Annotated in this window: 40 protein-coding genes (1 of these 40 only partly in view); 25 read left to right on the forward strand and 15 right to left on the reverse strand. The window is 55.4% G+C overall.

Annotated features, from left to right (window positions below; genetic code table 11):
• From VHE34_RS25320 to VHE34_RS25330, 3 genes are all read left to right on the forward strand, one after another.
• Positions 1–138, forward strand: partial view of an ABC transporter permease gene (locus VHE34_RS25320; RefSeq protein ID WP_325593179.1) — the final stretch only. The gene continues 2,340 nt to the left of window position 1, outside the view; 138 of the gene's 2,478 nt are visible here — the last part of the coding sequence; its start codon lies beyond the left edge, outside the window; the stop codon is at positions 136–138.
• Between the two features lie 64 nt (positions 139–202).
• Entirely contained in the window at positions 203–1,795 is a 1,593-nt protein-coding gene (locus VHE34_RS25325; protein WP_325593181.1) for a M1 family metallopeptidase, read from the forward strand.
• The gene (locus tag VHE34_RS25330) at positions 1,788–3,185 is read left to right on the forward strand and encodes a Xaa-Pro aminopeptidase (RefSeq protein WP_325593183.1); all 1,398 of its coding nucleotides are present in this window, start codon (positions 1,788–1,790) and stop codon (positions 3,183–3,185) included. The genes VHE34_RS25325 and VHE34_RS25330 overlap by 8 nt, the downstream gene beginning before the upstream one ends.
• 164 nt (positions 3,186–3,349) lie before the next feature.
• Here VHE34_RS25330 and VHE34_RS25335 read toward each other — a convergent pair whose 3' ends face one another.
• Together VHE34_RS25335 and VHE34_RS25340 are read right to left on the reverse strand one after the other, a co-directional pair.
• A complete protein-coding gene (locus VHE34_RS25335) occupies positions 3,350–6,076 on the reverse strand; it encodes an outer membrane beta-barrel protein (RefSeq protein ID WP_325593185.1) in 2,727 nt (908 codons plus the stop codon).
• Positions 6,077–6,086: 10 nt separating this feature from the next.
• Positions 6,087–6,677 carry a nucleotidyltransferase family protein gene (locus tag VHE34_RS25340; protein WP_325593187.1) on the reverse strand — a complete coding sequence of 197 codons (591 nt, stop codon included), beginning with the start codon at positions 6,675–6,677 and terminating at the stop codon, positions 6,087–6,089.
• Between the two features lie 76 nt (positions 6,678–6,753).
• Here VHE34_RS25340 and VHE34_RS25345 point away from each other — a divergent pair, with 76 nt between their 5' ends.
• The 11 genes from VHE34_RS25345 to VHE34_RS25395 all read left to right on the forward strand — a co-directional run bounded on the left by VHE34_RS25345 (position 6,754) and on the right by VHE34_RS25395 (position 16,088).
• Positions 6,754–7,431 carry a GDSL-type esterase/lipase family protein gene (locus VHE34_RS25345; protein ID WP_325593190.1) on the forward strand — a complete coding sequence of 226 codons (678 nt, stop codon included), beginning with the start codon at positions 6,754–6,756 and terminating at the stop codon, positions 7,429–7,431.
• A gap of 164 nt (positions 7,432–7,595) precedes the next feature.
• Positions 7,596–8,672 carry a hypothetical protein gene (locus VHE34_RS25350; protein WP_325593192.1) on the forward strand — a complete coding sequence of 359 codons (1,077 nt, stop codon included), beginning with the start codon at positions 7,596–7,598 and terminating at the stop codon, positions 8,670–8,672.
• Positions 8,606–9,406, forward strand: coding sequence for a glycosyltransferase family protein (locus VHE34_RS25355; RefSeq protein ID WP_325593194.1), 801 nt, complete (start codon positions 8,606–8,608; stop codon positions 9,404–9,406). The genes VHE34_RS25350 and VHE34_RS25355 overlap by 67 nt, the downstream gene beginning before the upstream one ends.
• 4 nt (positions 9,407–9,410) lie before the next feature.
• Complete coding sequence (locus VHE34_RS25360; RefSeq protein WP_325593196.1) at positions 9,411–10,268, forward strand: transketolase; 858 nt, start codon at positions 9,411–9,413, stop codon at positions 10,266–10,268.
• A 10-nt stretch (positions 10,269–10,278) separates the two neighbouring features.
• Entirely contained in the window at positions 10,279–11,193 is a 915-nt protein-coding gene (locus VHE34_RS25365; protein WP_325593198.1) for a transketolase family protein, read from the forward strand.
• The gene (locus VHE34_RS25370) at positions 11,183–12,523 is read left to right on the forward strand and encodes an aminotransferase class III-fold pyridoxal phosphate-dependent enzyme (protein WP_325593200.1); all 1,341 of its coding nucleotides are present in this window, start codon (positions 11,183–11,185) and stop codon (positions 12,521–12,523) included. Before VHE34_RS25365 ends, VHE34_RS25370 begins: the two co-directional genes overlap by 11 nt.
• A 1-nt stretch (position 12,524) precedes the next feature.
• Positions 12,525–13,355 (forward strand): SDR family oxidoreductase, encoded by an 831-nt coding sequence (locus VHE34_RS25375; RefSeq protein WP_325593202.1) that lies wholly within the window; start codon positions 12,525–12,527, stop codon positions 13,353–13,355.
• Positions 13,352–13,843, forward strand: a complete 492-nt coding sequence (locus tag VHE34_RS25380) for an HAD-IIIA family hydrolase (protein WP_325593204.1) — start codon at positions 13,352–13,354, stop codon at positions 13,841–13,843. The genes VHE34_RS25375 and VHE34_RS25380 overlap by 4 nt, the downstream gene beginning before the upstream one ends.
• 3 nt (positions 13,844–13,846) lie before the next feature.
• Positions 13,847–14,743: an N-acetylneuraminate synthase family protein gene (locus tag VHE34_RS25385; protein ID WP_325593206.1), complete on the forward strand. Its 897-nt coding sequence runs from the start codon at positions 13,847–13,849 to the stop codon at positions 14,741–14,743.
• Positions 14,744–14,746: 3 nt separating this feature from the next.
• On the forward strand, positions 14,747–15,703 hold the full coding sequence (locus tag VHE34_RS25390) for a sterol desaturase family protein (protein ID WP_325593208.1): 957 nt from the start codon (positions 14,747–14,749) through the stop codon (positions 15,701–15,703).
• Between the two features lie 19 nt (positions 15,704–15,722).
• On the forward strand, positions 15,723–16,088 hold the full coding sequence (locus VHE34_RS25395; protein WP_325593210.1) for a DMT family transporter: 366 nt from the start codon (positions 15,723–15,725) through the stop codon (positions 16,086–16,088).
• A gap of 21 nt (positions 16,089–16,109) precedes the next feature.
• On the opposite strand, the gene VHE34_RS25400 is transcribed toward VHE34_RS25395, so the two are convergent.
• Positions 16,110–17,219: a BamA/TamA family outer membrane protein gene (locus VHE34_RS25400; RefSeq protein WP_325593212.1), complete on the reverse strand. Its 1,110-nt coding sequence runs from the start codon at positions 17,217–17,219 to the stop codon at positions 16,110–16,112.
• A 298-nt stretch (positions 17,220–17,517) separates the two neighbouring features.
• Between VHE34_RS25400 and VHE34_RS25405 the strand changes: the two genes are divergently transcribed.
• A complete protein-coding gene (locus VHE34_RS25405) occupies positions 17,518–17,985 on the forward strand; it encodes a hypothetical protein (protein WP_325593214.1) in 468 nt (155 codons plus the stop codon).
• 609 nt (positions 17,986–18,594) lie between these two features.
• Here the strand turns inward: VHE34_RS25405 and VHE34_RS25410 are convergent.
• Genes VHE34_RS25410 through VHE34_RS25430 form a run of 5 tightly spaced genes read right to left on the reverse strand, consistent with a single transcriptional unit; the run spans position 18,595 to position 24,746 of the window.
• Positions 18,595–19,302, reverse strand: a complete 708-nt coding sequence (locus VHE34_RS25410) for a DUF92 domain-containing protein (RefSeq protein WP_325593216.1) — start codon at positions 19,300–19,302, stop codon at positions 18,595–18,597.
• Complete coding sequence (locus VHE34_RS25415) at positions 19,296–20,066, reverse strand: SOS response-associated peptidase (RefSeq protein WP_325593218.1); 771 nt, start codon at positions 20,064–20,066, stop codon at positions 19,296–19,298. The genes VHE34_RS25410 and VHE34_RS25415 overlap by 7 nt, the downstream gene beginning before the upstream one ends.
• Position 20,067: 1 nt before the next feature.
• A complete protein-coding gene (locus VHE34_RS25420; RefSeq protein WP_325593220.1) occupies positions 20,068–20,565 on the reverse strand; it encodes a hypothetical protein in 498 nt (165 codons plus the stop codon).
• Between the two features lie 19 nt (positions 20,566–20,584).
• The gene (dinB, locus tag VHE34_RS25425) at positions 20,585–21,778 is read right to left on the reverse strand and encodes a DNA polymerase IV (RefSeq protein WP_325593222.1); all 1,194 of its coding nucleotides are present in this window, start codon (positions 21,776–21,778) and stop codon (positions 20,585–20,587) included.
• A 1-nt stretch (position 21,779) separates the two neighbouring features.
• Entirely contained in the window at positions 21,780–24,746 is a 2,967-nt protein-coding gene (locus tag VHE34_RS25430) for a DNA polymerase III subunit alpha (RefSeq protein ID WP_325593224.1), read from the reverse strand.
• Positions 24,747–25,013: 267 nt separating this feature from the next.
• Here VHE34_RS25430 and VHE34_RS25435 point away from each other — a divergent pair, with 267 nt between their 5' ends.
• Together VHE34_RS25435 and VHE34_RS25440 are read left to right on the forward strand one after the other, a co-directional pair.
• Positions 25,014–25,250 (forward strand): hypothetical protein, encoded by a 237-nt coding sequence (locus VHE34_RS25435; RefSeq protein WP_325593226.1) that lies wholly within the window; start codon positions 25,014–25,016, stop codon positions 25,248–25,250.
• A gap of 194 nt (positions 25,251–25,444) precedes the next feature.
• Positions 25,445–26,836: an alpha/beta hydrolase family protein gene (locus tag VHE34_RS25440; RefSeq protein ID WP_325593228.1), complete on the forward strand. Its 1,392-nt coding sequence runs from the start codon at positions 25,445–25,447 to the stop codon at positions 26,834–26,836.
• A gap of 39 nt (positions 26,837–26,875) precedes the next feature.
• Here VHE34_RS25440 and VHE34_RS25445 read toward each other — a convergent pair whose 3' ends face one another.
• Entirely contained in the window at positions 26,876–27,766 is an 891-nt protein-coding gene (locus VHE34_RS25445) for an OmpA family protein (RefSeq protein ID WP_325593230.1), read from the reverse strand.
• A 167-nt stretch (positions 27,767–27,933) separates the two neighbouring features.
• On the opposite strand from VHE34_RS25445, the gene VHE34_RS25450 reads away from it, so the two are divergent.
• From VHE34_RS25450 to VHE34_RS25470, 5 genes are all read left to right on the forward strand, one after another.
• Positions 27,934–29,826, forward strand: coding sequence for a M1 family metallopeptidase (locus VHE34_RS25450; RefSeq protein WP_325593232.1), 1,893 nt, complete (start codon positions 27,934–27,936; stop codon positions 29,824–29,826).
• 84 nt (positions 29,827–29,910) lie between these two features.
• Positions 29,911–31,242, forward strand: a complete 1,332-nt coding sequence (locus tag VHE34_RS25455; RefSeq protein WP_325593234.1) for a TolC family protein — start codon at positions 29,911–29,913, stop codon at positions 31,240–31,242.
• A gap of 30 nt (positions 31,243–31,272) precedes the next feature.
• On the forward strand, positions 31,273–32,331 hold the full coding sequence (locus VHE34_RS25460; RefSeq protein ID WP_325593235.1) for an HlyD family secretion protein: 1,059 nt from the start codon (positions 31,273–31,275) through the stop codon (positions 32,329–32,331).
• Positions 32,328–33,914: an MFS transporter gene (locus VHE34_RS25465; protein WP_325593237.1), complete on the forward strand. Its 1,587-nt coding sequence runs from the start codon at positions 32,328–32,330 to the stop codon at positions 33,912–33,914. The genes VHE34_RS25460 and VHE34_RS25465 overlap by 4 nt, the downstream gene beginning before the upstream one ends.
• A gap of 97 nt (positions 33,915–34,011) precedes the next feature.
• Positions 34,012–34,449, forward strand: coding sequence for a hypothetical protein (locus tag VHE34_RS25470; protein ID WP_325593238.1), 438 nt, complete (start codon positions 34,012–34,014; stop codon positions 34,447–34,449).
• A gap of 43 nt (positions 34,450–34,492) precedes the next feature.
• Here VHE34_RS25470 and VHE34_RS25475 read toward each other — a convergent pair whose 3' ends face one another.
• Positions 34,493–35,200: a Crp/Fnr family transcriptional regulator gene (locus VHE34_RS25475; protein ID WP_325593240.1), complete on the reverse strand. Its 708-nt coding sequence runs from the start codon at positions 35,198–35,200 to the stop codon at positions 34,493–34,495.
• A gap of 109 nt (positions 35,201–35,309) precedes the next feature.
• On the opposite strand from VHE34_RS25475, the gene VHE34_RS25480 reads away from it, so the two are divergent.
• Positions 35,310–35,597: a hypothetical protein gene (locus tag VHE34_RS25480; RefSeq protein ID WP_325593242.1), complete on the forward strand. Its 288-nt coding sequence runs from the start codon at positions 35,310–35,312 to the stop codon at positions 35,595–35,597.
• A 19-nt stretch (positions 35,598–35,616) separates the two neighbouring features.
• Here the strand turns inward: VHE34_RS25480 and VHE34_RS25485 are convergent, their stop codons facing one another.
• A complete protein-coding gene (locus VHE34_RS25485) occupies positions 35,617–38,058 on the reverse strand; it encodes an ABC transporter permease (protein ID WP_325593243.1) in 2,442 nt (813 codons plus the stop codon).
• Between VHE34_RS25485 and VHE34_RS25490 the strand changes: the two genes are divergently transcribed.
• Positions 38,011–39,432, forward strand: a complete 1,422-nt coding sequence (locus VHE34_RS25490) for an MFS transporter (protein ID WP_325593245.1) — start codon at positions 38,011–38,013, stop codon at positions 39,430–39,432. The genes VHE34_RS25485 and VHE34_RS25490 overlap by 48 nt on opposite strands.
• 86 nt (positions 39,433–39,518) lie before the next feature.
• Here VHE34_RS25490 and fabG read toward each other — a convergent pair whose 3' ends face one another.
• Positions 39,519–40,256, reverse strand: coding sequence for a 3-oxoacyl-ACP reductase FabG (gene fabG, locus VHE34_RS25495; protein WP_325593247.1), 738 nt, complete (start codon positions 40,254–40,256; stop codon positions 39,519–39,521).
• A 151-nt stretch (positions 40,257–40,407) separates the two neighbouring features.
• Between fabG and VHE34_RS25500 the strand changes: the two genes are divergently transcribed.
• Positions 40,408–41,625 carry a serine hydrolase domain-containing protein gene (locus tag VHE34_RS25500; protein WP_325593249.1) on the forward strand — a complete coding sequence of 406 codons (1,218 nt, stop codon included), beginning with the start codon at positions 40,408–40,410 and terminating at the stop codon, positions 41,623–41,625.
• Here the strand turns inward: VHE34_RS25500 and VHE34_RS25505 are convergent.
• The 3 genes from VHE34_RS25505 to VHE34_RS25515 form a co-directional block, all read right to left on the reverse strand.
• Complete coding sequence (locus VHE34_RS25505) at positions 41,622–43,283, reverse strand: long-chain fatty acid--CoA ligase (protein WP_325593251.1); 1,662 nt, start codon at positions 43,281–43,283, stop codon at positions 41,622–41,624. The two genes, VHE34_RS25500 and VHE34_RS25505, sit on opposite strands and share 4 nt — an antisense overlap.
• Positions 43,284–43,503: 220 nt before the next feature.
• A complete protein-coding gene (locus tag VHE34_RS25510) occupies positions 43,504–44,445 on the reverse strand; it encodes a nitrilase family protein (protein ID WP_325593253.1) in 942 nt (313 codons plus the stop codon).
• 52 nt (positions 44,446–44,497) lie between these two features.
• On the reverse strand, positions 44,498–45,311 hold an 814-nt coding region (locus tag VHE34_RS25515), incomplete at its 5' end, for a helix-turn-helix domain-containing protein (RefSeq protein WP_325593255.1).

Raw genomic sequence — 45,311 nt, forward strand, 5'->3', positions numbered from 1 at the left:
GCGTATCGCGTTTCGGTGGGTATCCCGTTGTTCCTGGCTGCGGGCGCCTGTGGGATCAGCGTTGCCTTACTGACGATCGGGTGGCAGGCGGTGCGGGTTGCGCGGACCAACCCGGTGGATCATTTGAAGGCGGAATAGGGTTAATTAATAGGTAGGCTGATCGTCTCACAATCCTTACCTTGCGAGTCTTATCGACTCTATTATGGTCTTACGAAATTTTCTTTTTGGGCTGGGGTTGCTGATAGCCGGCGTCGGCTATGCACAAATGCCGCCTTATGGCGGGAAGCTCAAGCCGGAGCAGGCGAATATCGATGTCCGGCATTACACCATCGACCTGGCGCTGAATATTGCCGACCGCAGTCTTGCGGGGTATGCCATCGTTAACTGTGATCTGAAGGCGCCCGCCACCGGGTTGCTGTTCGATCTGATGGACTCGTTTCGCATCTCGAAGGTGACGGTGAATGGGAAGCCGGCCGAATATACGCATGAGCATCATGAGATCCACATTTCGGGGTCATGGCCGGCGGGGCCTGCCGTTGTCCGGGTCGACTATGCCGGTCACCCGATGATCGCCAAGCGGCCGCCCTGGGATGATGGATTTACCTTTACCCATGACTCGACGGGTCATCCCTGGGTCGCGGTGACGGCGGAGGGAACGGGGGGAAAGCTTTATTTCCCCGCGAAGGATCATCCTTCCGACGAGCCGGATGAGGGCGTCGATATGACCATCGCCGTGCAGAAGGGGCTCGTGGTGGCGGGGCCGGGGCTGCTGGCCGGGGTCAAAACCTCGGGCGGGTTGAGTCGCTATCATTGGAAGACCAACTATCCCATCAACAACTACAGTATTGTTTTCAACGCGGGGGATTATACGGTCGTGAACCGGAGCTATACGACTGTTGACGGGCATACCGTCCCGATGCAGTTCTATGTGCTGAAGGAACATGCGGCCAGCGCACCGCACCTGCTGGAGATGATGGAACATGCCGCCCATATCAAGGAGAAATATTTTGGCGAATATCCGTGGGCAAAGGAGAAGATCGGGCTTGTCGAGACCCCGCACCTGGGGATGGAACACCAGACGATGATTGCGTATGGGAATAAGTTTCACTATACGACTGTCGGCGGGCAGGATTTCGACTGGTTGATGAACCATGAGTTTGGTCACGAGTGGTGGGGCAATAAAGTTACCGCGGGGGATTGGGCGGACTATTGGATACATGAAGGCATCGGAACTTTTGGGGATGTCTTATATACACGGGAGATGGAAGGGGAGGCGGCGTATGAACGCTATTTCCAGCAGGTCGCACCGCGTATCCGCAACGACAAACCTATCGTGCTGGGAAAGGATATTGAAGAAGAGGAGGCCTATCAGCCCGATATCTATCCCAAGGGCGCGTTCTTTATGCACACCCTGCGGTATGTCATCGGCGACAGCGTTTTCTTCCCGGCCCTCAAGCATTTGGCAACCGATAGCGCCATCACCTATACGCATACGGCGAACACCGCCGATGTGGAGCAACTGTTCAGCAAGGCCTCGGGGGTCGATCTGTCCCCCTTGTTCCATTTGTTCCTGTATACGACGCAGAAGTTGGAGATCGAGGTCCGGCAGACCGCTCCGGGGGTGTATAACATCAAGCTGCTGAACATCGATATGCCGTTGCCGCTTGATATCACAACGGATGCCGGGACGAGCCGGCAAATGGTGGATAACAAAAAGGGAGTGACCGTCAAAAGTGCGGCGATGCCGTTGGTGGATACCCGTGTATTCTATTTGAAAAAAGTTATTTATGAATAGTCATCTTTTTGATAAGAGCGTTTACGAGGCGCGTCGCCGCCGGTTGAAAGAACAGTTGGGTAAAGGGGTGATCATTTTGTTGGGGAACGAGGAGAGCAGTATGAACTACAAGGACAACCTGTATCCTTTCCGGCAGGACAGCAGTTTCCTCTATTTCTTTGGTTTGGACAAGCCGGGGCTGGCGGGCATCATCGATATCGACAACGACCAGGACCTTATTTATGGCCGGGACCTGACGATGGATGAGATCGTGTGGACGGGGCCGCAGCCCTCATTGGCGGAGCAGGCCGCGGGCGCGGGGATCGTGCAAACCCGCGATATCGGTGAGTTGACCCGGGATATTGCGTCGGTAAGGGGAACGGGCCGGACACTGCATTTTTTGCCGCCCTACCGCCCGGAGAATGTCCTCAAGCTGAGCGGCTGGCTGGGAGTAGGGCCCGGAAGTATGAAGCAGCATGCATCAGTGCCGTTGATCAAGGCCGTTGTGGAACAACGGAGCATCAAGTCGGCTGAAGAGATCGAACAGATCGAGGAGGCCGTCAATACCACGGCTGCGATGCATCTTGCCGCGATCACCGGCGCCCGGGACGGGATGACGGAGGCGCAGCTGGCGGGGGGATTACAGGGTATCGCGATCAGCGGCGGCGGCAACCTGGCCTTTCCCACGATCCTGACCGTGAACGGGCAGGTGTTGCACAACCACTACGGACCGACCGTGATGAAGGAGGGGCGGATCGCGATTTGTGACGCCGGGGCCGAGAATGCGATGCGTTATGCGGGTGATATGACACGGACCTTCCCGGTAGGTAAGAAGTTTACCAGCCTGCAGCGGGAGATGTATGACGTCGTGCTGGGGGCGCAGGAGGCGGCAATTGCGGCATTGCGACCGGGGGTGCTTTTCCGGGACGTGCATGCGCTGGCTGCGGAGAAGCTGATGGAGGGCCTGAAGGAGGCCGGGGTGGCGAAGGGCGATCCTGCGGCTGCGGTTGCCGCGGGTGCGCATACGGTTGTCTTCCAGTGCGGACTTGGGCATATGATGGGCCTGGACGTGCATGATATGGAGGATCTTGGGGAGGAGTATGTCGGCTATACCGAGACGTTGAAGAAGAGTAAGGAGTTCGGCTGGAAGTCGTTGCGGCTTGCCCGGGAACTTGAGGCGGGGTTTGTCGTGACGATCGAGCCGGGGCTTTACTTTATTCCTGAATTGATGGATCAGTATCGGGCGGAGGGGAAGTTCAAAGATTTTATTAACTACGATAAGCTGGAGGCATTCCGGTCTTTTGGGGGGATACGGATCGAGGATGATCTGCTGGTGACGGAGAGTGGTAGTCGGATACTTGGTAAACCGTTGATTAAGAAGGCGGTGGAAATTGAGGGTTTGAGGGGATAATCAGCGGCTATCGGAGCGACTATATCGCAAAGAAAGCTACTATCGGATCAGCATAGGGGATTGGCGGATCGGCATAGAGTGTACTCATCCGATTGTTATTGTGCTTCGACTTCTTATCCGAGGGGCGGTGTACCGCCATTTCCCGCCCCGGTGACAAAGCCTGGCTAGGAAGGCCGTTTAACCGTTGGAAAATGGTGGAAGCGGTAGATAAAGCTCAGCAGCAGGATGCGGCCTGGGATGTTGGTTTGTTGGGTCTGGACATAGTTCAAGCCGACCGTCTGTGTAAAGTTGCTGGGCGTGTTGAGGATACCGAATGCCGAGAGGCGGATCTGGGCGCTGCGGTCGCGGAAAAGGTCCTTGTAGATACTGGCGTTCCATAGTGAGACCTGTTTGCCGGGGAGAGTGCCCTGGCTGCCGTTGATCTGGATGGTATAGTTGCTTGCGACGGTAAGGGCGCCGGGTAATTCATAGGCAGCGTCGATCGTGTAGTTCTGCACCCAGGTATTGGTGTTTTGGTTGGCGTATATCGAATAGAGGGAGGTGGCCTGGTCGATGCTGCCGGCGCCTTCGACGAAGACCTTGTCGGTGGGGTGAAAATTCAGCTTCACGGTGCTGCCCCAGCCCAATCCCGTTGTCCTGTTCCGGCTGCCGTTGACGATGCTCACGTCGCGGCCATAATGTCCCCGGAGGGCGATGCTGCTGTTGCCTTTCCGCTGATCGCCGAGAGGGAAGCCGTAGGTAAGATTCGAGGACAGATGCCAAACCCCGTCCACATTCACATATTGCTGTTGCTGGATCCCGCCGGGCAATGCGGTCGTTGCCGGGGTGATCTCGTGCTGGGCAAGATCGCCCTGCAGGGATAGCTGGAGATTGTGAAAGGTATGGCTGTTGAAGCTGGTGTAAGCTGCGTTCAGGGTATGCGTCAGCTGCTGGAGCAGATCGGGGTTGCCGATGCGGACCAGGAAGGGGTTGGTGAGGTCGGGGAGCGGCTGGAGTTGTTGGATGGTCGGGCTGGTCGTGCTGGCGGTATAGGTCAGTTTGACACCGCTGCCTTTTGAGGGCGCGTAGAACAAGGAGGCGCGGGGGTACCAGTTCACCTGGCGTTGGGTGATGGCGGTGGCCTTGCTCAGATTCCGGTCGTCGAGATCGCTGAGCTGGAGGGTGACACCCAGCTGGTAACGGTATTTGCCTTCCGTGGCGTTGTAGCCTGCGCTGAATCGCTGGATAGTGTTGTAGTTGATGAAATGATTGGTGGTGAGGGTATCCGGAAGATCGTATTGGCCGGTGGCGCTGTCGAAGTCATTGGACTGTTTGTCCGAGTGGCTGACGCTGTGATTGATCCCATAGGTGAGATCGACGATATGTCCCGGCTTCAGCGGTTCGGTATAAGAGACCGAGGCGTTGTAGTTATTGTCTTTTGAGAACTGGTCGGATCGCTGGTTGGTCAGCGTTCGTTGCAGCAGGGCCTGGGTGCTGTCGAAGTTATTTACGAGGTTATAGACGGAGGAAGGTTGGTCCTGGTGGCTATAGGATTGGGATGCGTTGATGAAGAGCGTTCGTCCCGGGAGCCGCCAGCGCCGGCGGAAATTGATCGTGTTGTTGAGGGAGTAGCCGTCCGAATGGTTGCCGTTGCCGGTGTGTCCCTGGGAGCTCAACCAACCGGCCGTTCCTTTTTCGGTGGAAATGGCCACGGTGTCGCCGTTGTTGGACGAGGAGGCCTGGGGCGCCCAGACGCTGCGGAGGTTGAGGGTGGAAAAACTGTCGATGTTGTATTCTGCGAAGGCATTGATGTGCCAGGACCGGTTGCGGGATACCTGGCTGCTGTAGCGGTTCTCGTTCAGTGCGGAGTCCGTGAGGATCGTCTTTTTCCGGGTCGACTGGTCGATGGTGGTGTGCGAGCCGTTGGTGCCTGCGTTGAGGGTAAGGTTCAGCCGGTTGCTTTTGTTGGTCCGGAAGTTCAGTTGTCCGTTGTCGAGCGTCTGGAGACCGCCGCTGCCCGGGCCGGTCCTATTGTCGGCGCCGGTGAACTGGTTGTTCATGTTGTTAAGGTTACCCGTTCCGAAGATCCAGTTGGCGCCGAGGTTGGTCACCGTTCCCCCGGTGGAGTAGCTGCCGGTGAGATCGGATGGGCTGGTTGCGCCGCCGGAGCCCGTGGCGGCGTAGACCTTGCCGAAATACCCGCGGCGGCGATTTTTCTTTAGCTTGATATTGATGGACTTTGTGCCCGTCGTCTCTTTTATCCCGGTGAGTCTCGACCGGTCGGTTTGCGAGTCGAAGGCCTCGATCTGGTCGACGATATCGGCGGGAAGGTTTTGGGTGGCGGTCCGCGGGTCGTTGAGGAAGAATTCCTTGCCGTCCAGGTATATCTTGTCCACTTTCTGACCCTGCATGGTGACATTGCCGCTCTTATCGATATCGATGCCCGGCAGTTTGCGCAGAAGGTCTTCTACGGTGGCATTCGGCCGGGTGGGATAGGCTGCGGCGTTAAAGGCGATGGTATCATTCTTTACGATGGCCGGGGGGATCACGGCATGGACCACCACTTCCATCATGGCCCTGGCGCTGTGATGGAGCAGGATGCGGACCTTTTTCCCGGTGCTGTCGTTGTTGCCGAGGGTTATCGAGGCGGAGTCTGTCGCATAGCCGAGATAGGTAGTAACGATCCAATACCGGTTGGCGGTGAGATGATCGAAGACGAATTCCTTTTTACTGCGCGCGCGGCGTAGCAAACTGCCATCTCCGGCGCGGACCAGCGAAACCGTAGCGTCTTCGAGCGGCTGTTTGGTGAGACTGTCCCGTACCGTACCGCGGATCGATAGGGTGGGCGACTGGGCATTGCCCGTAAGCGTCACGAGCCAGAATAGAAAGGCGAGCGCAGATATCCGAACCATAGGAGGATCGCTAAGATACGAGGAGATGTTGGTAATCGGCGGTTGAATCGACGTCCCGCAGGATATGATCAGTGGGCATTGCGATGGGGCGGAGATGTTGGGCGTTGTTACGAACGAGGGTCCTGCAGCCGTCCTCTTCGGGGTGTTGCAGGATCGAATCCCGCCATGCGGCGGAGAAGAGGACGGGATTGCCCTTCTGCCCCTGGTATTCGGGGACGAGAATGCAATGGATATTCCTGCTGTATTCCGGTTCGAAAGCCTTTATGAGGAGGACATATTCCTCCGGCGTGATAAGGGCCATGTCGGCGAGGCAGATGAGGTACCCCTGACCGGCGGCGATGCTGACGCCGGTTTGGATGGAGGACGTCATGCCTTGTTCGTGATAGGGATTGTGGATGATCCGGGCGGGAAGGTGGCTGAAGGCGGCGGTGGTTTCGGCGGCCTGGTGACCGGTGACGATAATAAGTTCCCCGACGCCGGCCGCCAGGATATTTCCGGCTGTGATGACGGCTAAGGGTTTCCCCTTCCAGGGGAGTAGAAGTTTGTTTGAGGCGCCCATTCGCCGGGAGGAGCCGGCGGCCAGCAGGATGGCGGTAACCATGGGACAAAGATAGTATTAACCATGGGGGAAACATTCCGGAATATCGTAGCTTTGATGAAACCATGGAAAAGCCGCGATGAAAAAAAAACTGCTGTTTGCCTTTCTCCTCTCCTTTTTATTGCTAACTGTTCAACGGCTGGCTGCGCAGCAGGCTCCGGCGCCTTTTTGGAATGAGATAGCCGAGTTCAAGCATAGAGACAGTCTTCATCGTCCGCCTGCGAATCCGATCGTTTTTGTCGGGAGCAGCAGCTTTCGCAAGTGGACGACGGTACAAGCAGATTTTCCCGGTTATCCGATCCTTAACCGCGGCTTTGGCGGATCGACGCTGGATGACGTCGTCCATTATGCGGGAGACATCATCTATCCTTATCACCCGAAGCAGGTGGTTGTCTATTGCGGCGACAACGACCTGGCCGCGGATAAGAAGGTGAACGGAAAGAAGGTGTTCAAAAAATTCCAGCATTTATACGAGCTGATCCGGAAGCATCTGGGCAATGATGTAGACATCCTGTATGTTTCGATCAAGCCGAGTCCTAGCCGGGAGCGCCTGATGCCGGAGATGGAGCGGGCCAACGATCTGATCCGGAATTTTATGGCCGAGCACAGCCATGCTTCTTTCGTGGATGTGTATCACCTGATGCTGAACGCACAGGGACATCCGATGGAAGATCTTTTTGCTGCCGATAGGCTGCACATGAATGATAAGGGCTATCGCATCTGGCAGCAGGCGATACTTCCGTATCTGGATAAATAGTTGATAAATGCGGCGCTGAACGCACAATATTAAGTAATTATGATTTTCGGTCCGGGCTGCAATTGGTACCTAAGATAAAAAGAAATTTGCGGATTAATTAGTCAAGCTTAGTAACTTTATCAGGAGAAGATTGTAATACGGTGGTAAACTAAGTCTGCTAACACATGTCGAAGGATACCATGGCGCCACGGAAAAAGATACTTTTCATCATAGGATCACCTAACCAGGCTAGCCAGATGCATCAGATAGCGTCTCATTTGCCTGACTATGATTGTTTCTTCAGCCAGTTATACAGCAAGCATCCCATCATAAAAGCAGCGGTCCGCGGCGGGTTCCTGGACACGACGATCCTTTCGGGCGAGTTCAAGCGACAGGGGGATGCTTATCTTAAAAAACATGGATTGCGCAACGACTATGCGCAGGGCGTTTATCAAAATCGTTATGATCTCAAGGTGCTTTGTTCGGATCTGCTGGTGACCCGGGAGTTGCGGAAAGGGAAGACCATTTGGGTACAGGAGGGGATGACCGATCCCATTACTTCCTGGGGGAGGATGACCTGGCGGCTGGGGCTGCCGGGGTATTGGGCGAGGAACACGGCCTTCAACGGAGCCGGCAACATCTGTGATATCTATTGTGCGGCCTCGTCGGGATATAAGGATCAGTTTGCCCGATATGGTACGGATGCGGAGAGGATCGTGGTCACCGGTATTCCCAATTACGATAATGCCGCGGCGCTGTTGAAAAATGATTTTCCGCGGCGTGGTTATGTGATGGTGGCAACTTCCGATATCAGGGAGTGTTTCAATAAGGACGACCGGCCGGCCTTTATCCGCCGATGTGTGCGAATAGCGGCGGGCAGGCCGCTGCTTTTCAAACTGCATCCGAACGAACTGAAGGAGCGGGCGATGGGGGAGATCAAACAATATGCGCCGGGGGCCAGCATTTACACCGAAGGGAATACGGAGCAAATGATCGCCAACTGCGATGAGTTGATCACTCAATATTCCACGGTCGTGTATATCGGTATCGCGCTGGGCAAGAAAGTACATTCATATTTTGACGTCGATGAATTGAGGAGGCTGGCGCCTGTTCAGAACGGCGGGACGTCGGCGGCGTCCATCGCGGACATTTGCCGCCGGTATATTGAATTCAACGGAACGAAAGACGAATTTTTGTGGAATCTATCATTACCATCATTCAAACGAGAAGGGGTTCGTCCCGTCTCCCTGACAAGGTGCTGATGCCTTTGCAGGGCAAGCCTCTTTTTGTGCGGCAGGCCGAAAGGGTCAAGGCTGCGCGGCTATGTGGCCGGGTGATCGTTGCCACGACTACCGATGCGGGCGACGATCCGATCGGGGAGGTATGCCGCAAGGAGGGGTTGGATTGTTTCCGCGGGGATGCGCAGGATCTGCTGGACAGGCATTACCAGGCGGCGCTACTTTATCCTGCCCGGGCTGTAATCAAAATACCCAGTGATTGTCCCCTGATCGATCCGGCTGTTATTGATACCGTCATATCCTTTTATTTGGACCATCCTGGCGAATACGACTTTGTCAGCAACCTGCATCCGGCGACCTGGCCGGATGGCAACGATGTCGAGATCATGACCTTTTCCGCGCTCGGGCGGGCCTGGCGGGAGGCCAACCGGCCATTGGAGCGGGAGCATACGACTCCTTACTTTTGGGAGCGGCCGGATGAATTCCGGATCGGGAATGTGGTTATGGAAGGCGGCGTTGACTATTCGATGAGTCACCGGTTCACCATCGACTATGCGGAAGATTATGCTTTTATCCGCGCGGTGTATGATGAGCTGTATCCTTCGAATCCTTTCTTTGGAGTTGCCGATATCCTGGCCTTGCTGGAGCGGCGGCCGGATATCTATGCGATAAACAGCGGGTATGCCGGGGTCAACTGGTACCGGCATCATCTCGATGAATTGAAAACCGTCAGTGCTGAACAGACAAAACAATTATAAGTAAATGATGACAAAAACCGAACTGGAGTCCCTGCGATCGACGGCTCTGCGTGTCCGGGAACATATCATCCGGATGTCGGAAGGCGGGGGATGTTTTATCGGCGCTTCGCTTTCCTGTGTGGAGCTGATGGTCTATTGCTATGCGCGGGTGATCCGGCGAGACAAGGACCGGCCGGCCGATCCTGACCGGGACTATCTTTTTCTTTCGAAAGGCCATGACGTGCCCGCGCTATACGGAACTTTTGCCGAGATGGGCTTGATGGATGCTTCCCGCCTGGGCAATCACCTGTCGACTGCGGACAGCATCTACTGGCATCCGAACCGCAATATCCCGGGTGTCGAGTTCCATTCGGGTTCGCTGGGGCATTTGCCGGCGGTGGCGGCGGGTGTAGCGCTCGATTGCCGGCTGCGGCAGGGAGACAACCGGGTTGTCGTGATCACGGGTGACGGAGAGTTGAACGAGGGCAGTGTTTGGGAGACGATCCTGGTGGCGAATGCCTATGGACTGGATAATCTGACCATTCTGGTTGACCGGAACCAGTTCCAGGCCAATATCCGGACCGAAGAGCTGGTGCCGCTGGAGCCGCTGGCCGACAAGTTTGAAGCATTTGGCTGTTTTGTTTCACGGGTGGATGGCCACGAATTCGGGCAATTGGAAAAGGCGTTTAGTGAGCGGTCGCCGCAAGGCAAGGTGCGGGTGATCATCGCCGATACAGTTCGCGGTAAGGGGTTACCGAGCATCGAGGCCCGGGCGGACCGCTGGTTCTGCAGTTTTACGGCCGCGGAAGTAGCGCAATTATTGGGGGAGCTGCATGGGAATACAGCCGCTTCTCTTGAATCCAAAACATTGGTTGTACGGTAATAAAGAACTTATGACTTACGAAGAACTCCTGATACAAACGGCATTGGAAGACGAGCGTATCGTCGTGATGACGGCGGAGAACCGGGCACTGGTGCGCAGTGCGCCGAAGGTCCTGGGCAATCGCTTTATCGATACGGGGATAACGGAGCAGACGATGGTGGGCATGGCTGCGGGGCTTGCGCTTCGCGGGCGGATCCCTGTCGTGCATGCTCTCGCGCCTTTTCTGACCATGCGGGCCTATGAATTCATCCGGACGGACGTGGGGATTGCGAACCTGCCGGTTAAGCTTTCCGGATATATTCCCGGCTTTCTTTCGGATGGGAATGGGCCGACGCACCAGTCCATCGAGGATGTTGCGATCATGCGTGGTATACCGGGCATGGAGGTGTATGCGCCGGCGGACGAGGACGACGGGGTGAAGATGCTGGGGCATATCTGGTCTTCTCCGTCGCCTGCTTATACGCGGATCAATCACAAGAAAGGCGTTTACGAGCATGCGCCGTATCGGCCGGGGCAGGCGGAGATCGTCGCCGAAGGGAAGGATGTGACCCTGTTGGTATATGGATTCCTGTTCGAGAATGCCTACCGGACCCGGGAACTGCTGGAGCGGGAAGGGCTTTCGGTGGGGCTTGTCAACATGCGGTCGCTGAAGCCGGTGGATGAAGAAGCCATTGTACGGGCGGTGGTTGGTTCGGCACACCTGGTGACTATTGAAGACCATTTGCAGACCGGGGGACTTTACAGCATTGTTGCGGAGGTATTGCTGCGGCGCCGGCTGGTGGCCGACGTGGTGCCGTTGTCCCTTGGAGAGCGCTGGTTCCGGCCGGGGCTTTTGAACCAGGTGCTGGAGACCGAAGGGTTTACACCGGAGAAGATGACAAAGACGATCGTTTCAAAAATAAATTCTGTCAGTTATGCCAAATAAAGTTGCTTTTAATGAAGACTACCCGGTGACCACGAATTCCGATGCCCTGTATGAGCGGGCAAAACCGATCATGACTCCCGTGACGCAGACGATGGCCAAGGGGCCGGGGCAGTATGTGGACGGCGTGGCGCCCAAATATCTGAAGAAGGGCAAGGGTTCGCGGGTCTGGGATGTGGATGGCAATGAATTCATCGATTATAACGCGGCGATCGGACCGTTATCCCTTGGATATGCGTATCCGCGTGTAGATGAGGCCATTATCGAACAGCTGAAGGACGGCATCACGTTCTCGATGATGCATGAACTGGAGGTCGTTCTGGCCGAGCTGGTCCACAAAGTGATTCCCAATGCCGAATCCATCCGGATCAGCAAGACCGGCGCGGATGTGACCAGCGCGGCGGTACGGGTGGCCAGGGCATATACGGGAAGAAATAAGGTGCTTTGTTGTGGTTATCATGGCTGGCATGACTGGTATATCGGCGTGACGAGCCGGAATGCGGGGATACCAGCGGCGGTCAAGGACCTGAGCGCTACGTTCGAGTACAATGATCTCGATTCGGTGCGCAATGCGCTGGACAGCGATACGGCCTGTGTCATTTTAGAGCCTTTTGTTTTCGAAGCGCCGAAAAATAATTTTTTGCAGGAGCTGAAGGCTTTATGTGAGGCCAACGGCACGTTGCTGATCTTCGACGAGATGTGGACGGGCTTCCGGATCGCGGTCGGCGGAGCGCAGGAATATTTTGGTGTTACGCCGGACCTGGCCTGCTATTCGAAGGCTTGCGCCAATGGCATGCCGATCTCGCTGCTGACCGGCAGGCGGGAGATCATGGAGCTGTTCAAAGGAGACGTATTCTTCTATACGACCTTTGGCGGGGAAGCGTTGTCGCTGGCTGCGGCGGTGGCTACTATCCAGGAGCTGATCGAGAAGAATGTTCCCGCTTATCTTGCCGTCCAGGGGAAGAAATTGAAAGAGGGGTACAATGTGTTGGCGAAGGAGCTCGGCATCGATGGATATACGCGGTGTATCGGTTATGAATGCAGGTCGATGGTGAGCTTCGATGCGACGGCGGGTAACCCGCTCGAGCTGAAGTCGTATGTTCAGCAGGAATTGATCAAGCGGGGCATCCTGTGGTCGGGTTTTCACAATATGATGTACAGCCATTCGGATGCCGATGTGGAGTATACGCTGAAGGCTTACCGGGAAGTGCTTGGGCTGCTGAAGGAAGCGGTGGAGGCAGGCGATGTGGCAAAACGACTGAAGGGAAAGCCTGTGGAGGCTGTGTTCCGCAAGGTGAGCAATTTTAACATGAAACCAGCGATCAAGGCATAGCATGGAATTATTTTCATTGGACGATAAGATAGCGATCGTCACCGGGGCCTGCGGGCTGTTGGGGACGCAACATTGCGAGGCATTGGCAGTGGCAGGGGCGAGGGTCGTGGCGGCTGACCTGGATGAGAAGGCGGCGTCGGCGGTTGCGGCGAAGCTGGGGGGGCGGGATGGAGCAGAACAGGGCAAGGGACCGCATTTGGGTATCGGGTTGGATGTGACCAGCGTGGCATCTTTGCAGTCGGCGCGGGCGCGGATCCTGGATGCCTTTGGGCGCATCGATGTGCTGGTGAACAATGCCGCCATCAACGATATGTTCGAAAATCCCCTTTTGGCGGGTCAGCAATCGATGTTCGAGAACTATCCGCTGGAGATGTGGGACAGATCGTGGAAAGTGAATGTCAGCGGGGTATTCCTTTGTTCGCAGGTGTTGGGCGGGGTGATGGCGGAGCAGGGGACGGGAAGCATTATCAACATCGCCTCGACCTATGGGGTTGTGGCCCCGGACCAGAGCATTTACCGGAATGAGGCGGGGGAGCAGACCTTTTATAAGTCGCCTGCTTACCCGGTGACCAAGTCGGCCGTGATCGGGTTTACGAAATTCCTGGCCGCGTATTGGGGAAACAAGGGAGTGCGGGTGAATGCGCTATCGCCGGGAGGGGTGGAGAACAGGCAGGATGAATTTTTTAAAAATAACTATTCCCGAAAGACATTGTTAGGCCGGATGGCTGCGCCATCCGATTATAAGGGGGCGATCGTATTCCTGGCCAGTGATGCGTCGGCTTACATGACGGGAGCGAATCTTATTGTCGACGGGGGGTGGACAGTCATATGAGTAAGGAAAAAGCACAAAAAATCAAGCTATTGATCACGGATGTGGATGGCGTACTCACCGATAACGGGGTGTATTATGGAGAGAATGGCGAGGTGATGAAACGTTTCTCGATCCGGGACGGGATGGGGGTGGAGCGGTTGAGGAAGCTTTGTCAGATAGATACGGGTATTATGACCGGTGAGCTGTCGCCTTCGGTTGTCCGGCGGGCGGAGAAGCTGCAGATCACACATCTGTATTTGGGGGTGAAGGATAAGCTGGGGCGGATGAACGAGATACTGGCGGCGCATGGACTGACCTGGGAGCAGATCGCCTTTATCGGGGACGATGTCAACGACCTGGAGGTATTGCAGCGGGTGGGGCTCAGCGCCTGTCCGGGAGATGCGATGCCGGCGGTTCGCGAATGTGTCCACTATCAATGCCAGGAACGGGGTGGATATGGGGCCTTCCGGGAGTTTGCAGAACAGATCATTCAACTACTTAAACAATAATTTATGAACACCAAATTTCGCGTTAGTCCCAACAGAAGCATTGGTGCCGGCCAACCTGTGTACATCATCGCCGAGATCGGCATCAATCACAATGGAAGCCTCGATATCGCCAAAAAATTGATCGATGAGGCGGTTGCCGCGGGTTGTGATGCGGTAAAGTTCCAGAAGCGTACGCCGGAGCTATGTACTCCTAAAGATCAATGGCATTTGGAACGGGATACGCCCTGGGGACGGATGACGTACATCAATTACCGGAAGATCATCGAGCTGGGTTATGACGAGTATTCCGCTATCGATGCGTATTGCAAGGAGAAGGGGATCGACTGGTTCGTTTCCTGCTGGGATGAGCAATCGGTGGACTTCATGGAGCAGTTCAACCCCGGCGTCTATAAGTTCGCTTCGGCTTCGCTGACGGATTTTGCGTTGATCGAGAAGGTGAAGCAGACGGGCAAGCCGTTCATCCTGTCGACGGGAATGTCGACGATGGACGAGATCAAGGCGGCGGTCGATAAGTTCGGTACGGAGAACATGATGATCGCGCATTCGACCTCGGCCTATCCCTGTCCGCCACAGGAGCTGAATCTCCGGATGATCGAGACGTTGGGCGAGCTGTATCCGGACACCCCGATCGGGTATTCCGGTCACGAAACGGGGCTGGCCACGACGGTTGCGGCCGTAGCGATGGGCGCCTGTTTTGTGGAGCGGCATTTTACCCTCGATCGCGCGATGTGGGGATCCGACCAGGCGGCTTCGGTGGAACCGCAGGGAATGCAGAAGCTGGTGCGCGATATCAGAGACGTGGAGCTGGCGCTTGGGGATGGTGTGAAGCGCGTATACGACAGCGAGCTTGGGGCGATGAAACGTTTGAGGAGGGCTCGTCCGACGGCTACAGCTTTGTAATTAATGGGTACTATTGTATACTATACTACGGCGGCGTTGGTGATCAGCGTTTTCGTCTTTGTCTGGCTGGAGCGGAGATTCCCTTATACCAAGGGAATTCCCGTGTTCCGGGATGGATTTTGGGTGGATCTTATCTGGTATACCTTTATCCAGAGTTATTTCCTGAAGATCCTCATTTTCGGCTATCTCATCGAGCCGATGCGGCGGAGCTGGCACCTGGAGTCGATGCATTGGCTGGATCATTGGCCGGTCGCGCTGCAGGTATTGCTTTTTCTGGTGATCCATGATTTTTACATCTACTGGTTCCACCGGGCGCAGCATCATTCCAAACTGCTTTGGCGGACGCATGAGGCGCATCATTCGAACAAGGAGGTGGATTGGCTGGCGGGGACGCGGTCGCATGTGGTGGAGATCATTATCAACCAGACGATCGAATTTGCACCGATCGTGTTGTTGCTGGGGCCGGATTCGCCGGTGGTCCCCATCAAGGCGCTGATCGACGCGGTCTGGGGGATGTATATCCATTCCAATATCGATGTCCGAAGCGGGAAATTGCAATATTTCATCAACGGTCCCGAGATGCATCAGTGGCATCACGCCAATGACAGGGCGGTGTTTTATGCCAATTATTCGACTAAATTCGCCATGTGGGACTGGATCTTTGGGACGGCTTACCTGCCCGGCCGGAAGAAGCCGGCGGAATATGGGTTGTATTATGATTATCCCAAGGATTATTTCCTGCAGCATTGGTTTTCGGTGAAGCGGATCGACGAGCGGAAGTGGGTGGAGCGGTATCCCTGGTTTAGGGCTTATTATCATTCCCGGCGGCGGGTTTGGCAGTGGATGTTGCGGAAGTTTGGCATTGGCGGGACTGTTGCCGGGCGGGGGATCGGGTCGGAGCGGACGGGGGCTGCGGCCGAGGGGAAGGAACGGATCGCGGCGGATGGCGAGGCGGCATGATTTTAGTTTTTTTACAGATATGGCCTGGATCTATCTTTTTATAGCGTCGGTCTTTGAGATCGCATGGACTTTCTCTTTGCGGTTTCTGAGCGTGAAAAAGCTCAAGGCCCTGCAATGGCAGGGTTTTTTTTCTCATTGGGACAATTGGTTGGTATTGGCGCCGTTTGCCGGTTATGTGGTGTTTGGATTGGGCAATATCTATTGCTTTTCGGTGGCGATGAAGGAAATTCCCGCTTCGACGGCGCTGGCTGTCTGGATGGGAACGGCGTTGATCGGGGTGAAGTTTGTGGAGATCGTATTTTATAAGACGCCGTATGACTGGCAGCAGTTCGTTTATATGGGGTTTATTTTGATTGGGATCGTCGGGTTGAAACGGATGCCTTAGCGGGCTGTGGTCCGCCGGGGCCTAGAAGGCTTCTCTTAGCTGGACCGTGAATGCGTTGGAATGTTTGGCGATGCCGTAGTCGACCCGCAGGTTCAGCTTTTCCTCCTTACTTAATGCGAAACGCACTCCACCGCCATAGGCGAAGTGGAATCCATCCAGCTCGAATTTGCGGGGGGTGGAGGCGACTTCCCCGGTTGAAGCGAAGGCTACCGCGCCGAGGCGCCAGAACAGGAAGCGGCGATATTCGGCCTGGTAGGCCATGAGGCATTTATCGGTAAACCTCCCGCCATAGTAGCCGCGCATCATATCCGCTCCGCCCAGTTCTTCCAATTTCCGGAAGGGCGTCTCGCCGAAAGTAAAGCCGCCGAGGCCCTGGAGGGCGAAGACCTCTTTATCGGAAAGGTGGATAAATTTCCGGAGGTCGACGCTCAGCAGGCGGAAATTGAAATCGCTGCCGAGGTGCTGATCGAAGTATTCGAACTGGATCTCCGCGAAGGCGCCGCGATCGGGGCTATAGGCATTGTTACGGGTGTCCCAGGACAGGATGGGGCCGATGCCCGAGGTATTGCCGCCATGCCGGCCTGGGATGCTTTGCTTGTCGAAGACCCCGCCCGGGGTATAGCTTACGGGGCCGGTGTGCTGGAACTCATAGGTAACGCCGAGGTACAGGTTCCCGTGAATACGTTTCAGGAACTGCGGATTGATGAAGAACTGCTTTTGGGAGAACCCTTCCTTATCCTGGAAGGATGTGTGGTTACCCAGGCCCCAGAAATCGTCGGGGTAATAGCTATAGGAGGCCTGGAAGCGGGCGATATGATCTTCTTTTGGAAAGAAGATGGTGGAGCTGAGGACGAGGATCAGCTGGGAACGAAGCGTGTATAAGCCCAGGAGATTGATATCCGAGGTTCGGATGGTGGTATCTTTTGCTTTGAAGAAGCGGGCGGCGATGCCGCCAAAGCCCCAGTCGGTCTCCAACGAGCGGACGGCAAAGGGAAAGGCGAGGAGATTTTTATTCTTAATGGCGGGATGGGCGGGAACGGTGTCCAAAGGGATCCTTTCGCGCTGCTGTCCGAAGGAGGATACGGAGGCAATAAATACAAAAAGGGTGATGAGCCGGGCCCTCATGATCATATATATAGTAATGGTGTTTTCGGTCTATAATATTTGCCCGAGATATGCTTTTCCAAAAGGTAGCGTATCTCCGGCAAAGCGCTAATGATTGTCCTTCGGACGAGGACCTTCCAGGTGCTTAACAGGAATAGCGGCGCAAAGATCACTCAAAATGGGTCTTCGGGCTGCTTTTTTGGAAACTTAATCCCAAACTGGGACGGCGGGAAGGGGGGTAAGTGTTTTCAAGTAGTTTAAAATCAGTGTTTTGAGAGTTGGTATGCCAATTGTCTTTAAGTCAATGTACCCAAAAATGAAAATTATGACTTTCGCTAAATCCCAGGAATTACAAGCAGGTATGTTGAAGAGTAAGATCGATGAATTGCAGAGTGCGTTGTTTTTCAACGAAAGCAACTCGATCGTCAAGCTCCCGACGCATGTAGTATCCGATGTGGAGCTGGATAGCGAAGGGCAGATCTGGTTCGTGATCCCGAAGCCGCCGATGCATATCGAAGCATATGAGAAGGAGATCCCTGCGAAGCTGGATTTCTTCAAGAAAGGGAAGGATTTCTTTGTAAAGGTAAGGGGTACCGCTTTTCTGCAGACGGAGTTGGATGAGGCTAACGCCAATGCAGAGTTGAGCGATGAGATGAAGGCGAAGATGAATGATGAGGCGGTGATAGCGGTGAAGATCAAGATCCAGGAATTCGAGCTGGTGGATAATACTCCCAAGCCTTCTCAGAATTGGCTGCAAGCCAGCCGGAGTCAGCTGTCGAGCTGGTTCTTCTAGGAATTTGCATACTGCGCGTGTTACATATAGGAAGCTGAGTCCGCGACATTGTTCGCGGATTTCAGTTTTTGGGGGGTGGCTGATCGTTTGTTGTTTGGGAAAGTAAGGATAAAAAAAAGGTCTGCTGTAGAAACAGCCGACCTCTAACGATTGCTTGCCATATGAAAACTCTTTATCTGGATGGCACCTTTTTACGGGCGCCTTTGATATCGTGTTTGATGGTACAAATATACTATGCTTTTCGGGTGCGGGGGAGACAACTTCGTGTTAATTCTATTATCTCAAACATCCTAAAATTTGTATAAAACCCTTGCTGGTAGTGGGTTTCCGATGATTTAGCAAATGAAGCCCAAATAAAAGATCCCGTACTTATACGCCATGCTGTCCTGCACTGTCCTGTCTTCTTTTTTACCGGTGATTGGGTAGTTCGCCAATGTCTTTCCGCAAGCGGGCTAACCGGACTCCGCCGGTTAAAGAGCTAACCAGTCGCCTTGCGGCGACCGGTCAGTCGGGATAGAATAAGGCAAAATGACTATGGTTTAATTGGCGCAGCCTCTATAAAGATAAGGTGTTTTGCTAAATAATTTGGCAAATTGCAAAGATTTTTTTCTACGATAGGACGAGGGCGAAGAGCGCAGCGATGGCGGTGTTCAGAAAATTGACCGTGTTGTTGCCGAGTTTGCCTTTTCGTTCGAAGAGTGCGCCGAGGGCGGAGTCGGCGAGGTTGCCGAATGTGCCAGCGAGGACGATGGTGATGAATTGATGAAGGCTCCATTGGGTGGCGAGGGCCCATGCGGCGGCGATAAGGATCGATCCCACGATACCGATGAAGGTTCCTTCCAGGCTGACGACTCCATCCAGCCCTCGTTGGTCGGGTTTTAGTGTAAGAATATTAATGAACCGGCGGCCATAGACCATGCCCAGTTCTGAAGAAAGAGTGTCGGCGGTGGCGGAAGAAAAGCTTGCGGCCATCAGGAGGAGAAAGAGCGAATAGTGGTGAGGGATGATGATGATCAGCAGTCCCAGGATAGCGGCGACGCCGGCATTGGCCAGGACCTGGCCCGGCGTGCGGCTTGATTCATGCGCGGCACTGCCCTTGATGTTGCGTTTTTTTTCCTTACCCCAGGACGTAGCGGCGGTGCCGAGAATGAAGAACAGCGCGAGCAGTAACAATCCCGGGTAGCCGCTGCCGGCATAGATAGCTGCTCCCGTTAGCACGCCGGTGATGCCGGCGGCGGGTGTCAGCTTCCGGCGGTAGACAGCGGCGGCGGCGGCTCCGATGAGGAGGACGATGACGAAGAGATGCGATGCTAGCATACTAAGGGTGGAAGATCGGCATAAAGGAACGGTTCGTTCTTTGGCTTGCCGTCGGGCCGGGGCGTTCTGCTGCGGATGCTGAAGACGGGCTCGGCGATGAGCTGTTCGGATGGCATCTCGTAGTTGAGGATGCGGGCGATGTCCGAATCGGTGAGATCGGGTCTCAGCCACTCGAGTTCCATTTCCTTCGTCAGGAAGACCGGCATCCGGAATGCGTTGTCGCCGCTGTTGTGGATCTGCCGCATGAGTGGATTGGCCGCGCGGGTAATGAGCGTGAACATGCCCCGCACTTCACCTGTTTCGGGATCGGAAGGCATCTTTGTGTTGTAGTGATACAGGCCGGGGATACAGTACAGGGGGCGGTTCTTTAACCGGATATGATAGGGGACCTTGTTCTTCCAGCCTTTTATCTCGCGGTGTTCGTAGATGCCCGTGACGGGAATGAGGCAACGCGTCCCGCGGATCCGGTGCCAGAACGAGCGTTTGTCTTCGATGATCTTTTCGCTGCGGGCGTTGACCATCGATTTGCGCATGGCCTTTATCTTTTCGGGGGTATCCATGTATTCGGCGATGATCCCCCATTCGAAGTTCTTGCGGTGGTACCCTCCGTTTTCGAAGATGATCACGGGGTAACGGTTATGCCCGAGGGCCATGAAATGCATGCCCATGTCGAGGTCGAAGCTGATCTCGCCGTCATGGGCGAGGTTGGGGAAATACTCGTCGATGAGCTGTAAGGCGGAATAAAAGGCGATGTCAAGGCACATGTCAATATTTTTCTATGAGGTCAAATGGAATGGTATCGTCCTCGTCGGAATAGCTGAATTTAAGAAAAAGTTGGCCAAGTTCTTCATAGAGTCCGATCTGTATCTTGTCCCCTTGTTTCTGCGGTCGCCATGCAGGGTGATGGCGGCGAAGATAGTGGCGCATCTTTTCCTGGTATTGGGCCGGTGGTTTCCATTCCACGCCTTTGCGGGCAGCGTAAAAGATCTTGTAGCCAAAGGGCTGGCCGGCGGCGATGCGCAGCTTTTCCAGCTGGGCGGGGATCTCGGCGTCATAGAGAAAGGCGTTGCCGTCCTTCTTTAAGGCTGTGAGGTGTTGATCGGCTGTGGCCTTTTCTTCTTCGTCATAGCCCCGGATCAGGAAGGCCGCGATCAGTCTTGCTTCCATGCCGCGGGGAAAGGTCTGCCTGACGAACCAGCGTTTGCCTTTGGCGAGCTGGTCGTCGAGGAGGCCCCGGGTGAATAGTGGAAGGGGGTTGTACATGGACGTAAATTACGATTTTTTATGGGTCCCTTTTGACTCCCACAGCGCGGAGGAGCGCTTTCTCGCCGTAGCGGCGTTTGATGGAGTCGATGGACTGGTAGAGGCGGATCATTTCCTGGGTATCTTCGTATAGCTTTATCTGGTAGTTTCCTGGAACGAGCCGGGTGAAGCGGATGCCGAGAAGGCGGATGAGCATGCGGCGGTCGTAGAGTTTGTCGAACAGCTCCTGCGCGGTGGCGAGAAGAATATCATCTGCGTTGGTATAGTCGATAGTCTTTTGTTTGGCGACGGTGTCGAAGTTGGAATAGCGGAGCTTGACGGTTACGCAACCGGTGAGCTTGTCCTGGCGGCGGAGATCGAAGCCGATGGATTCGGTCATGCGGACCAGTTGTGCGTGGAGGAAGCCGAGGTTGATCGTGTCGGTCTGGAAGGTGTGTTCGGTGGAGATGGACTTCTGCTCGCGGTAGGGGATGATGGGCGACTCGTCGAGGCCGTTGGCTTTTCGCCAGAGATCGATCCCATTCTTTCCGAGCATGGCGCCGAGCATCTCGACGGGGATATCGCTTAGCGTTCTTATCGTCTCGACGCCGCGGCGGATGAGCTTGTAGGCTGTTTCCTTTCCGATGCCGGGCAGTTTGGCAACGGAGAGCGGGGCGAGGAAACTCTTTTCCCCGCCAAAGGCGATCTCCAGCTGGCCGTTGGGTTTTATCTCGCCGGTGGCGACCTTGCTGATCAGTTTATTGCTGGCGAGCCCATAGGATACGGGCAGGCCGCTTTCGCGTGTCACGCGGGTCTTCAGTTCCTTTGCAAAAAGGCTGCACCCAAAAAATTTATCCATGCCCGACAGATCGATATAGAACTCGTCGATCGAGGCTTTCTCGAACAGCGGCACGTTGTCCTGCACGATCTCGGTCACCAGGCGCGAATACTTCGAATAGGATTCCATGTCCCCGCGGATGATGATGGCTTCGGGGCAAAGCCGGCGGGCCAGCCGGATCGGCATGGCGCTATGGATGCCGAATTTCCGGGCCTCATAGCTGCAGGCTGCGACGACGCCGCGATCGCCGGAGCCGCCTACCAGCAACGGCTTGCCTTTTAGCCGGGAATTTTTCAGACATTCCACCAATACGAAAAATGCGTCGAGATCGAAATGGGCGATATGGCGGCGGGATGCGGCCGGATCGACGGCGGGGGGGATGATGGGGGCAGACATGTCAGACGGTTTGCGGTGTTCGTGCTTTTATTCCGGCCTTTTCGACACGGGTAACCTCGATGCTGCAGACGCCGAACTCTTCGATCACCTTTCCGGTGATGCGGAAAAAGCCGGCCTGGGGGGGATGCGCTGCATGGATGGGTGGGAAGTGTACGGTGTCGATCCATTCTTTGTGGACGTCGAGGAAAGTGCCGAAGCTCATCGTGTCGCCTTTCGCTGTCCGGACGGGTTTGTGGGTGATATGGTAGCCCAATACGGTCACGGTCTGGCCGATATGGCCGGGAAGATCGCGGGCGGTGAGATACCGGGAAGGGTCGTCGTCCACCAGGAAGAAGGGGTCGCCGGCGGGGAAGCCGAGCAGCTGGATGTCATCATAATAATCCTCCATGGGGTAGACGGGGAGCTCGGGGAGGATATAGGCGACGGGCGCCTCTCTGAACAGCGGATGAGGCGCCGGGTGAGTAAGCTTTGTCTTCTTTTGTAAGAAATCGCCTTCCCATAACAGCTCTTTCTTGTTTTTCCCGGTGAACCGGAGGGCGCCGGTGCGGATGAGGATGTCCAGCTGCTCGGGAGTGGGGGCGGTGCGTTCGATGAGATCGGCGAGACCGGCATAGGGACCGGCGTCCTGGCGGGCGTCGATGATCCGCTGGGCAAAGGCCTGCTCCAGTCCCTTTATATGCACGAAGCCCACGTGGGCATCTTTTCCATGGATATTTGTCAGGTAATCGCTGTTATTTACGCACGGCCGGTGTACCTGGGCGCCGGCCCGCATCAGCTCATAGAAATACAGCTCCCGGCTGTAGAACCCGCCGAAGTTGTTGATCACGGCCACGGCAAACTCTATGGGATAGTGGGTCTTCAGGAAAAGGCTCTGGTAGCTTTCCACGGCATAGCTTGCCGAGTGCGCCTTGCAGAAGCTGTATTCGGCAAAGCTTTCGATCTGCCGCCAGACCTCTTCCACGGCATCCGTGGCATAGCCTGCCTCCCTGCAATTGGCGAAGAACTTCTCCTTTAACATCGGCAGGTGTCCCTTCCCGCGATATTTGGAGCTGGTGGCGCGGCGCAGGAGATCGGCGTCGGCCATTTCCATGTTGGCCCATTCGTTGGCCACCTGGATGACCTGTTCCTGGTAGATCATCACGCCATAAGTGGAGCCGAGGATGTCCTTTAATTTCGGATGGAGGTATTCGAACTTGCCCGGGTTGTTATGCCGGTAGATGTACTGATGCATCATCCCGCTGCGTCCTACGCCCGGCCGGATGATCGAGCTGGCGGCCACGAGGCCCTCGTAGCTGTCGCATTTCAATTTTTTTATCAGCTGCCGCATGGCGGGCGACTCGATATAAAAACAGCCGATGGTGTTGCCGGCGCGGAGCTGTTCCTTTATGTCCGGGTCTTTCTTGAATTTATCGATCTCGTGGATATCGATGTCGATGCGGTGGTTGGCCCTTATCAGCTGGATACATTCCCTGATATGTCCCAGGCCCCGCTGGCTCAGCACATCCAGCTTGTAGAGCCCGATGTTCTCCGCGACGAACATATCGATCATCGCGGTCGGGAAGCCCTTTGGCGGAAGATGGATCGCGCAGTAACTGGAGAGCGGTTTTTCGGAGATGAGAATGCCGCCGGGATGGATGCTCAGCCCGCTGGGGAAGTTTTGCAGCAGTTTGCCGTATTGGAGAATGGTTCGCTGGATCTTGTCCTCCGAATATCCTTTTGCCGCCAGGTGATCGATCTCGGCCTTGGGAAGGCCGAAGACCTTGCCCAGCTCGCGAACGATGGCATTATATTGAAAGGTCGGGTACATTCCCAGCAGCGTGGTGTGGTTCCGGCCATAGCGTTTCATCATATAGTCGATGATCTCGTCGCGGTCGAGCCAGGAAAAATCGATGTCGAAATCGGGCGGGCTCATCCGGTGAGGATTCAGGAACCGTTCGAAATAGAGATCCAGTTCGATGGGGTCCACGTCGGTGATCTGAAGACAGTACGCGACGAGGGAGTTGGCCCCGCTGCCGCGGCCGACGTGGTAGAAACCCCGGCTTTGGGCATAACGGATCATATCCCAGGTGATGAGGAAATAGGCCGTGAAACCCATCTGATCGATGATGCGCAGCTCTTTGTCGAACCGTTCCTTTATCTTTTTATTGGCGCCATAGCGGAACCGGAACCCGTCGCGGGCCAGCTTTTCGAGCAATACCCGGTCGTCCTCGCGGCTGGCGGTGAAGAGCTGTTTATTCTTATCCACCCCGAAATCCATCTCTATGGCGCAGGTGTCGATCAGCCGGTACGTGTTTGTAATAATGGCCGGATATTGCCGGAAGGCGGTGAGCATGTCCGCCTGGGGAAAGAAGTATTCCTGCGGGGAGGCGAGGTCTTCGGGTTTTAACCTGGACAGCAGGGTGTTGCGGTCGATCGCCCGGAGGAGCCGATGAAGGTTGTACCAGGTCTTGTTCTGAAACGTTACGGGCTGCCGGATGACCCATTTGTCGGGATAGGAGGCCAGCGGCAGCTTTAGCAGGCGATTGACCTCGCCGGGCAGCACCCCGATGCGTTCGTTGGCGGCCAGCGATTCCGGCGTCTTGCCGCCGAGCGGATAGATGATGAATCCATCCGTAGGGGTATCAAATACCGGGTCGAAGGCGCCGGGTTCGGGGAAGGGCTTTTTGTCACGTAAATGATCGGAGAGGAACTCGTTGATCCGGCGGTATCCTTTATTATTGGCTGCGATCAGGATGTAGAGAAGGTTGTTGCCGTTTCGGATCTCCGCGCCGAGGATGGGTTTGATGCCGTGCCGGCCGCAAAACCGGACGAAATCCCAGGCGTCGCAGGTGGAGTTGATGTTGGTAAGTGTCAATGCGGTAGCTCCTGCCTCTACTCCCGCTTCTACTAATTCTTCTGTAGCGAATGTTCCATAGTTAAAACTGAAATAGGACTTGCAAAAGTACATGGGAAGGTCTTGTGGAAACAAAACTAATATTTTTAGTTCTCTAAATACTAAAAATATTAGTAAATTTGTTTTGACAAAATGCTTTGTGATCCTTTGCTGAAGCGGGTTTTAGAGAAAATGGCAAAACGGGAGTTTGATAGGGCTGAATCTGGATTCAGATGCGGAAGAAGTGGGGTAGAAAAAGAGACACGATTAAAAAATAGCATTTTGGAAGCCTTCATCTAATTCAAAAAAACACTTTCTTTGATTATGGGAACCAGAGACCCGCGTTACGACCTTATCAAACCCATGCTGTCCCAAGGTCAAATTGAAACATTCGGCGATATCTTTAAATATATCAAGAAGACGGTAGTGGCCAACGATATGGGAAAGAAGGTAGACAGGTTTACTATCATGATGGAACAGCCGAAGAAGTTCTCTGTGGGAGATGTTTATGAGATGGCCGGGCTGTTCAGTATCGACGTGTTGCAGATGTTCACTCTTTTGTATAAAGAAGACCTGAAAAGAACTAACAGTAAAGTATAGTTGTGTCCAGTGTTCCATAACCATTAGCTGTCGAGCCCTTGTTCCTATTTTACCTTTAAGATCCAGTCCTGAGTTTCGACCCGAATTTACAACCTTTCGTTGGGCCGACCCGGCAAGCCGGGCCGGCCCATTTGTTGATTGGCCTTTGGCCCGGGGACCTGTTGTCCCCGATTGTTTTTTTGTATCTTCAAAGAATGAGAAAGGTTATCGCGACGGCGGGGCTTCTATGGGTTGCGCTCGCGGCGTCGGCGCAGGATATCACGGGTGACTGGACGGGTCTGCTGAAGGCCGGCGCCATACAGGTGCATATCGTCTTTCACATCACCAGGCAGGATACGGGTTATAATGCCTTGATGGACAGCCCGGACCAGGGTGTCAATGGGATCCCCGTCGCCTCTGCCCGGCTGGTGGACGGGCGGCTGACGCTGGAAGTTGCCCAGCCTAAGATCGAATACAGCGGCGAGTGGAGGGACAGCCTTATTACGGGGACCTTCCGGCAGGCGGGGCTATCCTTTCCGTTGGAGATGCGGCGGGGCATGCCGGCGGCGCCGGTCCGGCCGCAGACGCCGGTAAGGCCTTATCCGTATGTCGAGGAGGAGGTGCGGATCGAGAATAAGGGGGCGGGTGTCGTGCTTGCCGGTACGTTGACCCTGCCACCCGGAAAAGGGAGATTTCCTGCGGTGGTGCTGATCACGGGCAGCGGGCCGCAGGACCGCGACGAGAGCCTGATGGGGCATAAGCCTTTCCTGGTGATCGCAGATGCGCTCACCCGGCGGGGGATTGCGGTATTGCGGTATGATGACCGGGGAACGGCGCGGTCGACCGGCGATTTCCGCAAGGCGACGACGGCGGATTTCGCCACCGATGTCGAAGCGGCGGTGGCCTATCTTAAGACCCGGAAAGAGGTCAACGCCCGGCGGATCGGATTGATCGGTCATAGTGAGGGCGGGATCATCGCGCCGCTGGTAGCGTCGCGGAACGGGGATATCCGGTGTATCGTCCTGCTGGCGGGGCCGGGTTTGCGGGGCGAGGAGATCCTTCTTTCGCAGCAACAGCTGATCGGCCAGGCAAGCGGGGGATGGGGTAAGCCGGCGCAGGAAATGGTTGACGTGAACCGGGGGGCGATGGATATCATCGTCCGGGACAGCTTGCGGCTGGAGCATGCCGATACGATCAAACAACAGCTGGCCGCCTACTTTGAACAGCGATCGGTCCAGGTCCCGGCACTGAAGTCGGGGGGACCGGAAGTCGTCCGCGCGGCGATCGGGCAGCTGACGAGTCCCTGGATGGAATATTTCCTGGCCTATGACCCGGCGCCGGCGCTGGAGCGGGTCCGGTGCCCGGTATTGGCGATGGCCGGCTCGAAGGACCTGCAGGTGCCGCCGGAGGAGAATCTGGTGGCTATCGGCCGGGCGTTGGAGAAAGGCGGGAATACCCATTTTGAGGTCAAGGAGTTTCCCGATCTCAATCACCTGTTCCAGGAGTGTACGACCGGGCTACCGGGGGAGTATGCGAAGATCGAGCAGACGTTTGCGCCGGCGGCGTTGGAGTTCATGGTGAATTGGGTGGTGAAGCAGTGTAAATAAAGAAACCGGAACCGGGTGGGCGCCCGGTTCCGGCATATATTAAAGCCCGTTGGAGTCGGGTGTTTGCAGGAGGCGATAGAGCTCGTCGAGCTTTGGCGAGAGGATGATATCGGTTCGGCGATTCTGCGCGCGGCCTTCCGAGGTCGCGTTGGATTGAACGGGCTCGTACTGGCTATGGCCGGACGCGATCACCCGGGTGGGATCGACGCGGTAGTCGACCGTCAGGATGCGAACGATGGATGCCGAACGGGCCAGGCTGAGGTCCCAGTTGTCCTGGTATTTGCCGTGGATGGGAATTGAATCGGTGTGGCCTTCGATATCGACGGTGATATCGGAGTTCTGGTTGAGGACGACCGCCAGTTTGGAGAGGGCGTCCTTGCCTTTGGGATTGACGACGGCGCTGCCGGAGGGGAACAGCAGGTTCTCGGAGAGACTGACATAGACCTTACCGTTCTTGATGGAGACGGAGAGGTCTTTTGCGTTGAAGCCTACGAGGGCGTTGTTCATTTTTTTGAGGATGTCCTGGATGGCGTGTTTCTGTTTGTCCATCAGGGCCTGCAGGTGTTCGAGCTTGGCCTGGTTCTCGAGCAGTTCTTTCTGGCTCTTTGTCAGCGCGGCCTGGCGGGCGGCGCCTTCGGATGCCAGGTCTTTGTTCTTGCCGGTGAGGGAGGCAATTTGTTTATTGAGTGTCGCGATCTCCGTACGACGGGCCTCCAGTTGCTGGTTTAGCGAATCGATGGACTTTGCAGATTGCTGGTCCTTTCTCGCCATGGCGGCCTGGAGGTCTTTCACTTTGTTGGCCAGCTGGGCGCTGTCGTACCGGGCGGAAGCCAGGGCCTGCTGGACGTCATTGAATTTTTTGGTGGGAACGCAGCCGATAAAAAGAACAATTCCGGCGACGAATGTGAGGAGTGCGATCTTGTTTGTCATAACGTGATATTGCAGTTTGCCCGCAAATATAAAAAAAGATTCGTTGCTTTGTCCGGTTTCAATGCTACCTGCCGGACGGCGAAAATTCCCGGGAGATCGTCTTTATTCGGAGCCTGATGGAGAAAATACCCTGAAATTTTTTATATCTTGATCTCAAATACTATTTCATGGTCAGGGGATTCTTTTTTTGCTTTATCCTGTTGTTCGTATCTATAGCGCCGATGTTTGCCCAGCGGCCGCTACCCGTTCCGCGGAATATCCAGGCGGCGATTGTCAAAGGGACGCGAACCGCAACGGGGCAGCCGGGCGCCAAGTACTGGCAGAACCGGGCGGACTATTCCATCCGGGTGCGGTTCGATCCGCGGACCCGGTTGATCAGCGGGACGGAGGAGATCGTCTATATCAATAACAGCCCGGATACGCTGCGTCAGCTCTTGTTCAAACTGTATCCCAATCTCTACAAGAAAGGCGCGTCGAGGCTGCAGTCGATCCGGCCCGACGATGTTACCGATGGAGTGACCGTTTCCAGCTTTTCGGTGGACGGGGTGGCGGGTAATTTTCCCCCGACGGTGGCGGGAACGGACGTTACTGTCCGCGTGCCGGCGATGGCCCCGGGTCAGTCACGCCGGGTGTCGCTTGCCTTTTCCTATACCCTCAATAAGAACTCGCATATCCGGACCGGGCAGGTAGACAGCGGCGCCTTTTTTATCGCCTATTTTTTTCCACGGATCGCGGTATACGATGACATCGATGGTTGGAACCGGAATCCTTATCTCGGCCACCTTGAATTCTACAACGACTTCTGTCATTTCGATGTCGAGGTGACCGTTCCGGCGGGGTATATGGTATGGGGAACGGGCGATCTGCTGAATCGCCGGGACCTGTTATCGGCGGCCTGTAATCAGCGCATCGACGAGGCGGAGACGAAGGATGGCATCGTGAATGTCGTCGATACGAATGACCTGGCGCGCGGCGACGTGCTGTTGCGGACGGACAGCAGCCGCTGGAAGTTCCGGGCCGACAGCGTTACCGACTTCGTCTTTGCGGTGAGCAATCATTACTGCTGGCGATCGTCGAGTCTTGTGGTGGATGCGGCTACGGGACGCAGGACGCGGGTGGATGCCGTGTTCAATCCCGCGCACAAAGATTTTTACGAGGTGGTGGACTTTGCGCGGAAGACGGTGGAGAGCATGAGCTACCGGTTTCCTGCATGGCCGTTCCCCTATGCACATGAGACCGTTTTCGACGGATTGGACCAGATGGAATACCCGATGATGGTCAATGACAATCCGCTGAGCCGGCGGGAGGATGCGATCGAGCTGACGGATCATGAGATATTCCACACGATGTTCCCGTTCTATATGGGCATCAACGAGACAAAATATGCCTGGATGGATGAGGGCTGGGCGAGCATCGGGGAGTGGGTGATCTCGCCGATGATCGATTCTTCCATCGTAGACCTGTATGGCATCGGCGAGTATGCCTCCGGCGCCGGGAAGGAGAACGATCTTCCCGTGATCACCTTGTCGACGCAGCAGAGCGGGCTGACGTATTTTCTGAATGCATACGCCAAGCCGGCGATGGGGTATGCTTATGCGATGGACCTGCTTGGCGACAGCCTGTTCCGCAAGGGGCTGCACCGGTATATCCGGGACTGGCATGGGAAGCATCCGATGCCACTGGATTTCTTCGGAAGCATGAATGCCGGTTCCGGGCGAAACTTAAACTGGTTCTGGCGACGCTGGTTCTATGATGATGGGGTTCCCGACCTGGGGATCAAAGCCGTGCAGCATAAGGGGAAGGCGGCGTTCGTGGTCGTGGCCAATACAGGCGGCAAGCCGCTCCCGGTGGACCTGGCGATCGAATTCGCCGATGGGACTAAGAAGACGATCCACCGGTCGGCCGGTGTTTGGGAGAAGGGGAATGTGGAGACCGTGGTGCCCGTGTCATCGGAGCTGCCTATTAAGAAGATCACTCTTGGGAGCGCGCATGTGTCGGACAGCAATCCCGCGGATAATGTATGGCCGGCAGCGGCTGCGCATCGAGGCGATGGAGTATAAACCGATCAATAATACATCAATTGCCATACTTGGGCTATTCGTTGAGCGGGCAGTTGTCCTGAACTTTAGGGGACAATTGTCTTTATGACGTTAAAGGGATGGTTTTCGCTGGTGTTATTGACGGGCTCGCCTGGTTTGCTCCTTTCGCAGGATTCTTTACAACATGCGAACTACGCGTTCTCGCTCAGCGACGTCATCCGCATCGCGCGGGACCAGAACAAACGTGTCAAGGCGGCGAGAGAAGAGGAAAAGGCCAGTGCTTTCGACCTGCAGGATGCAAAGGACGCCGTGTTACCTTCCCTGGCGGCGGACGTCAACTACCAGCGATTTACGAAGGTTACGCTTTTCAGGAACGGTCTTTCCGATGCGCATGCCATCACCCGGCCGCCGGACCCCAACAACGCCTCCATGGTGGCGCAGGCCGGTCTTCTTGTTTATGGCGGGGGAAGGCTCAGGAAGAATATCGAAGAGAAGGAGATCCGGGAGCAGCTGGCTTCCGTGAATACGGGGGATGAGGCAGGGCAGTCGGCCACCCAGGCGGTACTGCTCTATCTGCAGATCGTCAGTCTATACCGGCAGGATTCCCTTTTTGCCGAAGAGATCAAGCGGGCGGAGCTGCGGGTAAAGAATATCAGAAGCTTGTATGAGAATGAGCGGGTCACGAAGAGCGACCTGCTGCGGGCCGAGGTCGATTTGTCCACGCAGCAGCTGAACCGCGAGCAGGCCGACAATGATATCGCTATTGCCAAGGACAGGCTGGGCATCCAGCTGGACCTTCCGTCCGCGGACCGGATCGATCTGACGGATACGTCCTTCCAACTGCCGGCCTCAACGGAACTGCCCGGCGAATATCAACCGGATGGGCCCAATACGCCGTATGCGTTACAGCGATACGGGAAGCTGCTGCAGCTCCAGGAGAACCGGATCGATGTTGTCCGGACCCAATACTATCCCACGGTGCAACTCTATTCCGCCTACGGGCTTAGCTATCCCAACCTGAACCTCTTCCCGCCTATCAATCAATGGTGGGCGGCGGGGTTTATCGGCGTCATGGTCCACTACGATATCTCCTCCCTTTATAAGACCCGAAATAAGGTCTCGGCAGCCAGGCAGCAGTATGAAAGCCTGCATCTTCAGCGCGATTATGTGCTGGATAATGTCAACGAGGAGATCCGGTCGCTGATCATAAAGTACAGGGAGTCGTTGGACCGGATCAAGGTGGCGCAGAAATCCATCGAGCAGGCGGCGGTGAACCTGCGGATATTGACCGCGAAGTATTACAATCAGCTGGCGTTGCTGACCGATCTGCTGGATGCGGACAATTTATATACGGAGTCGGCTCTCCGGCTGGTGCGGGCGCAGACAGACGCGATGGGCTATTATTACCGGTTGCTCTATGCTACAGGAAGACTGTAGAGACCAGGGCAGCTCCAAACCATTTCAACCATGCCACAGGAAACCGAGAAGGCGAAGAAAAAGGCGCATCCCGGCAAGATCGTCACGAGTCTTGTCGCCGTTGCCGTGCTCATCGCCGGCATCATTTATTTTGTCAATTATTTCGTGACCGCCTCCCAATACGAGGAAACCAATGACGCGCAGGTGGAGACCTATATCAATCCTGTTTCGGCGCGGGCGGCGGGCTATATCCAGAAGATATTGTTCGAGGAGAACCAGGCCGTCCGCCAGGGGGACACGTTGGTGATCCTCGATGACCGGGAATACCGGGCGCGGGTACAGGAGGCGGAGGCGGCGGTGGAGGATGCGCAGGCCCAGCTCATCGTGCTCGATCATTCCGTGTCGTCGCTTGTCACCGGCACGACGGTCAACAAGGACCAGATCGCCGCGGCGAAGGCGCGGCTCTGGCGGACGGAGCAGGATATCCGGCGGTATGACAACCTGATCAGGGAAGAGGCGGTGACGCGGTCGGAATATGACCAGGTCAAAGCCGGGTATGATGTGGCGTCCAGTGAGTATAGCGCTTCGGAGAACAATCTGCGGACGAGTTATTCGAAGATAGACGAGCTGCGAAGCCGAAAAGCGTTGTTGCTGGCTGATATGAAACGAAAGATGGCGGAGCTGGCCTTTGCGCGGATCAATCTTGGGTATACCGTTATCACGGCGCCATACACCGGCCGGCTGGGGAGGAAGGTCATCCAGGAGGGGCAGCAGGTGCAAGTGGGGCAACCGTTGGTATCCATCATCGACGACAGGGAGAAGTGGGTGACCGCCAATTTCAAGGAAACGCAGGTAGCAAAGATGTATGATGGGCAGGCGGTGCGGATAGAAGTGGATGCCTTGCCCGGCAAGGTCTGGCATGGGAAGATCGAATCCCTGTCCGCTGCCACCGGGGCGCGGTTCTCGTTGCTTCCGCCCGATAACTCGACCGGCAATTTCGTGAAGATCACCCAGCGGATCCCGGTGAAGATCGTTTTTACCGATACGGCGCTTGGGGCGGTAAGGGCGGGTATGAACGTGAATGTGTTGATCCCAAAACATGAGCGATGAACCCGCCTGTCTATTTCAAAAGCTGGGCCAGTGAGTGGGAATGGGTCGTTCGCGGCCTGCTTCTTTTTGTTCTGCTCAGTGCGATGACCCAATTCTCGTTGTTCGGCCTGGTCAGCACCTACCTGCTTTCTTTTTTGGGTGCGCAACCGGAGGACGTCAGCTTTTCGACCAATATCACCTATGCGGCGTTGATCGCGGCCATCCCGATGCATATCCGGTTCCTGCGTTACTTCGAGCTCAGGAACTACCTGCTGACCTTCCTATTGCTGGGTATCGGGGTCAGCGTTTTCAGTTTCCAGGTCACCAATGTCAATGTATTTTTGGTAGCGCGGGTGTTTACGGGTTTTACGGTCAGTGGAACGGCGATCTCCATTCTCATGCTGATCATGTCGCGGCTCAAACCGCAATATGCGCCGATCGGGCTTTCGGTGTTTTACGGGGCGATCCTGGGAAGCGGCCTGTCGTCAGGGGCGTTGGTTTATCTCGTGACCAATAATTTAGATTGGCGGGATACGTATCTATTCCTCATCCTGTTCCAACTGATGTCGCTGGCGGTGGTGCTGGTCTTGTTGCGATCGAAGGCGGAGATGAAGCGTTATCCCCTGTACCAGTTGGATTGGCCCAGTTTTATCCTTTGCCTCGCGAGCTTTATAGCCTGGGCCTACACTTTTATCTACGGGCCGAAATATTACTGGCTGACCGATGGGCGGATACGGATATCGCTGACGATCGCGCTTTGCGGACTCGTAGCGCTGGTCTACCGGCAGACCGTGACGAAGCGCCCTTACCTGCATCCGGCGGTGTTTCAATTCAGGGGTTTTATCATCGGGCTTCTGCTGCTGGGGGTGTATTATGGGATCAAGGACAGCATACAGCTAATCTATGCTTTTACGCTGCAGATACTGCATTGGGACACGCAGAAGCTGATCTGGCTTTCTGCGTGGAATGTGACAGGGCTAATCACAGGGATCATCGTCGCTGCCGAGATGATCCTTACGCATAAGTTCTCCAGCCGGGTATTTCTGCTTATCGGTTTTTCGCTGCTGCTCCTTTTCAACCTTTGGTCCTATAGTATCTTCCAGACCGACCTTTCGTTTTGGGACCTGGCCGGGCCTGCGATGCTGCAGGGGCTTGGCTCGGGTATCCTGTTCGTGCCGCTGATGCTGATGATCGTTTCGAAACTTCCGGACTACACCGGGTTTACCGGGGCGGTGGTGGCCGCATTTGTCCGGTTCACCGCCACCTGTAACAGCTATGCGGGTCTGTATACTCTTCAGCTGACGTACAATCAACATTTCCGCGAGGCTTTTCTGCGGCATACTTCTACGACGGACCCCGTTTTTGCCGGCCGGTTGGCAACGACGGGCCGGTATTTTGCAAGTGCCGGGTATACCGCAGGTCAGTCGGACGCGCTGGCGGCGCGGACGGTTTTTGGCGCGCTTGGGGTGCAGGGCCAACTGCTGACCGATATGTCCATCTTCCGGCTTTTTGCCCTTGTCATTCTCATCGTCATCGTCCTGATCCTTGTAGTGCCGGGGGTGTATGCACTTTTTAGCCGGCCGACCCGGATCACTTCAAGTTGATGTTCAGAGTTCTCGCCGAGAAAATAGGACTACGAGGGATTGTTAGGAAATTGTTACGAGTGGATGTAACTTAGGACACTTGTCATAACTTATTACTATGGAATACGTCATCCGCCAGAACTTTCATGTCACGCTCTATGGATTTGGAGGAGTTGTCGTCGCCCGGGACTGGGGGAAGACGGGATTCGACCTGATGAACAGGATGTGGAAGGAAGTGAAATCCCGGGAACTTCCCAACAAGGGGATCAATATCTGGGTTTATGAGCCGGGGAATGCGATGTTCGCCGGTGTCGAGCTGATAGCGCCGCCGCCGGCGGACTCGATGCTTGAGCGGAAAGAAATTTCCCTGGAGAAGTATGTTTATTTTAAGCACATCGGTTCGTATGACCGGATAAAGGACTCGGGTTTGCGGGTATCGGAAGAATGCAAGCGGGCCGGTGTTAAAACGGGTTTGCCTTACGTGGAGGTCTACGGGCATTGGACGGAGGATGCGTCGAAACTGGAGACGGAACTGCTGTGGGCTGTGATAGAGTGAAACTCTGAGCGTGTTGGGGGCGTGTCGTGTGTTTTGCCATTGGCTAGTTCTGATTGGCGATGCGGATCAGCCGTTTCAGATCGAGGACGATGATCTTTCTGCCTTTTGTCTCAACGATGCCTTCTTCCCTGAGTCCGGAAAGGAGACGCACGACATTTTCGCGGGCGGTACCGACGAGACTGGCCAGGTCGTCCCTGCTCATATTGATTTCCACCGGCATGCCGGGTTCGGCGCCGGCCTTGTATTTTTCCCTGATGACGATCAGTTGAAGGGCGAGCCGTTCCCTTACGGGGCGCTGGGCAAACAGGGCGAGGTTATTGGTAAGTACGACGAATTCGTGACTGAGGGTCTTGAGAAGTCTCCTGTTGAGCACGTCCGACTGGCGGATCGCCTCGAGAAAATCCTCTCTTGGGATGAATGCGATGAGGCTTTCCTCCATGACGGCGGCCGAGTCGGGATAGTTATCCCCGGAGAGGATCGCATGAAAGCCGAGGAGTTCGCCAGCGTTTGCGACGTAGATGATCTGTTCCCTGCCATCCTTGTCGACCTTATACTTCTTCGCCTTGCCGCTGACAAGGTAAAAAGTGCCTGTAGCATAGGTCTCTTCCCTGAAGATGATCTCTCCTTTTTTATAAATCTGCTCCAGCCGGCGGGCCATCAGCAGTTGGAGATCGGGCTTTGGCAGATCGGCAAGGATCGATTCGCTTTTAAAATCCCATTTTTCGATGGGAAATATGCCTTGGATACTCATGACCCTACAAAGCTAGCCTTTTAAAAATTGATATTTTTCACTTTTTTCCGTGACAAATATCACCGTAGCTTCGGCGGCATTCGGCTAGATTTGACGACAAAGGAGAGGTATGAAAAACGAAGGAAATGCACTCCGGTTGACGGCGGCACGGCTGCAGAAATTGAAGGACGAGGGATTCCGGTTTGTGCTGATCAAGGGTTATTCGCTGAACAAACGTTCCGATTATATCGAGCTGAACCATTGGGTCCTGGCGCCGGTGATGCAGCTCCCGGAGGATCCGGCGCAAAAAGAGATCTATGAGCCCATCGACAGCGAGATCCTGCTGGAATGGGCCAATTCCCCCGACGACGTTCAGGCTTTTATTGAAAGAGACCCGAAGGCGTTCGCCCTTTTGTGAGACTTCGGATGGTTAACGGTTACTCCGACCGCAGGCTGTTGACGGGGTTGGCCGTGGAGACCTTCCAGGCCTGGGAGAATACGATCAGGAAACTGATGGCTGCCAGGATGGAAATATTGCCCAGCAGGATCCATGGGGTGATGCTGACCCGCGACGCGAAGAATTGCAGCCACATATTGTTCAGGAGAATGGCCAGCGGCACGGCGATCAGGATCGCGGTCCCGAGCAGGATCATGTATCCTTTGGACAGCAGGAAGACGACGCTGGGGATGCCCGAACCGAGCACTTTCCTGACGCCGATCTCCTTTCTTCTTGTTTCGGCGGTATAGGTGGCCATTCCCAATAATCCCAGGCAGGAAATGACGACGGCGAGAAATGCGAGCAAGCCCAATACTCCTACGGTGTCGCTCATCATCGAATGGGTCGTGAGCAGTTGCTGATCGAAGAATTGGTATTCGAACTTCGTGGATGGGTTGACTTTTTTCCAGGTTTCTTGCAGGAAGGCTACTGCTTCCGGCAGATGCTTCCCCTGCACACTTATGGTTGCATAGGCGAATTCGGACTTGCGGTTCCTGAGCATCAGCGGTTCTATGCCCCTCATCACTTCCAGGAATTGAAAATCCTTTACGACCCCGACGATCTCTGCGTCTTTGCCGCTGTTCAATATGATGTGCTGGCCGACGGCTTGTTTTGCGGAGGAATATTTGAGACCGGCAGCCATCTTTTCGTTGACCAGGACATAGTGGTCGTCGCTATCGGCGGATATGGCCGGGAGGTTCCTGCCGGCGACGAGGTGCAGTCCCCAGACCTGCAGGCAGCCTGCGCCGATATCGATATAGTTTGTCTGCAGGCTATCGGTTTTGTCGGCAGCCTTGTGGATCATTTCCGACATATTTGTCCCGGTGGCAGGAAGGAAGCTGCACGCGGACACTGCACCGATCTCCCGGCTGGTGGCGATGGCCTGGGCAAACCGGTTGTAGTTTTCCAGTTTGTACAGCTTGACATTCACCACATTCTCCTTTTTGAAACCATAGTCGAAATTCAAGACATGCTTGCCCTGAAGGTAGATCAGGCTTGTCGAAATGATGAAGACGAGAGAGACACAAAACTGAACGACCAGCAGTACCTTGCGTAGCGTGAGGCGGCTGAAGAACCGCAGGTTGTTCAATCCCTTCAGAACATGCACGGGGTTGAAGAGGGAAATATAGATCGACGGGAGCAGGCCTGCAAGAAAACCCACGGCTACGCTGAATCCGAGGAAGATGAGGAAGAGGGTGGGAGTGTAATGAAACGTGATGTTCATGAACTGGTTCAGCCAAAGCCCGGTGAACATTTTCTGAAGGAACAATAAGATCAGGAAGGAAAGCAGGAGCGACAGCAGGGACATGAGGATCGCTTCGGAAATAAATTGCGTAAAGACCTGGCGGCGGGTGGCGCCGGAGACCTTCCGGATACCCACTTCTTTTGTGCGGGTCAACATCCGGGCGATGGAGAGATTGGTGTAGTTCAGGCAAGCTGATAGCATCACGACCAGGCAGAGGACGCTTAGAATCACCAGGATGATCCGGGGCATGGCGATGTTGGTGGGATTGCTGATCGGGTCGGCGGGCATGAGATCGGAAAGGGGGGTTGCCTTAAACGCGAATTGGTCTCCCGGGCCCTTTGGATATTGCTGATCGGATATCCTGTCGAGGATATTTTGAAGTTCGGTCCTGGAGTGGCCTTTTTCCATCCGAACGAAAGTGTAGTTGTTCCATACCGCATTCCAGTCGTTCGGCGTGTAGGAGAGGAGGGTGTCCTTTGCCAGGCTGGGCATGGAGCTGAATGAGGCCAGGAGTTTGAAGGGGAGTGTCGTCTTACCGGGATTGGGTTTGAGGACGCCCGTGATGAGGAACTGTCCATAAGAGCTTTCGATGTTCCCGCTTTCCGGCCCGCCGGGCAGGAGGCCGGTGTTGTTGAATTTTATCGTTTTTCCGATGGGGTCTTCGTTGTGAAACAATTGAGCTGCCAGATCGGCGGTGATCACCATCGAAAAGGGTTTATCGAGGGCGGTGCGGGCGTCCCCCTGTTCGAGGTGGAAATCCATGACCCGGAAGAGGTTGCCGTCGGCGAAGTAACCGCCGCCTGAGGCGATCTGCTGTTTATAGAGGATGTCGCCGCCGATCCCTCTTACCAGGGTGGCGGCCGCCTCGATACCGGTATAGTCTTTTCTCAGCTTGTCTCCCAGCGGTAGGGCCGAGGTTGCGGTTTGCATACGGCTGCCGTTCTTGCCGGTGGTTTGGATGCGGTAGACGCGGTCTTTGCCGGCTTGCCAGCTGTCGTAGCCTTTCTGGTCGGCGATGACCATGATGATGAGCATGCAGACCGACATCGCGGCGGCCAGGCCGAAGATGTTGATAAAAGAGAAAGATTTGTGTTTCAGGATGTTACGGAGACCGACCGTCAGGTAGTTGCGCAGCATGAGGATGGCTTTGGGTCGTTGGACGCGGGGGGTGGGACGGAGGTTACAGAAATATTGCTATCTTCTTCTTTGAATTTCCTTCAATCTCCCTTTATGCACTCCAACGGCGTTGTTTGCGAAGCGGGAGCCAGCATTCGATACCGGAACTATGTCCTGACGATGCTGACCCTTGTCTATGTCTTCAATTTTATCGACCGGCAATTGCTGGTCATCCTGCAGGAATCGATAAAAAAGGAATTGCATTTGTCGGATACCCAACTGGGAATGCTCTCGGGGTTCACCTTTGCGATCTTTTATGTGACCATGGGAATTCCTATTGCCCGGCTGGCGGACAAACGAAACAGGAGGGATATCGTGACCGTTTCCCTGGGCCTCTGGAGCCTGATGACCGCTGGTTCGGGGTGGGCGCGTAATTTTTTCCAGTTGTTGCTGGCCCGGGTCGGAGTGGGGATTGGCGAGGCAGGCGGGAGTCCGCCGGCGCATGCGATGATCTCCGATTATTTTCCGGCGGGAAAGCGAAGCACGGCGCTGGCCATCTATTCTTCGGGGATCTATATAGGGATCGTGATCGGGTTTGTGATGGGTGGATATCTGAATCAGCAGCTTGGATGGCGGACGGCTTTTTTTGCCGTCGGCTTGCCGGGGATACTCTTTTCGGTATTGTTTTATGCTACGGTCAGGGAGCCTCGCCGTGGGGCTACGGATACGGACGCGGGGCAGGGGGATGGGGTTCATACGCTTAGAGAGGTACTGAAGCGGTTGTATTCGAGCAGGACCTTTGTGTTGCTGGCAATGGCCACGGCGCTGCATGTGTTTTGCATCTATGGACTGCTTAATTGGGCCCCTTCGTTTTTGTCGAGGCTGCATGGGATGAAGAACACGGAAATCGGGGCGTTACTGGGGCCTATTTATGGTTTTGGCGGGGCGATCGGGTCCTTTGCGGGGGGAGCCCTGACCGATCATTTTGGCAAGCGGGACAAGCGTATGTATCTGCGGATTCCCGCGTATGCGATCATCCTTTCCATCTTCTTTGCGGCGGGATTCCTTTTCTCCGGGGATTGGAGGGTCTCGCTGTCTTGCCTGGGTGTCTGTTCGGCGTTGCAAAGTACTTACCTGGGACCGGCCGTTTCGGTGGCTCATCGTCTTGTCCCGGCGTCGATGCGGGCGTTGACCTCCGCGATCTTATTCTTTGTGTTGAACCTTGTCGGTCTTGGGTTTGGTCCGCTGACCGTCGGGATGATCAGTGACCGGTTGCAGCCGGCGCTGGGCGTCGAGTCGCTTCGGTGGGCGTTATCGATCGTGCTGGTGGTGAGTGTTGGATCAACCTTGTTGTTCTTTGGGGCGGCGAAGAAGTTTGCGGCGGAGACTGCCTAGCGTTGGGGCCGGGGGGCGCCCGTGACGGGCCGGGTTTGGGGGTGTTTGCGTTGCGACCGGCTCCGGCGACCGGTTGGCCGCTGCATCTACCTTGCGGCGCCGCCGTCGATTGTCAGGCAGATCCCGCTGACAAAGGAGGCTTCGTCGGAAGCGAGATACAGGTATCCGTTGGCGATGTCCGCGGGATAGCCCCATTTGCCGAGGGGAATCTGCGGGATGGTCTGTTTGCGCACCTCCTCCGGCATCAGGTCGGTCATTGCGGTATGGATGAATCCCGGGGCGATACAGTTGGCGGTGATCCCGAAGCGACCGAGCTCCATGGCCCATACCTTCGTCATGCCGATGATGGCCGACTTGGTTGCGACATAATTGGTTTGGCCGTAGTTGCCGCGGATGGCGACGTTGGACGAGGCCGAGACGATACGGCCGTAATTTTGTTCCTTCATGACCGGGGCTACCGCGCTGGTGCAGTTGAAGACACCTGTGAGGTTGACCCCGATGACGTCATCCCATTCCTGTTTGGACATTTTCAGCAGGGTTCGGTCCCGGGTGATGCCCGCGTTGTTGATAAGGATATCGATGCGGCCAAAATGATCCCGCGCTTCTTTCACGGCTGTTTGCACTTCCTGTTCGTCGGTGACGGAGACCTTTCTGAAGATGGCTTCGTGGCCGGACTTATTCAGATGCGCCGCGACTTCGCTTCCTTTATCGGATACATCCCAGAGGACCAATTTTGCGCCTTCCTGCGCAAATCGTTCGGCCGTGGCCAGGCCTATTCCGTTGGCGCCTCCGGTGATGAGGGCAACTTTATCTTTTAGTCTCATCCAATTAGTTGATTGCACTAAATATAGCCAATATTTCTCTATTTTTGATAAAACCTACCTTACGCTTATGCTCCGCCATGTGATAACCTTTTTTACGTTGTTTGCGTTTGCTGCCCGCGTTTACCCGCAGGAGCCCCGACCAGACGTTCTTATGTCCGGAACTCCGGAGGCTGCCGGTTTTTCAGCCAGCCGGCTTGCCCGTCTCGATACCGGTATGAATGATTGGGTGAAGAAGAAATGGATCAATGGGTCGGTTGCCCTTATTGCGCGTAAGGGGAAGATCGTATTTTATAAGGCTTATGGATATAACGATCCGGATACGAAAGCGTTGCTGGCAAAGACCGGCATCTTTCGCATCGCCTCGCAGACAAAGGCCATCACGACGGTGGCGGCCTTGATGTTATGGGAGGAGGGAAAGTTCTCGATGAACGACCCGGTCTCGATGTATATTCCCAGCTTCGCCGATGCGAAGGTGCTGCAATCCTTCAATCCCAAGGACAGCAGCTACACGACGGTGCCGGCAAAGCGGCCTGTGACTATCCGTGATCTGTTCACGCATACGTCGGGGCTTGGTTACCCGGCTATCGGCACCCCGGAGGCCAATGCCATCTATGCGAAGAATAACATGACCGGTGGTGTCGGTGTCAGGGATCAGACGCTGGCCGATGCGATGAAGCGCCTTGGCACGCTGCCCTTGCTCTTTCAACCCGGTGAGAAGTGGATGTATGGGTTGAGCACCGATGTGCTGGGCTACCTGGTCGAGCTATGGTCGGGGATGTCGCTGGAACAGTTCTTTGCCAGGCGCATCTTTCAGCCGCTTGGCATGCATGACACTTACTTCAATGTACCGGCGGAAAAGGGTGCGAGGCTGGTCAACTTCTTCCTGGACGACTCGACGGGCATGAAAAAGCGTGCGAGTGTATTTGGGGGAGCGCTGGACATGAACTTTCCGTTGGAGCATACGCACTATTTCTCGGGCGGGGGCGGTCTTTCCTCGACCATCTATGATTATGCCATATTTCTGCAGATGCTGTTGAACGGCGGCGAGTACAATGGCGTTCGTCTTCTGAGCCACAACACGGTGCGTATGATGACGATGAACCAGATCGGCGACCTGACGGTGAATATCGGCGAGGGCAGCGGAATGAATAAATGGGGGCTCACTTTTTCCATCGAGACTGAGAAGGGAAGTGCATTTACGCCGAGCCAGGCGGGCAGTTATGGCTGGGGTGGGGTGTTCTCCACTTCCTATTGGGTTGATCCCAAGGAGGAGATGATCGTGCTGTTCTACCGTCAGATATGGGGACCGCATGTCGTCAACACGGATAAGGCCTTCAAGCCGTTGGTGTACCAGGCGCTAAATGATTAAGGCAGGGCGGGGGCATCGGGATTGGCCGGCGGATGTCCTTGGGAGGGATTTTCCTTTGCATATCTTTCGCGGAGGGCCGATTTCAGAAATTTGCCTACCGAGGTTCGGGGGATGGCGTCGATGAACGCAAAACCGTCGGGGACCCAGAATTTGGCAAATTTGCCGGCGAGGAAATCCTTCAGCTTGTCGGTTGACACGGTCTTACCTTCTTTCAGGACTACGTAGGCAAAGGGCCGCTCGATCCACTTTTTGTCGGGGATGGCGATAACGGCAGCTTCCAGTACGGCCGGGTGAGCCATGAGCGTAATTTCGAGTGCGATGGAGCTGATCCATTCCCCGCCCGATTTGATCACGTCTTTGCTCCGGTCTTTTATTTCGATGCACCCGTCCTCGCTGATGGCAACGATATCGCCCGTTCTCAGCCAGCCGTCCGCCGTGAATTTATCCTGTTTTTGGTCATCGCCGTAGTAGGAGGCGGCGACCCAGGGACCCCGCACTTCCAGCTCTCCCATCGTTTGTCCGTCCCAGGGGATGAGGCCTGATTCATTTCTTCCGCGGATCTCTACGAATGGGGTAGGGAAGCCCGGCTTTATGGCGTGGTCGAGCTGTTGTTCTTTTGTGGCCGCGTCGAGCCGGCTGGTAGGCACAGCTGTGCTGCCCATGGGCGACAACTCCGTCATTCCCCAGGACGAAAGTACGTCCAGCCCGTGGCGTTCCTTAAAATCATTGACCAGGAAGCGGGGGGTGGCCGAACCGCCTACCAGGATGGTGCGGAGGCAGAGCCGGTGCTTTCCAGGGGCGGCATCCAGTTTATTCAGGATACCCAGCATAACGGTGGGAACCCCTGCCGTTATCGTCACTTTTTCTTTTTCGAACAATTCGAGCAGGCTGTCCGCGTCCAGGTAAGGGCCTGGGAAGACCTGGGTTGCTCCTGCCAGCGTGCAATTGTAGGGAAGTCCCCAGGCGCTTGCATGGAACATAGGCACTACCGGGAGGACGACATCCCGTTCGGTGATGCCGATCCCGCAGCAGCTGAAAAGGGAGGACATGGCGTGGAGGACGATCGAGCGGTGGGAATAGAGAATGCCTTTGGGCTTTCCGGTCGTTCCCGAAGTATAGCAGAGGAATGCCGCCGCATACTCGTCTTTTTCGAAGGGTTCGAACCGGCTTTCGACGCCGCTTGCAACGACCTCTTCGTAGTTCAGATACGTTTTGGGGATGGGTTCTCCCGTCTGCGGGATGACGATGATCTTTTGGGTTTTTATGGCTGCTTTGAATTTTTCCAGCAGGGGCAGCAGGACCTGGTCGACGATGATGATCTTGTCTTCGGCATGGTTGACGATGTAGCCGAGATCTTCCGGGCTGAGGCGAAGGTTGAGCGGGTGGACAACGGCTGCGATGCAGGGGATCGCATAGTAGGCTTCGAGGTGTTGGAAATGGTTCCAGCTGAGGGTTGCCACCCGGTCGCCTTCCCCGATCCCAAGGTTTTGCAGCGCTACGGCCAGCTTTTTTGAGCGTTTTGCGAAGTCCTGATACGTATACCGATGGATGCTTTGGTCCGGGAGGCGAGTGACGATCTCTTTTTTCCCGAACAAGGTCTCTGCCCTTCGCAGGATGGTGGGAAGGGTGAGCTGGTATTCCATCATCAGGCCTCTCATCTTTTATTGGCGTTAGGGCCGTTTGGGAAGATAGGGATTTTTTGAGAGCCGGAGAATTTTATCCCGCGGCAGGCATCGGTCCTGATGAGGATCATGGGGCGAATTGAGAACGGTCAAGGCGGCCATCCTCGCGGGAGGGTTATATTTGGTCAGGTTTTTCATAGGATATTGGATTTTATAACGGGCTGGATTTCTATCCTGGCCCTTTTTTTTTGTCCGGCTAAAGCCAGATCACCTTTTGCCGGCTGACATGGTCCTGGCCGATGATGTCACGATAGAGGTCCGGTCTGCGCGCCTGGATATAGCGGTATCCGCCGGATTGTTGCAGCTTTTCCGGGGTAACCGTGGCGATAACGAACTGGTCGTCAAGGTCCGTGCATTCTGCCAGGATATCCCCGAAGGGGTCCAGGATCATTGAGTGGCCGTTCTTCAATTGATCGTCGTCCATCCCGATCGCATTGGTGAATACGCAATACACTCCATTATCATAGGCTCTTGCCGGCAGCCATTTCATGAGCCAGGCCCTGCCTTTCATGCCTTCGAATTCCAGGCGCAGGGAAGTCGGATCGTTCTCCCTGTTCTTCCATAATGCCGGATCGACAAAACCGGCGCCGGGCCGGGTGGAGGGCGTACACATGGTCACGTGCGGCATAAAGATGATATCGGCGCCCAGCAGGCGGGTGGCTCGCACGTTCTCGATAATATTATTGTCGTAGCAGATAAGGATACCGCATTTCCATCCCTGGAGGTCGAAAACGCAGTACTCGTCGCCCGGGAGCAGGAATGGGTTGATGAAAGGATGCAGTTTTCTGAATTTGGCGACGAGGCCATTCCTGTCGACGCAGACATAGGCTTTGTAGAGGCGGTCCTGTGTGTCCTTTTCAAAAAGACCGGCCAGGACGGCGACGTTGTGTTTCGCGGCGATGCGTGTCAGGCGGCGGATGGAGGGTCCATCGGGTATGAGTTCGGCGAGGTCCAGCATTTCCTTCTGTGACAACTTACGGGCAAAGGTGTATCCAGTGATGCTGCACTCGTGAAAAGCGACTACCGTCGCGCCTTTTTGTGCAGCATCGGCCGTGAGGCGTTCGATGGTGTCGAGATTGTAGGATTTGTCGGCGTTGCGATGCTCGAACTGAGCCGTTGCTATGCGAATTTTTTCCATAGAACAAATTTGAAGGGAATTCCCGGGTGAAAATTGTACAAATGCGACATTCCTAGGTGGTCATTCCCAGGAAGTTGACAGCCAGGGGATCTGTCTTCCTGAGGTATTGGGAAGGGGTCAGGCCGGTGAGGTTTTTGAATTGCCGGATGAGATGTGCCTGGTCGTAGAATCCGCTTTCGTAGGCTTTGCCGGTGAGCCGCGAGTGGGTGTTGAGGTGTTTTAGAAAAGCGTGAGTCCGGACGATATTACAAAATTGCTTGGGGCTGAGTCCGATGGAGTTGTTGAACTGCCGTTCGAGCTGCCGGGGGTGGCAATACAGGACATCGGTCAGGTTACGGATGGTGATGAGCCCGTTGTGTTGTTGAATCAGCTGCAGGGAAGTGGCGATAGTCGGGTCCGGGGTCTGTGGACGTTTGTCCAGCAATTGTTTGAAGAAAGCTTCAGCCAGTCGGGCTTTTTCGTCTGGTGTCGCTGCGTCCGCTATGGATTGTTGCGCCCTGACCGCCCGGTCGCCCAGGAGATCGGTCAACGATATCACTTTGTCATTTAGCTCGGCGGCGGGCAGGCCAAAGAGGCGATGGAATCCGTCGGGCCTGAAAACGACAACGAAGAGCCGGACGGGTCCTCGGCAGTCGATGTCTTTGAAGCGGGTGATCTGGCCGTAGAGAAAGGCCTCGGGTAGAGTTTGGCCGTGCAAGGTGAGGGAGGGGGAGGCGTTGAAGACGATGCTGGTGTTGCCGTCTGCGAAAAGGCGGAGTTTGCGGATGGCCGAGCCGTCACCCTGCAGGGAGAGGTGGTGCCGGAGAATTCCGGATAATTGGAAGGATGCGGGGAGCTGCATGCGTTTCAAAGCTAGGCTAAATTTG

The sequence above is a fragment of the Puia sp. genome, from assembly GCF_035546395.1.
Taxonomy (GTDB): Bacteria; Bacteroidota; Bacteroidia; order Chitinophagales; family Chitinophagaceae; genus Puia.

Coding starts and splice junctions, on each gene's coding strand:
- VHE34_RS25445 (WP_325593230.1), bottom strand. CDS start 27,766: ATGACAAACAAGATCGCACTCCTCACATTCGTCGCCGGAATTGTTCTT.
- VHE34_RS25400 (WP_325593212.1), bottom strand. CDS start 17,219: ATGATCATGAGGGCCCGGCTCATCACCCTTTTTGTATTTATTGCCTCC.
- VHE34_RS25380 (WP_325593204.1), top strand. CDS start 13,352: ATGAGTAAGGAAAAAGCACAAAAAATCAAGCTATTGATCACGGATGTG.
- VHE34_RS25510 (WP_325593253.1), bottom strand. CDS start 44,445: ATGGAAAAAATTCGCATAGCAACGGCTCAGTTCGAGCATCGCAACGCC.
- VHE34_RS25365 (WP_325593198.1), top strand. CDS start 10,279: ATGACTTACGAAGAACTCCTGATACAAACGGCATTGGAAGACGAGCGT.
- VHE34_RS25460 (WP_325593235.1), top strand. CDS start 31,273: ATGCCACAGGAAACCGAGAAGGCGAAGAAAAAGGCGCATCCCGGCAAG.
- fabG (WP_325593247.1), bottom strand. CDS start 40,256: ATGAGACTAAAAGATAAAGTTGCCCTCATCACCGGAGGCGCCAACGGA.
- VHE34_RS25450 (WP_325593232.1), top strand. CDS start 27,934: ATGGTCAGGGGATTCTTTTTTTGCTTTATCCTGTTGTTCGTATCTATA.
- VHE34_RS25405 (WP_325593214.1), top strand. CDS start 17,518: ATGACTTTCGCTAAATCCCAGGAATTACAAGCAGGTATGTTGAAGAGT.
- VHE34_RS25435 (WP_325593226.1), top strand. CDS start 25,014: ATGCTGTCCCAAGGTCAAATTGAAACATTCGGCGATATCTTTAAATAT.
- dinB (WP_325593222.1), bottom strand. CDS start 21,778: ATGTCTGCCCCCATCATCCCCCCCGCCGTCGATCCGGCCGCATCCCGC.
- VHE34_RS25480 (WP_325593242.1), top strand. CDS start 35,310: ATGAAAAACGAAGGAAATGCACTCCGGTTGACGGCGGCACGGCTGCAG.
- VHE34_RS25370 (WP_325593200.1), top strand. CDS start 11,183: ATGCCAAATAAAGTTGCTTTTAATGAAGACTACCCGGTGACCACGAAT.
- VHE34_RS25395 (WP_325593210.1), top strand. CDS start 15,723: ATGGCCTGGATCTATCTTTTTATAGCGTCGGTCTTTGAGATCGCATGG.
- VHE34_RS25465 (WP_325593237.1), top strand. CDS start 32,328: ATGAACCCGCCTGTCTATTTCAAAAGCTGGGCCAGTGAGTGGGAATGG.
- VHE34_RS25440 (WP_325593228.1), top strand. CDS start 25,445: ATGAGAAAGGTTATCGCGACGGCGGGGCTTCTATGGGTTGCGCTCGCG.
- VHE34_RS25455 (WP_325593234.1), top strand. CDS start 29,911: ATGACGTTAAAGGGATGGTTTTCGCTGGTGTTATTGACGGGCTCGCCT.
- VHE34_RS25345 (WP_325593190.1), top strand. CDS start 6,754: ATGAAAAAAAAACTGCTGTTTGCCTTTCTCCTCTCCTTTTTATTGCTA.
- VHE34_RS25325 (WP_325593181.1), top strand. CDS start 203: ATGGTCTTACGAAATTTTCTTTTTGGGCTGGGGTTGCTGATAGCCGGC.
- VHE34_RS25335 (WP_325593185.1), bottom strand. CDS start 6,076: ATGGTTCGGATATCTGCGCTCGCCTTTCTATTCTGGCTCGTGACGCTT.
- VHE34_RS25500 (WP_325593249.1), top strand. CDS start 40,408: ATGTCCGGAACTCCGGAGGCTGCCGGTTTTTCAGCCAGCCGGCTTGCC.
- VHE34_RS25420 (WP_325593220.1), bottom strand. CDS start 20,565: ATGTACAACCCCCTTCCACTATTCACCCGGGGCCTCCTCGACGACCAG.
- VHE34_RS25475 (WP_325593240.1), bottom strand. CDS start 35,200: ATGAGTATCCAAGGCATATTTCCCATCGAAAAATGGGATTTTAAAAGC.
- VHE34_RS25390 (WP_325593208.1), top strand. CDS start 14,747: ATGGGTACTATTGTATACTATACTACGGCGGCGTTGGTGATCAGCGTT.
- VHE34_RS25415 (WP_325593218.1), bottom strand. CDS start 20,066: ATGTGCCTTGACATCGCCTTTTATTCCGCCTTACAGCTCATCGACGAG.
- VHE34_RS25375 (WP_325593202.1), top strand. CDS start 12,525: ATGGAATTATTTTCATTGGACGATAAGATAGCGATCGTCACCGGGGCC.
- VHE34_RS25385 (WP_325593206.1), top strand. CDS start 13,847: ATGAACACCAAATTTCGCGTTAGTCCCAACAGAAGCATTGGTGCCGGC.
- VHE34_RS25470 (WP_325593238.1), top strand. CDS start 34,012: ATGGAATACGTCATCCGCCAGAACTTTCATGTCACGCTCTATGGATTT.
- VHE34_RS25485 (WP_325593243.1), bottom strand. CDS start 38,058: ATGCTGCGCAACTACCTGACGGTCGGTCTCCGTAACATCCTGAAACAC.
- VHE34_RS25505 (WP_325593251.1), bottom strand. CDS start 43,283: ATGAGAGGCCTGATGATGGAATACCAGCTCACCCTTCCCACCATCCTG.
- VHE34_RS25340 (WP_325593187.1), bottom strand. CDS start 6,677: ATGGTTACCGCCATCCTGCTGGCCGCCGGCTCCTCCCGGCGAATGGGC.
- VHE34_RS25410 (WP_325593216.1), bottom strand. CDS start 19,302: ATGCTAGCATCGCATCTCTTCGTCATCGTCCTCCTCATCGGAGCCGCC.
- VHE34_RS25330 (WP_325593183.1), top strand. CDS start 1,788: ATGAATAGTCATCTTTTTGATAAGAGCGTTTACGAGGCGCGTCGCCGC.
- VHE34_RS25360 (WP_325593196.1), top strand. CDS start 9,411: ATGATGACAAAAACCGAACTGGAGTCCCTGCGATCGACGGCTCTGCGT.
- VHE34_RS25350 (WP_325593192.1), top strand. CDS start 7,596: ATGTCGAAGGATACCATGGCGCCACGGAAAAAGATACTTTTCATCATA.